This is a genomic window from Streptomyces sp. NBC_00631, from assembly GCF_045206895.1.
Lineage (GTDB): Bacteria > Actinomycetota > Actinomycetes > Streptomycetales > Streptomycetaceae > Streptomyces.
Genome location: NZ_CP107734.1, coordinates 10493428 through 10551098, shown reverse-complemented (window position 1 = coordinate 10551098; position 57671 = coordinate 10493428). Strand labels below are relative to the sequence as shown.

General features: G+C 71.9%; 40 protein-coding genes and 1 pseudogene (2 of these 41 only partly in view). 15 read left to right on the top strand and 26 right to left on the bottom strand.

What is annotated here, in order from left to right; genetic code table 11:
- A protein-coding gene (locus OHB00_RS47640) for an APC family permease (protein WP_406444836.1) crosses the window boundary here: on the bottom strand, window positions 1-817 show its 5' portion. Its footprint begins 653 nt before the window's first position; 817 of the gene's 1470 nt are visible here — the first part of the coding sequence; it begins with the start codon at window positions 815-817; the stop codon falls past the left edge of the window.
- A 139-nt stretch (window positions 818-956) separates the two neighbouring features.
- Here OHB00_RS47640 and OHB00_RS47635 point away from each other — a divergent pair, with 139 nt between their 5' ends.
- Entirely contained in the window at window positions 957-2144 is a 1188-nt protein-coding gene (locus tag OHB00_RS47635; RefSeq protein WP_406444834.1) for an ROK family protein, read from the top strand.
- 112 nt (window positions 2145-2256) lie between these two features.
- Complete coding sequence (locus tag OHB00_RS47630) at window positions 2257-5004, top strand: glycosyl hydrolase 2 galactose-binding domain-containing protein (RefSeq protein ID WP_406444832.1); 2748 nt, start codon at window positions 2257-2259, stop codon at window positions 5002-5004.
- Here the strand turns inward: OHB00_RS47630 and OHB00_RS47625 are convergent.
- Window positions 4991-6424, bottom strand: coding sequence for a hydrolase (locus OHB00_RS47625; protein ID WP_406444831.1), 1434 nt, complete (start codon window positions 6422-6424; stop codon window positions 4991-4993). The two genes, OHB00_RS47630 and OHB00_RS47625, sit on opposite strands and share 14 nt — an antisense overlap.
- 217 nt (window positions 6425-6641) lie before the next feature.
- On the opposite strand from OHB00_RS47625, the gene OHB00_RS47620 reads away from it, so the two are divergent.
- A complete protein-coding gene (locus OHB00_RS47620; RefSeq protein WP_406444829.1) occupies window positions 6642-6905 on the top strand; it encodes a GlsB/YeaQ/YmgE family stress response membrane protein in 264 nt (87 codons plus the stop codon).
- A 149-nt stretch (window positions 6906-7054) separates the two neighbouring features.
- Here the strand turns inward: OHB00_RS47620 and OHB00_RS47615 are convergent, their stop codons facing one another.
- The 3 genes from OHB00_RS47615 to OHB00_RS47605 all read right to left on the bottom strand — a co-directional run bounded on the left by OHB00_RS47615 (window position 7055) and on the right by OHB00_RS47605 (window position 9707).
- Window positions 7055-7831: a GNAT family N-acetyltransferase gene (locus OHB00_RS47615; protein ID WP_406444827.1), complete on the bottom strand. Its 777-nt coding sequence runs from the start codon at window positions 7829-7831 to the stop codon at window positions 7055-7057.
- Between the two features lie 75 nt (window positions 7832-7906).
- On the bottom strand, window positions 7907-8761 hold the full coding sequence (locus OHB00_RS47610; RefSeq protein ID WP_406444825.1) for a GNAT family N-acetyltransferase: 855 nt from the start codon (window positions 8759-8761) through the stop codon (window positions 7907-7909).
- A 247-nt stretch (window positions 8762-9008) separates the two neighbouring features.
- On the bottom strand, window positions 9009-9707 hold the full coding sequence (locus tag OHB00_RS47605) for a chaplin (RefSeq protein WP_406444823.1): 699 nt from the start codon (window positions 9705-9707) through the stop codon (window positions 9009-9011).
- 281 nt (window positions 9708-9988) lie between these two features.
- Here OHB00_RS47605 and OHB00_RS47600 point away from each other — a divergent pair, with 281 nt between their 5' ends.
- On the top strand, window positions 9989-11599 hold the full coding sequence (locus OHB00_RS47600; RefSeq protein ID WP_406444821.1) for an alpha/beta hydrolase: 1611 nt from the start codon (window positions 9989-9991) through the stop codon (window positions 11597-11599).
- Window positions 11600-11602: 3 nt separating this feature from the next.
- On the opposite strand, the gene asnB is transcribed toward OHB00_RS47600, so the two are convergent.
- Window positions 11603-13441 (bottom strand): asparagine synthase (glutamine-hydrolyzing), encoded by a 1839-nt coding sequence (asnB, locus tag OHB00_RS47595; protein WP_406444819.1) that lies wholly within the window; start codon window positions 13439-13441, stop codon window positions 11603-11605.
- A gap of 324 nt (window positions 13442-13765) precedes the next feature.
- Complete coding sequence (locus OHB00_RS47590; protein WP_406444817.1) at window positions 13766-14545, bottom strand: alpha/beta fold hydrolase; 780 nt, start codon at window positions 14543-14545, stop codon at window positions 13766-13768.
- Between the two features lie 168 nt (window positions 14546-14713).
- On the opposite strand from OHB00_RS47590, the gene OHB00_RS47585 reads away from it, so the two are divergent.
- Window positions 14714-15808 (top strand): chemotaxis protein, encoded by a 1095-nt coding sequence (locus tag OHB00_RS47585; protein ID WP_406444815.1) that lies wholly within the window; start codon window positions 14714-14716, stop codon window positions 15806-15808.
- Window positions 15809-15874: 66 nt separating this feature from the next.
- A complete protein-coding gene (locus OHB00_RS47580; RefSeq protein ID WP_406444813.1) occupies window positions 15875-16903 on the top strand; it encodes a Gfo/Idh/MocA family protein in 1029 nt (342 codons plus the stop codon).
- A 36-nt stretch (window positions 16904-16939) separates the two neighbouring features.
- Here the strand turns inward: OHB00_RS47580 and OHB00_RS47575 are convergent.
- Together OHB00_RS47575 and OHB00_RS47570 are read right to left on the bottom strand one after the other, a co-directional pair.
- A pseudogene (locus OHB00_RS47575) lies at window positions 16940-17695 on the bottom strand (phospholipase C); the annotation flags it as partial.
- A 138-nt stretch (window positions 17696-17833) separates the two neighbouring features.
- Window positions 17834-18247 carry an SsgA family sporulation/cell division regulator gene (locus OHB00_RS47570; RefSeq protein WP_406444812.1) on the bottom strand — a complete coding sequence of 138 codons (414 nt, stop codon included), beginning with the start codon at window positions 18245-18247 and terminating at the stop codon, window positions 17834-17836.
- Between the two features lie 347 nt (window positions 18248-18594).
- Here OHB00_RS47570 and OHB00_RS47565 point away from each other — a divergent pair, with 347 nt between their 5' ends.
- Window positions 18595-20016: a PP2C family protein-serine/threonine phosphatase gene (locus tag OHB00_RS47565; RefSeq protein ID WP_406444810.1), complete on the top strand. Its 1422-nt coding sequence runs from the start codon at window positions 18595-18597 to the stop codon at window positions 20014-20016.
- A 50-nt stretch (window positions 20017-20066) separates the two neighbouring features.
- Here OHB00_RS47565 and OHB00_RS47560 read toward each other — a convergent pair whose 3' ends face one another.
- A complete protein-coding gene (locus OHB00_RS47560; protein WP_406444808.1) occupies window positions 20067-21563 on the bottom strand; it encodes a hypothetical protein in 1497 nt (498 codons plus the stop codon).
- 266 nt (window positions 21564-21829) lie between these two features.
- Between OHB00_RS47560 and OHB00_RS47555 the strand changes: the two genes are divergently transcribed.
- Together OHB00_RS47555 and OHB00_RS47550 are read left to right on the top strand one after the other, a co-directional pair.
- Window positions 21830-22969: an aminoglycoside phosphotransferase family protein gene (locus OHB00_RS47555; protein WP_406444806.1), complete on the top strand. Its 1140-nt coding sequence runs from the start codon at window positions 21830-21832 to the stop codon at window positions 22967-22969.
- 264 nt (window positions 22970-23233) lie between these two features.
- Entirely contained in the window at window positions 23234-25246 is a 2013-nt protein-coding gene (locus OHB00_RS47550; protein ID WP_406444804.1) for an N-acetylmuramoyl-L-alanine amidase, read from the top strand.
- 22 nt (window positions 25247-25268) lie between these two features.
- Here the strand turns inward: OHB00_RS47550 and OHB00_RS47545 are convergent, their stop codons facing one another.
- The 8 genes from OHB00_RS47545 to OHB00_RS47510 all read right to left on the bottom strand — a co-directional run bounded on the left by OHB00_RS47545 (window position 25269) and on the right by OHB00_RS47510 (window position 34460).
- A complete protein-coding gene (locus tag OHB00_RS47545) occupies window positions 25269-25766 on the bottom strand; it encodes a hypothetical protein (RefSeq protein WP_133025163.1) in 498 nt (165 codons plus the stop codon).
- A 437-nt stretch (window positions 25767-26203) separates the two neighbouring features.
- Complete coding sequence (locus OHB00_RS47540; protein ID WP_406444802.1) at window positions 26204-28867, bottom strand: ATP-binding protein; 2664 nt, start codon at window positions 28865-28867, stop codon at window positions 26204-26206.
- A gap of 131 nt (window positions 28868-28998) precedes the next feature.
- Window positions 28999-29898, bottom strand: a complete 900-nt coding sequence (locus tag OHB00_RS47535; RefSeq protein WP_406444801.1) for a universal stress protein — start codon at window positions 29896-29898, stop codon at window positions 28999-29001.
- Between the two features lie 155 nt (window positions 29899-30053).
- Window positions 30054-30296: a DUF397 domain-containing protein gene (locus tag OHB00_RS47530; protein WP_406444796.1), complete on the bottom strand. Its 243-nt coding sequence runs from the start codon at window positions 30294-30296 to the stop codon at window positions 30054-30056.
- 83 nt (window positions 30297-30379) lie between these two features.
- Entirely contained in the window at window positions 30380-31546 is a 1167-nt protein-coding gene (locus OHB00_RS47525; protein WP_406444793.1) for a thiolase domain-containing protein, read from the bottom strand.
- Window positions 31543-32592 carry a thiolase domain-containing protein gene (locus tag OHB00_RS47520; protein ID WP_406444791.1) on the bottom strand — a complete coding sequence of 350 codons (1050 nt, stop codon included), beginning with the start codon at window positions 32590-32592 and terminating at the stop codon, window positions 31543-31545. The genes OHB00_RS47525 and OHB00_RS47520 overlap by 4 nt, the downstream gene beginning before the upstream one ends.
- Window positions 32589-33530 (bottom strand): Zn-ribbon domain-containing OB-fold protein, encoded by a 942-nt coding sequence (locus OHB00_RS47515; protein WP_406444790.1) that lies wholly within the window; start codon window positions 33528-33530, stop codon window positions 32589-32591. The genes OHB00_RS47520 and OHB00_RS47515 overlap by 4 nt, the downstream gene beginning before the upstream one ends.
- Window positions 33531-33659: 129 nt before the next feature.
- On the bottom strand, window positions 33660-34460 hold the full coding sequence (locus OHB00_RS47510) for a crotonase/enoyl-CoA hydratase family protein (protein WP_406444788.1): 801 nt from the start codon (window positions 34458-34460) through the stop codon (window positions 33660-33662).
- A 208-nt stretch (window positions 34461-34668) separates the two neighbouring features.
- On the opposite strand from OHB00_RS47510, the gene OHB00_RS47505 reads away from it, so the two are divergent.
- From OHB00_RS47505 to OHB00_RS47495, 3 genes are all read left to right on the top strand, one after another.
- Window positions 34669-36282 carry an acyl-CoA synthetase gene (locus tag OHB00_RS47505; RefSeq protein WP_406444786.1) on the top strand — a complete coding sequence of 538 codons (1614 nt, stop codon included), beginning with the start codon at window positions 34669-34671 and terminating at the stop codon, window positions 36280-36282.
- Between the two features lie 166 nt (window positions 36283-36448).
- Window positions 36449-38512, top strand: a complete 2064-nt coding sequence (locus OHB00_RS47500) for a sulfatase (protein ID WP_406444785.1) — start codon at window positions 36449-36451, stop codon at window positions 38510-38512.
- Between the two features lie 154 nt (window positions 38513-38666).
- Window positions 38667-40445: a sulfatase gene (locus tag OHB00_RS47495; protein WP_406444783.1), complete on the top strand. Its 1779-nt coding sequence runs from the start codon at window positions 38667-38669 to the stop codon at window positions 40443-40445.
- On the opposite strand, the gene OHB00_RS47490 is transcribed toward OHB00_RS47495, so the two are convergent.
- The 4 genes from OHB00_RS47490 to OHB00_RS47475 form a co-directional block, all read right to left on the bottom strand.
- The gene (locus OHB00_RS47490) at window positions 40382-41218 is read right to left on the bottom strand and encodes an alpha/beta fold hydrolase (protein ID WP_406444782.1); all 837 of its coding nucleotides are present in this window, start codon (window positions 41216-41218) and stop codon (window positions 40382-40384) included. The two genes, OHB00_RS47495 and OHB00_RS47490, sit on opposite strands and share 64 nt — an antisense overlap.
- A 62-nt stretch (window positions 41219-41280) precedes the next feature.
- Complete coding sequence (locus OHB00_RS47485; RefSeq protein WP_406444781.1) at window positions 41281-42000, bottom strand: class I SAM-dependent methyltransferase; 720 nt, start codon at window positions 41998-42000, stop codon at window positions 41281-41283.
- A 9-nt stretch (window positions 42001-42009) separates the two neighbouring features.
- Window positions 42010-43563, bottom strand: a complete 1554-nt coding sequence (locus tag OHB00_RS47480) for a fibronectin type III domain-containing protein (RefSeq protein WP_406444779.1) — start codon at window positions 43561-43563, stop codon at window positions 42010-42012.
- 114 nt (window positions 43564-43677) lie between these two features.
- Window positions 43678-45180, bottom strand: coding sequence for an acyl-CoA synthetase (locus tag OHB00_RS47475; protein WP_406444778.1), 1503 nt, complete (start codon window positions 45178-45180; stop codon window positions 43678-43680).
- 345 nt (window positions 45181-45525) lie between these two features.
- Here OHB00_RS47475 and OHB00_RS47470 point away from each other — a divergent pair, with 345 nt between their 5' ends.
- The 3 genes from OHB00_RS47470 (at window position 45526) to OHB00_RS47460 (ending at window position 51087) form a co-directional block, all read left to right on the top strand.
- Window positions 45526-46995, top strand: coding sequence for a cytochrome P450 (locus OHB00_RS47470; RefSeq protein ID WP_406444776.1), 1470 nt, complete (start codon window positions 45526-45528; stop codon window positions 46993-46995).
- Window positions 46976-47986, top strand: a complete 1011-nt coding sequence (locus tag OHB00_RS47465) for a (-)-alpha-amorphene synthase (protein ID WP_406444774.1) — start codon at window positions 46976-46978, stop codon at window positions 47984-47986. Before OHB00_RS47470 ends, OHB00_RS47465 begins: the two co-directional genes overlap by 20 nt.
- A gap of 188 nt (window positions 47987-48174) precedes the next feature.
- On the top strand, window positions 48175-51087 hold the full coding sequence (locus OHB00_RS47460) for an ATP-binding protein (protein ID WP_406444772.1): 2913 nt from the start codon (window positions 48175-48177) through the stop codon (window positions 51085-51087).
- 15 nt (window positions 51088-51102) lie between these two features.
- On the opposite strand, the gene OHB00_RS47455 is transcribed toward OHB00_RS47460, so the two are convergent.
- The 4 genes from OHB00_RS47455 to OHB00_RS47440 form a co-directional block, all read right to left on the bottom strand.
- A complete protein-coding gene (locus OHB00_RS47455; RefSeq protein ID WP_406444770.1) occupies window positions 51103-52656 on the bottom strand; it encodes an acyl-CoA synthetase in 1554 nt (517 codons plus the stop codon).
- Window positions 52653-53762, bottom strand: a complete 1110-nt coding sequence (locus tag OHB00_RS47450; protein WP_406444769.1) for an NAD(P)H-dependent flavin oxidoreductase — start codon at window positions 53760-53762, stop codon at window positions 52653-52655. Before OHB00_RS47450 ends, OHB00_RS47455 begins: the two co-directional genes overlap by 4 nt.
- 101 nt (window positions 53763-53863) lie before the next feature.
- The gene (locus tag OHB00_RS47445; RefSeq protein WP_406444768.1) at window positions 53864-55435 is read right to left on the bottom strand and encodes a phytoene desaturase family protein; all 1572 of its coding nucleotides are present in this window, start codon (window positions 55433-55435) and stop codon (window positions 53864-53866) included.
- Window positions 55436-55592: 157 nt separating this feature from the next.
- A protein-coding gene (locus OHB00_RS47440) for a tetratricopeptide repeat protein (RefSeq protein ID WP_406444766.1) crosses the window boundary here: on the bottom strand, window positions 55593-57671 show its 3' portion. Its footprint extends 156 nt past the window's final position; only the last 2079 of its 2235 coding nucleotides appear in the window; the start codon falls outside the window, past its right edge; its stop codon occupies window positions 55593-55595.

The following is a 57671-nucleotide window of genomic DNA, read 5'->3' as shown; positions in this document are numbered from 1 at the left end:
TGACGCCGAGTGTGCCGATCTGGAGCAGCAGGTAGATCGCCATGATGCCGAGGATCGAGAAGAGGATGGAGCGCGGCAGGACGCGGCCGGGGTCCTTGATCTCGGCGCCCATGTAGGCGGTCGTGTTGTAGCCGAGGTAGTCGTAGATGCCGATGGTCAGGCCCGCGGCGAAGCCGAGCCAGAAGTGGTCGCTCGTCAGGTCGAAGGCGTGGGCCGGGTAGGTGAAGGCCAGGTGCGGGCTGAAGCCGCTCGCCGCGGCGACGATCACCAGCAGCACCGAGGCGATCATCACCGTCCACATGACGGCGGTGATCTTGGCGATGTGCTCGATGCCGCGCCAGAGCAGGAGCACCACCAGGGCGATGACACCGAGCCCGATCAGGTCGCCGGAGGTCTGGCCGAGCCCCGGGGCGAGGTAGCCCAGGTACTGGACGAAGCCGACCACGCCCGTGGACATGATCAGCGGGATGAAGAGCATCGCCGTCCACACGAACAGGAACGGCATCAGGCGTCCGGTGCGGTACTGGAAGGCCTGGCGCAGATAGACGTAACTGCCGCCGGAGCCGGGCATCGCGGCACCGAGTTCGGCCCAGACGAGGCCGTCGCAGAGCGCGAGCACCGCGCCCGCGACGAAGCCGATCACCGCCTGCGGGCCGCCGAACGCGGCGACCATCAGCGGAATGGTCACGAACGGACCGATGCCGCACATCTGGCTCATGTTGATGGCGGTGGCCTGGAACAGCCCGACACGGCGGACGAAACCGCCGGCCGGTGGCGCACTGCCCGAGACGACGGGACTACCGGGACCTGCAGACATGGGGGCTCCTGGGCGAGACACGGGGAAGTGGGCGAGGCGCGTACGACAGGCGGGGGCCGACTCGGCGGGATGGCCGATAAAGTTAAGGAGCCTTACTAGATGCGTCAAGTATGCGTCGGGAATCGGTGAGAATGGTGCGATGGCCGCCAGCGACGTCGTAGAGGAGCAGGAGCAGCCCTGGAGCCGGCAGCGGCTGCGCAGCACCAACGAGCGGCTGCTGCTGGACCGGCTGCGCCTGCTCGGTTCCGCCTCCCGCGCCCAACTGGCCCGGGACACGGGCCTGTCGAAGCCGACGGTGTCCAGCGCGCTCGCCGCGCTGGAGTCGGCGGGGCTGGTGCACGAGGTGGGCACCCACGTACCGGAGCGCGGTCGCACGGCCGTGCTGTACGCGCCCGACCCGGCGGCCGGCTACGCGCTCGGCATCGACGTGGGCCGGGGCTGGCTGCGGGCCGCGGTCACCGATCTCGACGGCACCCTGGTCGCCCGCTCCGACGTGCGCAACCGGGCCCGGGGCTCGGGCGCGATGGCGGACCTGCTGGTCGCGACCGCCCGGCAGGTCGTCGCCAACTCGGGAGTGGATCCGGACGAGGTGGTGCACGGTGTGGTGGGCACACCCGGCGTGTACGACGAGCGGCAGCGGCGGGTGCGGTACGCGATGCACCTGCCCGGCTGGGGGCGCGCGGGCCTTTTCGACCGGATGCGCGAGGAACTGGGCGTCCCGCTGGAGGTGCACAACGACGCCAATCTGGCCGCCCTCGGCGAGTACACGTACGGCGTCGGGGCGGGCAGCCGGCTGTTCGCGTACATCATGATCGGCACCGGCCTCGGGATGGGCGTGGTCAGCGAGGGGCGGCTGTTCACCGGGGCGCACGGACTCGCCGGGGAGATCGGCTTCCTGCCCTGGCCCGGTCGGCAGCGGGAGCCCGAGCGGCTGGAGGACGCGGTGTCGGGGGTGGCCGTGGTCGAGACGGCGCGGCGGCTGGGGATGAGCGGGCAGCTCACCGCGAAGTCCGTGTTCGACGCGGCACGCCAGGGCGATCGGGCCGCGCTGGAGGCGGTACGCCTTGAGGGCGAGCGGATCGCGCACACGGTGGCGGCGGCCGCAGCCGTGCTCGACCCCGACCTGGTGGTGCTCGGCGGTGGCGTCGGCCACAGCGTCGACCTGCTGCTGCGCCCGGTGCGGGAGCATCTGCGCACCCTCACACCGCTGCGCCCGAAGCTGGCGCCCAGCCGGCTCGGCGAGGACGCGGTGCTGCTCGGCGCGGTGGCCACGGCCCTGGGGACCGCCCGTGACCTGGTGTTCGAGCGCAGGTCGGGCGCCCCCTGAGGGCGGCGGCGCCAACTCGCGCGGGAGCCACGGTGATTGACACGGCCTCCATGGCACCCTAGCTTGAGCCGGGTTAGTAAAGTTTCCTAACTTTACGAGCCTGGAGACCATCGTGTTCCCTCGCCGTGCCCCCGGACACCGCCTCGCCACGGCCGCCGTGGCCCTGGGACTGCTCTGCTCACTCAACACCAGCGCCTGGGCCGGGGCCCGCGACCCGGCCCACGGGCCCGCCCGGATCACCCGTGTGCCGTCCGCCGCCGGGTCCGCGACCCCGCTGTCGGGCTACGCGATCCGGTCGACGGCCGACGTGAGCGACTCCGCGTCGGAGGTCTCCTCCCCCGGCTACCCGACGCAGGGCTGGTATGCGGCGGGCCCCCGCTCCACGGTCCTCGCCGCGCTCCTCGCCGACGGCGTCCACCCCGACCCGTTCGTCTCCACCAACCAGGAGAAGATCCCCAAGGCTCCCTTCCAGGTGCCCTGGTGGTACCGCAGCGACTTCTCGGTGGCCGATCCCGCGCACCGCACCTACCTGGACTTCAGCGGTGTGATCTCGGCGGCCGACGTGTACGTGAACGGCCGTCAGGTCGCGACCACCGCCGACGTCACCGGCGCCTACACCCGTCACGAACTGGACGTCACCTCACTGGTGAGGGCCGGCACGAACACGGTCGCCTTCCGCATCCAGCCCAACAACCCCGACAAGAACTTCACCATGGGCTGGCTCGACTGGCTCCAGCCGCCGCCCGACCAGAACATGGGCATCGTCCGGGACGTCCTGGTCCGGCGCGGCGGCCCGGTCGCGCTGCGCGACGCGCACGTGGTGACGAAGCTCGCGGTGCCGTCCCTCGCGACGGCCGACCTGACGGTGAAGGCGCAGGCCCGCAACGACTCGGACGCGCCGGTCACCGCCGAGGTCTCCGGCACCGTAGCGGGGGTGACCCTCACCAGGCCGGTCGAGCTCGCGGCCCACCAGACCAGGACCGTCTCCTTCACTCCTGCCGACACGCCCGGTCTGCACCTCACCTCCCCCAAGGTGTGGTGGCCGGCGGGCATGGGCGGCCAGCCGCTCTACGACCTCGCTCTCACCGCCTCCGTCGCCGGCACGGCGTCGGACACCGCGCACGAGAGCTTCGGCATCCGCGACGTCCGGGCACCGCTGAACTCCGACGGCGCCCGCCAGTACTCGATCAACGGCCGCCGGCTGCTGATCAAGGGCGGCGGCTGGTCACCGGACGAGTTCCTGCGCTGGGACCGCGCCTATGTCGGGGACCGTCTGAAGTACGCCCTCGACCTGGGCCTCAACGCCATCCGTCTGGAAGGCCACATCGAGCCCGACGAGTTCTTCGACCTCGCCGACCGCCTCGGCGTCCTCACCCTGCCCGGCTGGGAGTGCTGCGACAAGTGGGAGGGGCAGACCAACCCCGGCGAAAGCGGCGAGAAGTGGACCGCCGCCGACTATCAGGTCGCCCAGGCCTCGATGGCCGCCGAGGCCGCCCGGCTGCGTGACCACCCGAGCGTGGTCTCCTTCCTGATCGGCAGCGACGCCGCGCCCGACGCGAAGATCGAGAAGAGCTATCTGGACGCCCTGGACGCCGCCGACTGGGCCGTCCCGGTGGTTCCCGCCGCCTCGGACAAGTCAGCCCCCCAGCTGGGCAGTTCGGGCATGAAGATGACCGGCCCCTACGACTGGGTTCCGCCGGGCTACTGGTACGCCAAGCGCGAGGGCGGCGCCACCGGCTTCAACTCGGAGACCAGTGCGGGCCCGGACATCCCCACCCTCGACACCCTGCGCCGGATGATGACCCCGGCCGAACTCGACACCCTCTGGAAGAACCCGGACGCCAAGCAGTACCACCGCTCGCCGTCCGCGACCTTCGGCACTCTGAAGATCTACGACGCCGCCCTCACCGGCCGGTACGGCGCCCCGAAGAGCCTCACCGACTACGTCCGCAAGGCGCAGCTCGCCCAGTACGAGAACGTCCGCGCCCAGTACGAGGCGTACGAACGCAACCAGACCGACGCCTCGAAGCCCTCGACCGGGGTCGTCTACTGGATGTTCAACAGCGGCTGGACGTCCCTGCACTGGCAGCTGATGGACCGTTACCTCGACCAGGGCGGCGCCTACTTCGGCGCGAAGAAGGCCAACGAGCCGCTCCACGTGCAGTACTCCTACGACGACCGCTCGGTGGCCGTGGTGAACAACCGACACGCTCCGGCGTCCGGACTCACCGCGCGGGCGACGCTGTTCAACCCCGACGGCACCCAGAAGTACGACAAGACCGTCACCGGTGTCTCGGTCAAGGGCGACGGCGCGCACAGCACCGCGCTCACACTGCCGGCCTCGGTGACCGGGCTGTCGTCCACCTACCTGGCGCGGCTGATCCTCACCGACGCCGACGGCAAGGAGGTGAGCCGCAACGTCTACTGGCTCTCGACCAGGCCCGACACCCTCGACTGGGCGAAGACCGACTGGTGGCACACGCCGACGACGAGCTACGCCGATCTGACCGGGCTCTCCTCGATGGCTCAGGTCCCGGTCACGGCGACAGCGTCGACGACGGACGCCGACGGTACCTCGACCACCACGGTCACCGTCCGCAACACGGGCACGGGAAAGACCCCCGCCCTGCTGACGGACGTCCACGTGGTCGACGCGGACGGCAGGCCGGTGCTGCCGGTGCGCTGGTCGGACAACGAGGTCAGCCTGTGGCCGGGCGAGTCGGCGACCCTGACGGCCACCTACCGGACGGCCGATCTGCACGGCTCGGTGCCCCAGGTGCGGGTCTCCGGCTGGAACGCGGCGGAGCGGACGGTTCCGGCGGGCCCGCCGGAACCGTCCGGCCCGCTCAGCTCACGTTGAGCGCGGTGTCGTCGATGACGAAGGACGTCTGGAGGGTCGAACCCTCGACACCGGTGAACTTGATGGTGGCCGTGGTACCGGCCAGGGAGGAGACGTCGAAGCTCTTGAGGACGTATCCGGAGGCCGCGTTGAGGTTGGAGTACGTGGCCAGGGTGGTGGATCCGGCGGTGACGGTCAGCTTGTCGTAGGCGGTGCTGGTCGTGGTCTCCGCCGTGTCGACGTGCAGGTAGAAGCTGAGCGTCGCCGAGCAGCCGGACGGGATGGTCACCGACTGGGACAGCGTGTCGGTGTGGGCGGACCCGTAACCGTCGAGCCAGGCCTTGTACGAGCCGGTGCGGGCCGCCTCGCTGCTGGAGTTGGTGATGACCCCGCTGCTGGCGGTCCAGGTGGTGCTGCCGGATTCGAAGCCGGGGTTGCCGAGGAGCTGGGCGGAGGTGCAGGTGCCACCGCCGCCCCCTCCGCCGCCACCGCTGCTGCCGCTGGAGGCGCCGGTGAGCCAGGCGGTGGCGTTGAGGGCGAGGGCGGCGTTGGTGGCGCCGCTGTCGTTCCAGCCGTCGTACAGCGTGTTGCCGGACTGGCCGGTGCCGTCGTCGATCGGGGAGCTGTCGCCCCAGAAGGCGACCCGGCCGCTGCCGAAGGTGCTGGTCGCGAAGAAGGCGCCGGTGTTCCCGGAGTAACCGCTGCGGTAGACGAGGCCCTTGACGGCTGAGTTGTCGGAGGGCTTGAGGGTGGCGGTGGTGCCGTCGGCGATCAGGCTCTTGGTGACGGTGCCGAAGGAGCCGTTCAGCACGGGGTCGCTGCTGTCGCTGATCGCGGCCGGATAGCCGGAGCTGATGTCCAGCGAGTCGATCGAGAAGCCGAACGGGTCGGTCGAGTCGACGCTGTTGTTCGTCATCAGGTCGTTGAGGATCTCGACCGCGTCCTCACCGTCGCTGTTGCGGTCGGCGCCGGTGTGGTCGGAGATCATGAAGAGGCCGCCGCCGTTCTTCACGAAGGTCATGATCGCCGTCTTCTCGGCGGTCGTGAACAGCGTGTTCGGCTCGGGCAGCACCAGCGCGTCGAAGTTCGACAGGTCGGTCGTCGACGAGCCGCCGTAGGTGAGCGCGCTGGTCGCGGTCTTCATGCTGTAGCTGCCGGTCTTCTGCAGGGCGACGCCCCACGAGGAGAGCGCGCCGGTCCAGTCCGTCTCCGAGGACGGGGAGGAGTCCTGGGCCAGCGGGTCGGGCTTGCTGGTGGAGATGATCCAGTCCGCGTTGCCGGCCTCCTCGGCGTGGCCGTCGTCGAACAGGACGCGGTAGGTGGTGGCCGCGTGAGCGGGGGCGGCCGCGGTGCCGACCTGAAGGGCGGCTCCCGTGGCGAGCAGGGCGAAGCCGGCCAGGGCGGTGGTGAGTCTGTGGCGGGATCTGCTGGATCCAAGCATCCGGCGAACCTCCGTGAGGGGGTGGGGTAGAGGCGGTGCGGGCGCCAACTCTGCGCGCGTAGAATCTGCTTGAGATTTCTACACGCGTCGACTCGATGAAAGGTACATGACATGTCCAGTCGGTGAACAGAAAGCCGCTGTAACAACCGGGCGGGACTGCCGCCGGGTTGAGCGGGCAGATTGGACAGCAGCGGAGTACAGACGAAGAGGGGCGGAAATGGAGATCTCGGGCATCATCAGCGCCATCATCATCGGGCTCATCATCGGTGTGCTGGGACGCCTGGTCGTCCCCGGCCGCCAGCACATCGGCGTCCTGTGGACCATCGTCGTCGGCATCGTCGCGGCGCTGCTGGGTTCGGCGATCGCGGCGGGCTTCGGCGTGGCCGACACCAAGGGCCCCGACTGGATCGAGTGGTTCATCCAGATCGTACTGGCGGCGATCGGGATCGCGGCACTGGACCGCACCAAGGGACGCCGGTGACCGGAGCGCGCCTCACCCGTGGCGGGGCCGCACCACCCGGTGCGGCCCCGCCACGCGGGCGCGCCCGGCGGCGCCCGGCCTGCTGACCGCTCGTCCATACCGCCGGCCGGCCTGTCCCCACCGCCGGCCGGCCTGCCTCCGTAGGCCGCTCACCGCGGAGAGAGGTACGGCGTGGTCGTGGTCAGGGCGTGGAAGCCCAGTCGTTCGAGGATCGGCCGGCTCATGGGCGACGCGTCCACCTGGAGGTAACGGCAGCCCTGCGCGGCGGCGACACGGGCCCGGTGGGCGACCAGGGCACGGTACACACCACGCCCACGCCATCCTTCCACCGTGCCGCCGCCCCACAGTCCGGCGAACCTCGCCCCGGGGACCAGCTCGACCCGGGCGGCGCTGACCGGTTCGTCCCCGGCGAGCGCGACCATCGCGACCACGCTGTCCGGCTGCTCGGCGAGCCGGGCCAGCAGCCGGTGCCGCAGCCGTGAACCGTCGGTGCCGAAGGCCTTCTCGTGCACGTCGACGACGAGTTCGATGCCTGCCCGGTCGGTGGCGGGCACCACGCGTACGCCGTCCGGCACTTCGGCGTCCAGGCTCAGCCGGGCGACCTCCCCGGCCATCAGCGTCTCCTCCGGCTCCGGCTCGAACCCGGCCGCGGTCAGCCGGTCACCGAGGTCCGACGGCAGGTCGTGGCCGTAGCGCTTCCACTCGAACTCCCGCCCGTGGGCCGCGAAGAAGTCGATCTGCTCGGCGATCGCGCGGTCCGCGGTCTTCTCGTCGAGCCCTGACCAGAGGACGCCGTTCCATCCCTCGGCGTCCGCCACCTGGCGCACCACCGCGCCCGCGCGCTCGATCCGGGCGCCGGGTCCGTCGGGCAGGGCGCCCTGGCGCATGTCACGGTCGTACAGCGCGAGCACTGCTTGCTGATCCATCCGAGCACTCCACCATCCCGGGGCGCCGACGGCAACGCCATTACCTGCTCGCTGCCGGGTGCCCGGGGCTGACGGTCAGCCCAGTTCGAGCGTCGTGACCCCGAAGACCCGCTCACGGGCGTGGTCGCGGACCGGGCCCGTGTACATGCGGGCGGTCTCGAACGAGGGGGCGAAGCCGGCCGCCTCGGCGAGGGCGACGCCCGCCGTACTGGTCTCGGGCACGTCGATGGCGACCTGCTGGCCCGCCGCCTCGGCGATGAGGCCGATGAACAGGGCGCGGGCGTCGTCGGCGGTGTCGGCGAAGAGGGGGCCGATGCGCAGGGTGTCGCGGCCGGGACGGATCACGCCGTAACCGGTGAGGCGGTCGCCGTCGTGGCGGACGAGCGCCTTGTGCCCGCTGGTGGCCAGCCACGCGGCCACGAAGCGCGGCCGGTCGGCCGGGCAGCAGGCGCTGTCGTAGGCCGTGACGGCGGCCAGGTCCGCGGCGCGGGCGGGCCGGACGCCGGCCGGGGGCTCGGCGGCGGGCGCCTCACCGACGAACCGGGCGGTCCGGTGGGCGAGTTCGAAGCCGGACTGGCGGTAGTTGTCCTGCTGGGCCACCACGCCGTCGAGGCCGACGGTACGGTCGCCGGCATGGGCGAGCGCGGTCTTCCAGGTGGTGAAGCCGTGCCCCTGGCCGCGCAGGTCGGGGCGGACCAGGTACCAGCCCAGGAAGGCGTAGTCGGCGCCGTGGTTCACGACGGAGATGGCCGACACCGGTTCACCGTCGACGCGGCCGACGAAGAACCCGTCGGGATCCTGGGCGAAGAAGGCGGTGATGTCCGACAGCCCGGGATTCCAGCCCTCGTCCGCCGCCCAGCCGACGATCACCGGCCAGTCGTCCGGCGTGGCCTGGGTGACGACGAGGTCCTGGGGGGCCGGAGAGGTCATCGGCGCGCTCCATTCCGTGGCTGGGTCCGACCGCGCGGCGACCGGCGCCGCCCGCCCGCAGCATCCTTCCCGATCACCGGAGACAGCGCCACGACGGGATCAAGCCGTTGACGTGCGCCCCGGGCACCGCGCACCGCCGGCGGCCGGTTCGGCAGCCGCCGTGCGCGCGGCGCAGGCCCCACCGGTCGGGCCGGTGGGGCCTGCCGATGCGCGGTGCGTCAGCCCGCCCGGCTATCACCTCGGCCGGTCAGCGCGTGCGGCCCGGGCGGAAGCGCCGGTGCAGGGCGGTCCCGGTGAGCAGCAGCGCCGCGCTGCCCGCCACGGCGGCGCCGGTGAGGTCCGTGCCGGTGTGGGCCAGGCTGGCCTCGGCCGGCGGCTCGGCGGGGTGGTGCGCCTTGGGCGCGTGGGTCTTCGTCGGGGCCGGCGGCTCGGGAGCGGTCGGCGGCTTGACGGTGGGCAGCACCGGGGTGTGGACCTTCGGCGGGCCCGGGTGGTCACCGGAGGTGTTCACCGAGGTGTTGCCGATGGCCGGATTGAGGACGCCGACCACGTTCACGCTGTTGCCGCTGACGTTCACCGGGAGGTCCACCGGCAGCTGGACGCCGTTGCCGGAGATCACCCCGGGCGAGTCCACCTCGGCGCCCCGCGCGGACGCGCCCCCGGTCGTCGCCGAGCCGCCGGGAGTGTCGTGACCGGTGTCGCCACCGCCCTGGTTCGCGCAGGTGTTGCCGGCCGCCGGGTTCAAGAGCCCCACCACGTTCACGGTGTTCCCGCACACGCTCACCGGGACGTGCACCGGCAACTGGATGCCGTTGCCGGAGATCACCCCGGGCGAACCGGCCGCGATGCCGTCCGCGCCCGAGTCGGCCCAGGCCGGGACCGCCACAGCCATCGCACCGGAGGCGGCGGCGACGGCGATCACCCCGTTTCGGGTCACCCGTTTCATAGGTTCCCTGCCTTCCAGACATGATTGCGGACGCTCGCCCGCAACGGTTAAAACGCAGACGAACCATCTGAGTTATGGCTGATCCACCTTTCACCCCATCGAGTGACACTGAACTCGAACCGGCAGTAAAAGTGTGCAAGGGCCTGAAACCGGATGATCGCGCGGAGGATACGGCCCCCCGGCCCGCCCCGCTCGCCGGGAGGCGGCCCCCGTGGAGCCCGCTTATGGTGGGCGAAAAGTCCTGTACCCGGTCCGCCACGGAGCGTCCCTGGAGGCCCTCGATGCCTGCCGTGCCCCGTACCCGGCCCGCCCTGCGGCGCTGCGCGGGCGCCGGCGCCGTCGCCCTGGCGCTGCTCGGCGCCGGGCTGCCCGCGGCCGCCGCGGAGACGGGCGGCAAGCAGCCGGACCTGACCCGGTTCTACCGGCAGAAGGTCAGGTGGGCGGCGTGCAAGGACGTGGAGCTGCCCAAGGACATGCAGTGCGCCAAGGTCACCGTCCCCCTCGACTACGCGCGACCGGCCGCGGGCACCCTCGACCTGGCGCTGTCCCGCTACCGGGCGACCGGCAGGTCGCGGGGCTCGGTGCTGCTGAACTTCGGGGGCCCGGGCGGCTCGGGCGTCAGCGGGCTCGGGCAGCAGGGCAAGGACTTCATGGGCCTGACCAACGGCTACGACGTGGTCGGCTTCGACCCGCGCGGGGTCGGCCGCTCCTCCCCCGTCAGCTGCGGTGGCGGCGCCGAGGGGGCCTCGGACGGCGCGATCGCGGAGAAGCCGCCCGACGTCGGGCATCCGCTGGCCCTGATGAAGGCGCTGAAGCAGCTGACGCTGCGGTGCACCAGGAACTCGGGGCCCGTGCTGTCCCACATAGGCACGGTGAACGCCTCCCGGGATCTGGACGTCATCCGCGAGGCGCTCGGCGACAGGAAGCTGAACTACCTGGGCTTCTCCTACGGCACCAGACTCGGCGCGGTGTACGCGGCGCAGTTCCCGCACAACGTGGGCCGGATGGTGCTGGACGGCGTGGACACGCTGACCGAGTCGCTGGCCGAGCAGGGGGTGGCCGGTGCCCGGGGGCAGCAGACGGCACTGGACGACTTCCTGGACTGGTGCGCCACCGACCTGGGGTGCCCGTTCGGGCAGGACCGGCGCAAGGCCGGCGAGGCGGTCGTGCGGCTGGTGCGGTCGCTCGACAAGGACCCGGTGCCCTCCGACTTCGGTGGCTCGTTCTCCGGTCAGGACCTGGTGGCCGCCATCGGGCAGGGGCTGTACGGCAAGGAGCTGTGGCCGAAGCTGGAGCGGGCGCTGGCCTCGCTGGTCGAGGACGGCGACACCCGGGGGGTGCAGAACTTCGCGTCCGGCGGCTACGCGCTGCCGAAGGGGCACCCGCGAGGCGGCGGCCTCGTGGACGGTGCGGACGTCCCCGTGGACAACCTGTCGGCCGCGCTGATGGCGATCGACTGCGCCGACGACCCGGACCGGCCGAGCGCCGGGCAACTCACCTCGGACGTCGCCCGGCTGGACAAGGAGTACCAGCAGGCGTCCCCGGTCTTCGGCCGGTTCCGGCTCACCCAGGTCCTGCTCTGCTACGGCCGGCCGCGCGGCACGGACTTCATCCGTGACGAGGTGAAGGACGTGCCCTCCGCGCGGATGCTGCTGGTGGGCACGCGCGGTGACCCGGCGACGCCGTACAGCTGGACGATCGAGACGGCGAAGCGGCTCGGTCCGTCGGCCGTGGTGCTGGACAACAGAAGCGACGGCCACACCGGCTACACGTCCTCCTCCTGCGTGCACGGCAAGGTCGACGACTTCCTGCTGTACGGCACGCTGCCGCCCGACGGCAGTTCCTGCCCGGCGGACGGTGACGGGGGTGCCCTCACCGACTCGTCGGACTGAGGCTCAGGAGAGGGTGAGCTCGGGGTCGTAGAGGTCGATCCAGTGGGCCAGGTCGAGGGTGCGTTCCAGGCCGCGCCGGTCGGCCTGGGTGGTCAGTTCGGTCCGGTGGGCCGCCCGGTCGGCCTTCTCGCGGTCCACGAGGTCGAAGACCCGGTGGTCGGGCCGGGTCAGCAGGTCCTTGACCTGGTCCTGGAGGGCGCGGCCGTACTCCGGGTCCTGGGTGGACGGGTAGGGGCTCTTGACCCGGTCGTACACGGACTGCGGGAGGACGTCCCGGGTGGCCTCGCGGAGCAGGGTCTTCTCACGGCCGTCGAAGGACTTGAGGGACCAGGGCGCGTTGTAGACGTACTCGACGAGCCGGTGGTCGCAGAACGGCACCCGGACCTCCAGGCCGACGGCCATGCTCATCCGGTCCTTGCGGTCGAGCAGGGCGCGGACGAAGCGGGTGAGGTGCAGATGGCTCATGCGCCGCATCCGGTACTCGAAGTCGTCCTCGCCGTCCAGGCGCTGGATGCCGGTGACGGCCGAGTGGTAGGCGTCGGCGACGTAGGTCTCCAGGTCGAGGGACTTGGCGAGGTCCGTGCGCAGGACGTCGGAGTCGTCGCCGAAGTGCCGGGCGAACTGGAAGAGCCAGGGGAAGGTGTCGGCGGTGCGGGCTCCCTCGTCGAAGAACTGCAGGTAGCCGCCGAACACCTCGTCGGCCGACTCCCCGGACAGCGCGACGGTGGACTGGTCGCGGACGGCCCGGAACAGCAGCAGGAGCGAGGTGTCCATGTCCCCGAACCCGGCCGGCAGGTCGCGGGCCCGGATCACCCGCTCGCGGACCGCGGGGTCGGCGAGGCTGGCCACGTCGAGGACGATGTCCTGGTGGTCGGTGCGGGCCAGCCGGGCCACGTCGTGCACGAAGGGCGTGTCGGGAGTGCCCCGCAGTTCGTCCGCGACGAAGTTGTCGGTCCGGCCGACGAAGTCCACGGCGAAGCTGCGGACCTTCTCGCCGTGCACGGCGAGTTGCCGGGCGGCAAGGGCGGTCATGGCGGAGGAGTCGAGGCCGCCGGAGAGCAGGGTGCAGCGGGGCACGTCGGCGACCAGCTGGCGGCGCACGATGTCGTCGAGGAGTTCGCGGACGGTGGCGACGGTGGTGTCGCGGTCGTCGGTGTGCGGGCGGGTCTCCAGGCGCCAGTACGCCCGGGTGCGCAGGCCGTCGCGGTCGACGGTGACGACGGTGCCGGGTTCCACCTCGCGCATGCCCTCCCACACGGCGTGGCCGGGGGTCTTGACCATGGTGAACAGCTCGCGCAGCCCGTCCAGGCCGACCCGGGGCCGGACCAGCGGATTGGCCAGGATCGCCTTGGGTTCGGAGCCGAACAGGACGCCGTCGGGGGTCGGGTAGAGGTAGAAGGGCTTGATGCCCATGCGGTCACGGATCATCACGAGCTTGTCGTGGCGGCCGTCCCAGACGGCGAACGCGTACATGCCGTTGAGCCGCTCGGCGACGGCGTCACCCCACTCGACATAGCCGCGGAGCACGACCTCGGTGTCCGAGTCGGTGGTGAACTCGTGACCTCGGGCGACGAGTTCACGGCGCAGCTCGGTGAAGTTGTAGGCCTCGCCGGAGTAGACCATCGCGACGGTGCCGGCCGGGGTGCGGACGGTCATGGGCTGGCGGCCCCCGGGCAGGTCGATGATCGCGAGCCTGCGGTGCCCCAGGGCGGCGGGACCCTCGCTCCAGGTGCCCCGGTCGTCGGGGCCGCGGCATGCCATGGTCTGCGTCATCGCATCCAATGCGCGCGTCTCGGTGGTGAGGTCACGGTCGAAGGAGACCCAGCCGGTGATGCCACACATGCGTTACCTCCCGCTGCCGGTCGGCCGGGCCACGCGCGCCACCTGCGGGTTCCGCGGCGGAGGCGATTGCCCGAGCGAACCACTTGTATTCAGCACCTATGTGACGAGCGTGCGCCCGCGTTCTCGGCCGGTCAACCTGGCCGTAACACGAACGGAGTACTCCGCCCTCGGTTTCGGACGCGTTTTGCCCGCCCGAGGGCCGCGCACCCGCGCCGCGTCGGGCGCGGTCCGCCCGGAACAGGCCAAGCGCAAAAAGTTCGCCAAACGGGTCGGCGCCGCGGCTTTCGCCGGGCGCCGGTCACGTGGTGCTGTCGGGGGCTCGCGCTACACGGCCGGTGCCAGGAACCGGTCCAGGACCGCCGTCAGCTCGGCCGGCCGCTCCACCGGGAGTTCGTGTCCGGCGTCGATGATCCGGACCTCCGCGTCCGGGTAGGCCTTGGCCATCCGCAGCATCTGCCGCACCGGCAGCTGGATGTCGTGGTAGCCGTGCACGATCAGGGTGGGCGCGGCGATCTCGCCGACCCGGTCCAGGACGTCGAAGGCCCGCATGGCGCCGTACAGCGTCATGACGACCTCGCGCGGGGTGCCGGCGGACGCGCGGACGTACTCCCGGATCTCCTCGCGGGGGTGGCCGGGGGCGAAGGCGCGCTGGATGTTGGCGGCGACGAACATCTTGTACGGCACCAGGGTCGAGGCCGCCATCAGCAGCCCGCGGCCGCGGCTGTACGTCATCCGGCCGATGGAGCCGACCAGGACCATCCGCTCGACCCGGTCCGGATGGGCCAGCGCGATGGTCTGGGAGATCATGCCGCCCATGGAGTGACCGACGGGGACGAACCGGTCCACCTTGAGATGGTCGAGGAGGGCGATGACGTCCTGCGCGAGCTCCGCGACGGTCCTCACCCCGGCCCCGGTGCTCTCGCCGTGGCCGCGCAGGTCGAGCCGGATCACCCGGCGGTGGCCGGCGAAGTGCGCCATCTGATGGTCCCAGCGGTGCCGGTTCGCGGTCCAGCCGTGGATGAACACCAGGGGCGCGGCGCCGCCGTCGCGGGGGCCCTCGTCGTCGTACGCCAGCACCGCTCCGTCGACGTCGAACTGCGGCATGGCGGCCTCCTGGGGCGTGATCCGGTTACTGCCGGGTACGGTAACCGGCCGTCCCGGCCCTCGTCACCGGGCCGCGGGCCTCAACACGGTTACGGCGCGCCCCGGAACCGGGGACGCCGGGGAATTACCCCAAATGCCGCAATGGCGAATCGGTCCTATGGTGCTGGTATGGAGCACGCACTCAGTTCTTCGACCCTTGCCGAGCTGCGCCGTCCGCGCCCCTATCCCGCTGTCTCCGTGCTGACGCCGACGCACCGCCGGGAGCCCGACAACGCCCAGGACTCCGTCCGGCTGCGCAATGTCGTGGCCGAGGCGAAGAAGCAGCTGGAGGCCGATCCCGCGGTCACCCGGGACCGGCGCTCCGACGTCGTCGCTCAGCTCGAACAGGCTCTCGCCGAGGTCGACCTGACCTACACCGAGGACGGTCTGGTGATCTTCGCCGCGCCGGGTGAGCACCAGGTGTGGTCGCTGGCCCGCAGTGTGCCCGAGCGTGTGGTGCTCTCGGACACCTTCCTGACCCGCAACCTGGTCTCGGCGCACGCCGCCGAGCGGCCGTTCTGGGTCCTGTCGATCTCTGCCGACCGTGTCACGCTCTGGAACGGCGGTGTCGACCGGGTCACCGAGAGCCGGTCCGGTGGTTTCCCGCTGAACCGCAGTACGGAGAACTTCGACGCCGAGCGCCTGCAACGCGTCGGCGACCTGCCCAGCACCTTCCGCGACGAGGACACCAAGCATTTCCTGCGGGACGCGAACACCGCGATGGCCGCGCTGCTGCGCGACGAGCCGCGGCCCCTCTACGTCACCGGCGAGCAGGCCGCCCTCTCGCTGTGGGAGGAGCTCGGCAACGTCGCCAGGCACAGCATTCCCGTGCAGCACGGCGGTCTCGCGCACGCCGGCCCGGAGGCCGTGTGGCAGGCGATCAGTCCGCTTCTCCAGGCGGAGTCCCGCCGGAGCACCGCGTCGGTGGCCCGGGAACTCGAATCCGCCCGCGGCCACAAGACGTTCGCGGCCGGTGTCGACGAGGTCTGGCAGAACGCCCGCGAGGGCCGGGTCCGGCTGCTGGCCGTCGAGGAGAACTACCGCACCACGGTCCGCGACGACGGCGACCATCTGGTCCCGGCCGCGAGCGGCGACCTCGACGCCCGCGACGACATCGTGGACGAGATCGTCGAGCAGTGCCTGGAGACCGGCGCCGAGGTGCGCTTCGTTCCGGACGGCACCCTGGGCGACGAGAACGGCATCGCCGGCGTGCTGCGCTACTGACCGGCCCCTCTCTCGGCCGACGTAGGCTCTGGAACGTGATCGTCGGCCGAGAGGGAGGGCGTGGGCGTGGCTGAGTTGCTGGGCGTCGCGGTGCTGGGTGTCGGACACATGGGGGCCGACCACATACGACGGCTGGACCAGGTGGTGAGCGGTGCGAGGGTGGCGGCGGTCGCCGACCCCGACCTGGACCGTGCCAAGGAGGCGGTGGGCGGTCTGGACGGCGTCACCGTGCACGCGGACCCACTGGCCGCCCTGGCCGCGCCGGGCGTCGACGCCGTGCTGATCGCCTCCCCCGGCCCGGCGCACGAGGAGCCGCTACTGGCCTCTTTCGAGCGCGGACTTCCGGTGCTGTGCGAGAAGCCCATGGTGCCGGACTCCACCGGTGCGCTGCGGGTGGTGGAGGCCGAAGCGGGGCACGGGCGCAGGCTGGCGCAGATCGGGTTCATGCGCCGCTACGACGCCGAGTACCAGCGTCTGAAGTCGCTGCTGGACGGCGGCGGTCTGGGCCGGCCGCTGATGCTGCACTGCACCCACCGCAACGTGTCCTCGCCGCCCGGCTTCACCAGCGCCATGCTGATCAACAGCTCGGTGTCGCACGAGATCGACGCGGCCCGCTGGCTGCTCGGCCAGGAGCTGACCGCGGTGACCGTGCTGCGGCCGCGGCCCTCCTCGGGCGCGCCCGAGGGGCTGCTCGACCCGCAGCTGGTCCTCTTCGAGACCGAGGGGGGCGCCGTCGTCGACGTCGAGGTCTTCGTGAACTGCGGCTTCGGCTACCAGGTGCGCTGCGAGGCCGTGTGCGAGAAGGGCAGCGCCCGGATCGGCGAGGACCACACCATGCTGGTCACCGCGGCCGGCGGCGCTCGCGAGGAGGTGGCCCAGGACTACCTGGTGCGGTTCGCGGACGCCTACGACCGGGAGGTGCAGGCCTGGGTGGACGCCACCCGGCGTGGCAGGGTCACCGGACCGAGCGCCTGGGACGGCTACGCGTCCTCCGTGGTCGCCGAGACCGGAGTCCGGGCGCTGGAGACCGGCGGCCGCACGGCCGTCGACCTCGCCCCGCGCCCGGACCTGTACGCCGGGGACGTCAGCCGCTGACGCCGGCGGCGCCCGTCTCCAGGCGGCCGGTGAACCGAGCGGGTTGCCCGCCCTGGCGACGGCGAAGTTCTTGAAGTAGGCGCAGCCGTTGTCCCCGTAGTTGTCCTGGGCGTTCTGGTAGACCTTCCAGGTCACCCCGGCGTTCTGCAGGGCCTCGGCGTAGTTCTGCCAGGTCAGGCCGGACTCGTCACCGCCGTCGTAGCTGCTGGGGTCGACCTTGCCGCTCCACGGGTAGGTGCGGTTGGGGCCGGTGGCGCTCAGGGTGGAGCAGAAGTAGGCGTCGCAGATCGTGTAGTTGTCGGCGAGCGCGTAGTGGAAGGGGATGTCGGAGCGGCCCAGACAGCCGAGGGACCGGACATTGCCGACGCCCGCCACCCAGTTGTCGAGGCGGCCCTTGTTCCATGCGGAGTGCTGGGAGGACCAGGAGTGCGGCAGGTCGCCGTTGCACTGGGCGAGGGTCTCGCCGTCCCTGCCGCCGGCGTCGGGGGTGGCGCTGAGCTTCCACGGGTACTGACGGCCGGAGCCGTTCGGCTGGTCGAAGACCGGGGGCCGCCGCAGAGGGTGATGCCGCTGCGGTCCGCGAAGCCGCGGACGCCCTTGAGGCGCCCGAAGTAGTGGTCGAAGCTGCGGTTCTCCTGCAGGAGGATCGCCACGTGCCTGACGTCCGAGATCGTGCCGGTCGCCGTGGTCCGGACCGCGGCCGCGGTCCGTGGGCCGACGGCGCCCCGCCGCCATGCCCGCCGCCACGGAAGCGCCCAGCCCCACGAAGTCTCTTCGGCTGATCGGTGTCATTCGCCCCGTCCTCGTCACCGGTGCGCCCGTGCGGCACACCGCACGCCAGGGTGCACGGGACGGTCGGCAGGCTCCGGACCGGATCGTTGAGGCGGGAGTGAACAGGAGTCCAAGTACGGGTCGGTAGCCCCTGGAGTCTCACACGCCCCCGAACAGCGTGCTCAGACCCCGTTCCACGACCGCTTCGAGGTCCTCCTGTCCCGGGGTCACCACCTCGTGCGTGCGCTGCAGGAACCGGAACAGCGCCTGGGTGTCGAACTGGAGCAGGGCGAGACCGTGCGGCGAATGGAACTCCACGGCAGTACGCCCCGGGCCGCACGGCCAGATGTGGACGTCCCCGCGCCCGGCCGGTGCGGTGAGCCCCTGGTCCAGGAGCGAGCGGGCGAAGGTCCACGTGACCTCCTCGCCGCCGAGGGTGACCTCGGCCGGGAAGTCGACGAAGACGGCGAGCGGGTCACCGGAGGTGTACCGGAGCGTGGCGGGCACCGGGACCTCCTCGTCCTCGGCGGTGATCAGCCGGGCACGGGCGGGTTGCTCGAAAGTGATGTCCATGCCTGTAGGACTCCGGGAAGGCCCCTCGCATGACGCGAAATCCGGACAGAGTTGCCGCGGTTGGCCGAGACCGCGACACTGTGAACACACGGGCGTCGAACAACCGCCCGAGCGCGACACGGAGACCCCACGAAGTCCGCCAAGTCACGTACCCCGACTACGACTTGCACACCCGGGCGCGTACGCCTTTCATGCCGGTCGACCAGCCCGTGAAGACTCTGGCACATGCCAGAAGCACCACCGTATCGTGTGTTGCCAAATCCCTTACAGGGCGTCGCAGGCTGTGCAACAGTCGTAACCGGTCCCACCGTCCGCCCTGGCCGAACAGTCCCGCATCGGAGTGCGTCATGCCGTCCCATGTCTCCGCGGACCGCCCCGCCGCCCAGCCGCCCGGGCGTGGCTCGGTCGAGGCGTTGATATCGCAGACGCGGCGGCTCAAGGGCGACGTGAACGCGGTACGGCGGGACACCCAGAACTCCGGTTCGGACCCCGAGGAGCGCTGGCAGCGGGCCCTGTACGACCTGGCGCTGCATCAGCTCAACGATCTGGACGAGCACTTGGCCCAGCTGCGGGACGGACCGGCGCATCCGCCGCCCGGAGTGGAGACGGCGCCCGCCCGCCACCCCGCACCCGCCTCCGGCTCGCTGCTCAGCAGGGTCGGCAGCGCCGAGTGGAACCTCCTGACGGACGAGGCCAGTTGGTCCGGCGAGCTCTACCGGATCCTCGGCCACGACCCGGCCGCGCCCGCGCTCACCCTCGACGAACTGCCCGCCCTCGTGCTGGACGAGGACCGGCCCCGGCTGACCGCGATGGTCACCGCCTGCCTGGTCGACGCCAAGCCGATCGACGGCGAGTTCCGTGTCCTGCGCCCCGACGGGAACGTGCGGACCGTCCACATGATGGGCGAGCCCGTGCTCGACGGCGACGGCAGCACCGCCTCGATGTGGGCCGTGCTGCGGGACGTCAGCGAACTGCGGCGCAGCCAGCGGACGGTGCGCGAGACCCGGGACACGATGCAGCGGCACCACCGGCGGGCCGAGACCGAACAGCGGCTCGCCGTGGAGTTCCAGGAGGCCGTGCTGCCGCCGGGGCGCGGTGCCCTGCGGCCCCCGCGCCGGGGACCGGGCACCCTCGACGTCGCCGCCCGCTGCCTGCCGTCCGGGGCCGGCGGCCTGCTGGGCGGCGACTGGTACGACGCGCTGGAGCTGTCCGACGGCGACACCCTGCTGAGCGTCGGCGACCTCACCGGGCACGGCGTCGCCGTCGCCTCGGGCATGACGATGCTGCTGGGCGCCGTACGCGGTATGGCGATGGCGGGCACCCAGCCGGGGCAGCTCATGTCCCTGCTCAACCAGTTACTCGACGCCACCGTGCAGCCCGCCCTGGGCAGCGCCGTCTGCTGCCGCTACCGCCCCGCCACCCGCACCCTGACCTGGGCACAGGCAGGACACCCCGCCCCGCTGCTGTTCCGCGGCGGGACGGGGTGTGCGCTCAGCGCGCCGGAGGGCGTGCTGCTCGGTGTCACCTCGGGAGCCGGTTATGGGCAGGCCGAAGTGCCCCTGGAACCGGGCGATCTGCTGCTGCTGCACACCGACGGAGTGGTGCCCGGGCACAGCGGAGCGGACTCTCTGGGCGCTCTCCTCGGCCTGGCCCCCCGGTTCGGGGCGGCGCGCACCGCCCAGGACTGTGTCCGGGCCGTGGTCGAGGAGTTCGGCGAGAGCGAGCGCGAGGACGAGGCCTGTCTGCTCGTCGCCAAGGTGGGTGAGTAGCCGAGATGGGTGCGTAGGAGGTCGCCGGCTCGTGCCGAGCGCGCGGGCGCCTATGCCTGTGCGCTGCTGTTGCTCCCCTTGCTCCTGGCCTTGGGCAGTGCCAGCTTGATCTCCTCCCGCAGCTCCTGGATCCTCGGGTAACTGGAGTACTCGGCGCTGAGCCGGTACATCTGGCGCAGCCGGTCCCAGGTGCGGTGGGAGGAGTTCGATCCCATCGACATCAGGGCCAGCCGGGCGTAACGGTCCGCCTGCTCGGGGTCGTCCGCGATGAAGCAGGCGGAGGCCATGGACAGGAAGTCGAAGATCTTCGACCGCTGCCGGCCGTCGATCCTCAGGGCCAGGGCCTTCTCCGCGTAGTGCTGGGCGTGCACGGCCGCGGCCGGGTCGTGCTCGGCCAGCGTCCGGTAGGCGAGGGCCTGCATGCCGTACAGATCCTCTTCCTTGAACATCTGCATCCAGCTCGGCGGCGGCACGTCGCCCCGGTCGGAGACGAAGAGGTCCTCCGCCTGGCCGAGGGTGCGGCGCATCGCCTGGCCCTTGCCCATCGACGCCTGCGCCCAGGCCTCGATGGTGTGGAGCATCGCCCGGGTGCGCGGCAGCACCTCGTCGCCCGAGCCGGACTTGGCGAGCTTCATCAGATCGAGCGCGTCGTCGGGCCGGCCGAGGTGCACCATCTGGCGAGCCGCCCTGGAGAGCGCCTCCCCGGCACGCGGCCGGTCGCCGCCCTCACGGGCCGCGTGGGCGGCGATGACGAAGTACTTCTGGGCCGTGGGCTCCAGGCCGACGTCGTGTGACATCCAGCCCGCGAGGACGGCGAGGTTGGCGGCGACACCCCACAGGCGCCGCTGGAGATGCTCGGGGTGGCGGTAGGCGAGCATGCCGCCCACTTCGTTGAGCTGTCCCACCACCGCCTTGCGCTGCAGCCCCCCGCCGCGGGCCGCGTCCCAGGCGCGGAACACCTCGACGGAGCGCTCCAGTTCCTCGATCTCCTCGGATCCGATGGGGGCGGCCTCGTAGCGGTCGAACCCAGCGGGGTCGGCGTGCAGAGGGTCGTCGAGGACGGGGGCGTCGGCCTTGAGTGTGGGGTCGGTGTGGAGCCACTCGTACATGGCGCTGCTGAGTACGGATCCCGCGGTGAGCGCGGCACCCGCGCCCACCAAGCCGCGTCGGTTGAGCATGAGGTCCATTCCCGTGAATTCGGTGAGGACCGCGGCGGTTCGTTCGGGCGCCCACGGCATGCCGTCGGGATGTTCCACGTTCCCGTCGTCCGGCCGTTTTCCCGTACGCCCGTGCCGTACCAGACCGAGGTCCTCGATGGTCACGACACGGCCGAGACGCTCGGTGAACAGAGCCGCCAGCACCCGCGGCACGGGATCGCGCGGGATCTCTCCCGTGTCGATCCACCGCCGCACCCGGGAGGTGTCGGTCGCCAGCTGGGGGTGGCCCATGGCCGCCGCCTGCCGGTTGACCAGCCTCGCGAGCTCGCCCTTGGACCAGCCGGCCAGGCCGAACAGGTCCGAGAGACGGGTGTTGGGTTCTCCGGTCACGTCAAGCCCCCAGGTTCTCGGCTGAGTTGACAGTAGCCCCGTGCTGGTTGCCGGGCGACTATTCGCCACGGTTCGCCAGGGTGCGCCAGATGGTGTGCCACTGGGCAACGGGTGTCAGGTAGGAACGCGCCACCCCGACCCGGTCGCCACTCGACGGGCACACTCCCCAGGGTGTGCCCGGGCGGCCGGGACGGGTTGGCCACGAGAACCCCTCACAGGACTTCTCAGGCAGGCACCGCAGGTACACGAAGGGATCTGTATCGCCCATGTACGCAGCATCGTCCTCCGTGTCCGCTCCGCCCCGGTCGCTGCGCCCCCGCCCGGCGGGGAGCGGACCCTATCTCGACCCCGCGCGTCCAGGGGCCGCCGTACCGGTCGTGGGCCGGCAGCGGCGCGCCGCAGGTCTCGGCACCCAGCCCCTCAGCGGGAGACTCGACCTCTCCGGCCCCCAGGGTGCGCAGCTGCGCACCGCGATCGCGGCGGTGCACCGGATCTGCCCGGAGTTCGCTCCGGTACAGGTGCTGCGCCGCTCCGGGCGATCGGTGATCCTCGTCGGGACGACGGGGCGCAGCACGGCCGTGGCGAAGTGTCTACTGGACCACTCCCCCGCCTGGGCGGAGCGGTCCCGCCACGAGATAGCCGCATACCGCTCGTTCGTCCGGCACCGGCCGCCGATCCGGGTGCCGAGACTGATCGCGGCGGATCCGGACAACTGCACGCTGGTGATCGAGCGGATGCCCGGCCGGGTGGCGGCGGTCCAGCGCCACCCGGCGGAGGCCCCGCCCCGGGCCGACATCCGGGCGGCGCTGGGTGCGATCTGCCGGCTGAACGCGTGGCGGCCCCCGGCGGGCACCTTCGACGCCCCGGTGGACTACCCGGCCCGTATCGCTCGTTACCACGAGCTGGGGCTGCTCACCGACCGGGACATGGGTGACCTGCAGAAGCTGCTGCACGGCATCGCGGTCGCGGCAGGCCGCCAGGGAATGGGCCAGTTCTGCCACGGCGACGCCCTGCTCTCGAACATCCTGCTGTCCCCGGCCGGTCCAGTGCTGGTGGACTGGGAGCACGCGGGCTGGTACCTGCCGGGCTACGACCTGGCCACGCTCTGGTCGGTCCTCGGCGACGCCCCGGTGGCGCGCCGTCAGATCAGTCAGATCGCCCAGTCGGCGGGGCCCGCGTCCCGGGACGCCTTCCTGGTGAACCTGATGCTGGTCCTCACCCGGGAGATCCGGACGTACGAGACCGCCGTGCAGCGTTCGATGCACGACGCGACCCCGGCGGCACCGGGTACGGCCCACCCGGGCGCCGCGCCGACCGGCGAGGAACAGCGGCTGCTGCTCCGGCGGCTGCACGACGACTGCCAGCTGGCCCGCCGGGCCGTGCGCGCGGCGGTCGGCACTCGCTGACGGGGACGAGGATCCGCGATGCGCTCAGGGCAACGGCGCATCGCGGATCCTCGCATGTCCGGGGGCCTGGGCGAAGCACACTGGTGTACGCCACTGATGCCCCGCAGGTCGGTGGACCGCCACCGCGAAACTCCCACGATCATCGTATGACATGGGAATTCTGGTCTCTCTGGGCATGATTGACGGATCGTCGGCAAGCCGGTACCACTGAGCCACGCTCAGCCCCGCACGCCCCGTCGCGCCCCATCGCCCCAGGAGGCAGCATTGCGAGGATCCGTCACCGAGCCCGCACCCCCGCACAGCGGCAGACGCACGCGCAGGACGGCCGGTGCCGTCGCCGCCGCGGCGCTGCTGCTGCCGTTGCTGGGCGCGGCTCCGCCCCCGGACACCGGCGAGTCGTCCGCCGGGCTGCTCCAGCGGGCGTTCGCGTCCGCCGCCACCGAGTACCACGTGCCGCAGAGCGTGCTGCTGGCCGTCTCCTACCTCCAGTCCCGCTGGGACACGCACGCCGGCGCGCCCAGCGTGACCGGCGGCTACGGCCCGATGCACCTCACCGACGCGCACACCGCGCTGGCGACGGCCACCGCGCACTTCGCGGACGGCACCGAGGACGCCCGCGGCGACAGCACCCGACCCGCCCTGCACCCCAGCGTGAAGGTCCCGCGGAACTCCGCGCTGCCGGCCCGTCTGAAGACGCTGACGAAGGCCGCCGCGCTGACCGGGATCGCGGCCGAGGACCTGCGCACCGACGCGGCGGCCAACGTGGCCGGCGGCGCCGCCCTGCTCGCGGCCGCCCAGCGGGACCTGCACCAGCCGCTCAGCGCCGATCCGGCGCACTGGTACGGCGCGATCGCCCGGTTCTCCGGCGCCGACGACACGGCGACCGCGGCGGCGTACGCCAACGACGTGTTCGACGTCCTCCACACGGGCGAGGAGCGCACCACCGACGCGGGACAGGTCGTCGCCCTCGCCGCCCAGCCGGGCCTGCGGGCCGACACCGCGCAGCTGAAGCTGACCGGGCTGCGCACCGAGGTGGCGGACGGCGACACGCAATGCCCGACAACGGTGTCCTGCGAGTGGATCCCCGCGCCCTACTCGCAGTTCGGGGACAACGACTACGGCAACCACGACCTCGCCGACCGTCCGGCGTCCCAGAGCATCAAGTACATCGTCATCCACGACACCGAGGGTTCCTGGGACACGACGATCAACCTGGTCCAGGACCCGACCTATGTGTCGTGGAACTACACCATCCGCTCCACCGACGGTCTGATCGCCCAGCACGTCAAGGCGAAGGACGTGGCCTGGCACGCCGGCAACTGGTACATCAACGCCAAGTCGATCGGCATCGAGCACGAGGGGTTCCTCGCCTCGCCGGACGCCTGGTACACGGAGGCGATGTACCGCTCCTCGGCCCGGCTGGTGAAGTACCTCTCCGACACGTACGGCATCCCGCTGGACCGGCAGCACATCCTCGGCCACGACACCGTGCCCGGCCCGACCACGTCGACGATCCCCGGGATGCACACCGACCCCGGCCCCTACTGGGACTGGCGGCACTACTTCGAGCTGCTGGACCACCCCTTCAAGCACAAGGGGGGCAAGAAGCACCGGGTGGTGGCGGGCGGTGTGGTCACGATCCTGCCCGACTACGCCACGAACCAGCCGACGTACACCGGCTGCGTCACCAAGGGCCAGCCCTGCGCCGCGCACGGCTCCAGCGCGGTACGGCTGTACTCCGACCACGACGAGAACTCGGCCCTGATCAAGGACATCGGCCTCGGCACGGCACCGACGACCGACGTGAACGACCTCTCTTCACGGGCCTCCACCGGCCAGCAGTACGCGGTGGCGGACACCTGGGGGGACTGGACGGCGATCTGGTACCTCGGGCAGAAGGCCTGGTTCAGGAACCCGGCTTCGGCGCCGGCGGCCGTGAGCGCGACCGGAGTGGTGATCACACCGAAAGCGGGCCGGACCGGCATCCCGGTGTACGGCCGCGCCTATCCGGAGGCGTCCGCGTACCCCTCCGGGGTACCGGCTCAGTCGATCTCCCCGCTGCCGTACACGATCCCCGCGGGCCAGGAGTACGTGGCCGGTGACGAGGTGCCGGGCGAGTACTACTACGCGGTCACCTTCAGCACCGACTCGCACAAGGTCGTGGTCGGCAAGGACCTGTACTACGAGATCCAGTACGGCCACCGGGTCGAGTTCGTCCGCGCCGCCGACGTGGACGTGGTGCCGCCCCCGAAGGGCGGACGGCACCACGGGAAGTAGCCGGCAGAAGGCGTCGGCCTCCTCAGCCCTGCTGGAAAAGCTCCGCCGGGAGCGGCTTCAGCAGGGCGTACAGGTCGTCGGTGATCGGGCGGTCCCAAGCCGCGATCGTCACCAGGACGCCGTCGCTCCGGTCGAACTGGACGCAGGAGATCCGGCTCTCGGAGAGCTTGAGACGGCGCACGATCAGCAGGTTGTCGCCCTGCAGGACCGGCATGTCCTCGGTGCCGACCACGGTGACGTCCTCGTCGTTCTCCAGGGCGAGGAGGAGCTGGCCGACCTCGAAGGGGACCTCGCCCTCCTCCACCTCGCGGGCCGGGGAGCCCTCGGGGAGGTTGCCGATGATCATTGCGGGACCGCGGCCGCCGAAGAGGTCGTAGCGCAGGAAGACGCCCTGGCAGGTGCCGTCGGGGGCGGGCAGCAGCCCGGCACCGAGGTTGCCGGGCCAGTCACCCGGGTCCATGGCCAGTACGTCGAAGTCGGGACCGGCGGGAGTGGCGCTGCGGCGGCGGAGGAACGACATGCGGTCCATGGTACGGGGCCGGGGTTGTGGGGCGGGGATCAGTTCGGGTGCGGGTCGGCCGGCGCCTCTCCGGCACTCTTGATCGGCCGCCGCACCTGATCGGCCGCCGCACCTGATCGGCCGCCGCACTTGAGCCACCGCCGCTCCCGATCCGCCGCCGCTCTGGATCCGCCGCGACGGCGCTCGGCCGCGACGGTGGCGTTCGGCGGTGCCGTGTCCGCCGGCCGTGTTCGTCGTGGCAGGTGACGGTTGGTCGGCGGGTGCGGCGCCGTCGTGGCTTGTCGCGCAGTTCCCCGCGCCCCTGGGCAGGTCGTCGTCGACGCCCGCCACAAGCGGGCCTTCCCGTTCCCCGCGCCCTGGGTAGGTCGTCGTCGGCGCCCGCCACAAGCGGGCCTTCCCGTTTCCCACGCCCCTGGGCAGGTCGTCGTCGACGCCCCTTACAAAGGTGCCCTCTCCGTCGCCGCCAGTTCGGTCCGCGCCGTGTCCGCCAAGCCGTCCGCCCCGCACTGCTGGGCGGTTGCGAGGCCTCTGCGCAGGTGGTCGGCGTCTCGGCTCTCCGTGCCCAGGGCCACCAGCGCGCACGCCAGTTCGTAGGCTGCCGGCGACCGGTCCAGGTAGGCCACCGACTCGCGCAGGTACGCCAGGCGGGCCTCGCCCGAAGAGACCTCCGCCGCCGTGCGCAGGGCCTGGCCGATCGCGGACGGGGCGCCGAAGCGGCGGGCGTGGGTCACCGCCTCCAGGGCCGTGGTACGGGCCCGGTCGGGGGCGCCGTGGGCTTCGGCGCGGGCCAGGTGAAGCTGCCAGGGGCACCAGGAGGGGTTGCGGATGCCGCGTGGTTCCAGGCGGCGGCCGGCCGCGGAGAGCTCGGCCGCCGCGTCCTTGGTGAGGCCGCGGGCGAGGAGTAGTTCGCCGTAGACCGTCTGGGCGTCGGGGAAGACCACGGCCGCCGGGAAAGGCTCCCGGAAGGCGTGGTCCTCGGCGAGGCGCGTGGCCTCACCGGTGCGGCCGCGGGCCAGCAGCGTCTGGATCAGGATGCCGACGGCGTACCAGTGGGCCGGCGTGCCGGGGCCGACGCGTTCGGCGAGGCGCAGGCCGGAGCGGGCCAGGTCCTCGGCCTCGGCGAGCCGGCCGCGCCGGTAGCGGACGTACCCGAGGAGGGTGTAGGCGAAGGAGAGGTGGGCGCCGCGCCAGCCCTGGCGTTCGTAGTCGGCGATCCCGGCGGCGAACAGCTCCTCCGTGCGGTCGGGCCGGTCGGCGTACATGAAGGCGAGGGCGACGAGGACGGGGACCTCGAACCCGCGGTCGGCCTCGGCCCAGCCGAGGCCGCCGGCCAGGGCTCGTTCGGCGTGGTCGAGGGCGACGCCGGCGGGTTCGCCGCGCTGGATCGCGTCCCAGGTGCGCAGCCCGATGACGTAGCGCTCGGTGAGGTCGCGGCCCCGGAGGCGTTCGGCGAGCCGGGCCAGGCGACGGGAGCGGGAGGGGTGGTCGGGTTCGTCGGCGCGGAAGGCGTCCCACATGAACTGTTCGGAGAGCATGCGGAGCCGGACCCGGGCGTCGCCGGTCACGCGGATCTCGCGGGCGAGGGCCTCGGAGGCCTCGGCGAGCCGGTCACTGTGGGCGAGGACCTGGGAGAGCCGGTAGACGATGTGGTGGCGCAGAGCGGGCTCGGCGATGGGTTCCTGGAGGGCCGCGCGGAGGTGGTTGACGGTGGTGGCGGGTTCGGTGAGCAGGGAGGCGCTGCCCAGTTCGTACAGGACGGCGGCGCGCTCCTTGGCGGGCGGGGGTTCGCGCAGGGCGCGGGCGAGGTAGCCGCGGGCGGTGTCGGGGGCGCCGGCCCGGAGGGTCTCGCCGGCGGCGGCGCGCAGTTGCCGGACGACCCAGGTGTCGCCCTCGGGGTGGGTCTCCAGAAGGTGGCGGGCGGCGGCGGTGGCGCCCTGGCCGTCGTCGGTCACACACCAGGCGGCCTGGCCGTGCAGGGCGACCCGGGTGGCGGGCGGGATGGCCCGGTAGACGGCGGTGGCGATCAGCGGGTGGACGAACTCCAGGGTCTCGGCGCCGGTGAGGACGCGCACGCCGCGCAGCGCGTCGGCGGCGTCGGCGGCCTCCTCGTGGCCGAGGCCGGCGACTGCGGCGGCGAGCGCCGGACGGATCTCGGTGCCGAGGACCGCGCAGGCCCAGGCGAACCGGACGGCGGAAGGGCCCAGGCGTTCGAGGCGGGCGATCAGACCGCTGCCCTTGACGGCGGCGGCGAGGTCGCGCAGCAGGGGTGCGCCGGCCTCGGTGGGGTCGAGGCCCCGGTCGTGGACCTTGGCGGTCAGCTCGACGGCCTCGAAGGGGTTGCCTGCGGTGACGGCCCAGCACTCGTGGCAGAAGGTGTCGTCGGCGTGGTCGCCGAGGCTTTCGCGGACGAGACCGGCCACGGCGTCGGCGCTGAGCGGTTCGAGGCCGTGCGGGCGCCCACCTGCCCGGCCGGGCAGGCCGCGGAACGCGTCGGCGTGCTCGGGCAGTTCGTCGGGCCGGTAGGCGACGACGACGAGCAGCGGGAGTTGCTCGGCGCGCGGTGCGAACGCGGCGAGCCAGCCCAGGGATTCGGGGTCGGCCCAGTGGGCGTCGTCGAGGACGAGGACCACCGGGGCCTGCCGCACGGCGAGGTGGGTGAGCACCCAGTCGAGGCCGTCGCGCAGGCCCTGCTGGTCGGGCGGGGCACCCTCGGTGGGGGCGCACAGACCGAGGGCTGGGCCGACGATGTCGTACCAGCTGCCGAGCGAGGCACGGAGTTCGGCCTCCGGCGCGCCGGCGAGCCGGGGCTGCAGGAGCTGGCGGGCGACGTGGAAGGCGACGCGCTGTTCCTGGTCGCCGCCGCGCGCGGAGAGCACGGTGCAGCCCTGGGCGGCGGCGCGGCGCCGGACCTCGGCGAGCAGGGTCGTCTTGCCGATGCCGGCCCGCCCGGCGAAGGCGAGCAGCGCGCCGAGCGGCCGGTCGCCCGGTGCCGCGCCGTCCGTGCCCAGGCCGGTGAGTTCGGCCAACGCCTCGTCGACGGCAGCGAGTTCGCTGTCACGCTCGTAGAGCGTCCGCCGGTTCCGCAGGACCCGCTGTCCCATGACCACCCCCCGCCACGGTGGTACGCGAGCGCGGGGAGCGGGCGCGCACCGTGGCTTGCAGGCAGCTCAGCGTACGCTTCACGGCGGTGATCCGCTCCCTACTGAGGGTAACTGACCGAAGGGGCTTGACATCACTGCTGCGGTGGCGAAGGCGGGACCACCGCGACGGGAGCGCCTGCGTGCAGCAGCACGGCGTGGGTGACCGAGCCCATCATGCGGGCGGGGGCGAGCAGCCGGCGGCGGTGACGGCCGACGACGACCAGGGCGGCGTCCTTCGAGGCGGCGACCAGCAGGCCGGCCGCGCCGCCGGGCAGCGCCAGGACGTCGGTTCCCACGTTCGGGTTGTCTTTGAGGTACGGGGCGAGGAAGCCCTCGGAGAGGGTGCGGGTCTCCTGCTCGATCTCGTGCTGGTCGACGGCAGGCGGGACGAGTCCCCCGGCAGCGGCCCAGCCCTGTGCCGGCCACGGGTAGGCGGCGATCACCTGGAGCCGGGCGCCACGCCAGACGGCCTCCGCGAAGGCGAAGGCGAGGGTGGCGTCGTCGGGACTGTCCACGTCCAGGCCCACGACGACCCGGGGCCCCGGTTCCGCGGGCAGCTCCTCCTGGATCTCCCGCCCCGGCCGGGGTACGACGACCACCGGGCACTCGGCGTCACGTGCGGCGGCCATGCCGTTGGAGCCGAGCAGCAGGCCGGCGAAGCCGCCGCGGCCCCGGGAGCCGAGCACCAACAGCTGGGCGTCGACGCCCAGTTGGGGCAGCAACGCGCTCGGGGCTCCCTCCAGTGCGACGTACTCGACGGTCAGCCCGGCGGCGGTGCGCAGCCGGTCGTGGACCTCGTCGAGCACGGGGTCGCCCCCCTCGTCCGGTTCCCCGGCGACCAGGACGTCGGGCTGTCCCCAGGCGGCGTACTGGCGTACATGCACCACCCGCAGCGTCGCGTCCCGTTGCCGGGCGGCCGCCACGGCCCAGTCCAGGGCGCGCAGGCTGTCGTCGGAACCGTCCACCGCGGCGATGACCGGGGCAGTGCTCATCGTTCCTCACCTCCGGAATATGACCTTCCCTTTCCGGGGCCAGCCTGTCTGAGGCGGCGGCCCCGGGAGGGCGCTGCTGGTCACGTGTCCGGAATTCCTTGCGCGACACCCCCGGGTTCACCTCTCTGCCGCAGCGGCAGAACCGGGGGAGGCGCTCAGGTCAGGTCGAACTCGCCCTCCCGGGCCCCCGACACGAAGGCACCCCATTCGGCGGGGGTGAAGATCAGGGAAGGGCTCTGAGGGCGGCCGCTGTTGCGCATCGCGATGAATCCCTCGACAAAGGCGATCTGGACATCCCCCAGGCCTCGGCTGCTGGACTGCCAGTCGGCTCCGCTGAGGTCCAGCTCCGGCTTGTCCCAGCCCACTGCCCGCTGCTGCTGGATGGTGCTCTCGGCCACGTCCGTGCTCCTCCCGAATACGTCGTCCGCGGCCAGCCTAGCTTTCGGTTCCGGCCCTCAACAGGCCACGTGAACGGGTCCTTTCAGTTGTCGGGGGCCGTGGCGCCGACGAGCCACATGGAGAAGAACTGGGAGCCGCCGCCGTAGGCGTGCCCGAGCACCTTCCGGGCGCCGTCCACCTGGTGTTCTCCGGCCTGGCCGCGCACCTGGAGGGCGGCCTCGGCGAACCGGATCATCCCGGAGGCGCCGATCGGATTGGTGGACAGGACGCCGCCCGACATGTTGACGGGGAGGTCGCCGTCGAGTTCGGTGACACCCGATTCGGTGAGTTTCCAGCCCTCGCCCTCCTCGGCGAAGCCGAGGTTCTCCAGCCACATGGGCTCGTACCAGGAGAACGGCACGTACATCTCGACGGCGTCGATGTCCCGGCGCGGGTCGGCGATCCCCGCCTGCCGGTAGACGTCGGCCGCGCAGTCCTTCCCGGCCTGCGGCGACACCGCGTCCTTGCCCGCGAACAGGGTGGGTTCGCTGCGCATGGCCCCGCCGAGCATCCAGGCCGGCGGCTTCGCCGAACGGGCGGCTCCGGCGCGGTCGGTGAGGACCATGGCGCAGGCGCCGTCGGAGGAGGGGCAGGTCTCCGAGTAGCGGATGGGATCCCACAGCATGGGGGACGCCTGGACCTTCTCCAGGGTGATGTCGTGTTCGTGGAGGTGGGCGTAGGGGTTCTTGAGCGCGTTGCGCCGGTCCTTGTAGGCCACCATCGAGCCGACGGTGTCCGGGGCTCCGCTGCGCCGCATGTACGCCCGCACATGGGGCGCGAAGAAACCCCCCGCACCCGCCAGCAGCGGCTGCTGGAAGGGGATCGGCAGGGAGAGCCCCCACATGGCGTTGGACTCGGACTGTTTTTCGAAGGCGAGGGTCAGCACGGTGGAGTGGACCCGGGCGGCGACGAGGTTGGCCGCGACGAGCGTGGTCGAGCCGCCCACCGACCCCGCCGTGTGGACCCGCAACATGGGTTTGCCCACCGCGCCCAGCGCGTCCGCCAGGTACAGCTCCGGCATCATCACGCCCTCGAAGAAGTCGGGCGCCTTGCCGATCACGACGGCGTCGACGTCGGCCCAGCCCAGCTCGGCGTCCTCCAGCGCGCGTTGCGCGGCCTCGCGGACCAGCCCGGCGATCGACACGTCCCGCCGGGCCGCCACGTGCTTGGTCTGACCGATCCCTGTGACGGCCACGGGCTCCTTGCTCATCGCGGATCCCCTTCCAGTACGGCGACCAGGTTCTGCTGCAGACAGGGCCCGGAGGTGGCGTGGGCGAGGGCCCGGTCGGACTCGCCGCGGTGGATGCGAGCGGCTGCCTCGCCGATGCGGATCAACCCGGCGGCCATGATCGGATTGGCCGCAAGGGCCCCACCCGAAGGGTTCACGCGCACGTCGTCGCCGAGCCGCAGCGCCTTGCGCAGCACGACCTCCTGCGAGCTGAACGGCGCGTGCAGCTCCGCGGTGTCCACGGGCCGTTCGAAGGCACCGGCCTTCTCCGCGGCGAGCCGCGCGGACGGCGAGTCGGTCAGGTCACGGACGCCCAGGCTGTGCGCCTCGACGCGGTGGTCGATGCCCCGGATCCAGGCGGGCCGGGCACACAGCTCCCGAGCCCGCTCCCCCGCGGCGAGGATCACGGCGGCGGCGCCGTCACCGACGGGCGGGCAGTCGCCGGTGCGCAGCGGCCGTACCACGTAGTCCCCCTGCGGGACGGAACCCCTGAGCTGCGCATGGGAGTTGGCTTCCGCGTCCGTCCTGCTGCGGGCGCCGACGGCGGCCAGCGCGGGTTCGTCGGTCTCGCCCGCGTCGATGAGGGCCTGGGCCTGGAGGGCGGCCATGGCGACGGAGTCCGGCCAGAGGGGGGCCACGTAGTAGGGGTCGAGCTGGCGGGTCAGCACGTCGCGCACGGAGCCGGGGGAGGACTTGCCGTACGAGTAGACGAGCGCGGTGTCCGCGTCCCCGGTGAGCAGTTTGGTCCAGGCCTCGTACAGGGCCCAGGCGCCGTCCATCTCGACGTGCGACTCGGAGATGGGCGGCCAGGCGCCGACGCCGTCGAGGGCGAGGGTGAAGGAGAAGGCGCGGCCGGCCAGGTAGTCGCTGGACCCGGAGCAGGTGAAGCCGATGTCGGCGGTCTTCAGGCTGGTCTGTGCGAGCACCTCGTGCAGCACCGGCATGAGCATCTCGACCTCGGAGAGCTCGTCGCTGGTACGGCGGTGGTCGGTCTGCGCGAAGGCGACCAGTGCGATGTCACGCGTCACAGCAGCTCCTTGTACGTCTCGTAGTCCGCGTCGGGTTCGCCGGTCGGCCGGTAGTGGTCGGGGTAGCGGGCCCCCTCGGTCCACACCGGCTCGACCCTGAGCCCCATCCGCACCTGGTCGTAGGGGATCCCGCCGATCCGGCCGTGCAGGGCGAGGCCGGCGCCGTCGAGCGCGATGTGGGCGTAGACGTACGGCACCTCGATGTCGAGGTTCTTCGCCTTGATGTTGACGATGCAGAAGGTGGTGACGGTGCCGCCGGGACCCACCTCGACCTGTTCCGATGTGGCCACCCCACATGTGGGGCACGCACCCCTCGGCGGGACGTACACCTTGCGGCAGGAGGGGCAGCGCTCGCCGAAGGTCCGCCGCGTCGACAGCGCGTTGATGTAGGCGGACTGGGCGCGCCCGGGCGAGTAGGTGTAGTCGAGGCGGGCGTGGGCGACGATGCCGTGGACGGCGTCCTCGAACTCGCCGCTGTGCCCTGTCACATCGGCCGCCGCGCCGTCGTACGGTTCGAAGCAGGCGATGTCCGTGATGGCTCCGGACCGCTCCTGCGCCCAGCGGACCCGGACCCGCATGCCGGTGTGCACGGCCTCGGGCCCCGGCGCGTCGAGGGCGTGCAGCAGGGCGGTGTCCGCCCCGTCGAGCCGGACCAGCGCCCAGGCGAAGGGGGTGCCCAGGGGCTGCCCGCGACGGGGTTCGTGGTTCCAGGCCCAGGTGGTGACCGTGCCGGTGGGGGCGACCTCGACGAGGTCACGGATCTCCTCGGCGGTGACCGGGTCGTACTCGACGGGCGGGACGAGGACGCGATCGTCGACGGTCTTCACACCGAGGACGACGCGTTCGCGCAGCCCGGTGAGGAAGGCACTCTGGACAGGTCCGAGGGAACGGGTGAAGGGGAACTCGACGACGAGGGGGGCTTTGAGCACTTCGGGCATCGGGGCTTGCCTCCTTGGCAGAGTCGGTGTGTCGCGCCCCCGAAGGGCCGCGGGGCGTAGACATGTGCGGCTCCGCCGCGTGGGCGCGACCAGCCACACACGGCCCGCGCCTTCCGGACCGGCGCAGCGCTACGCACGCTTGTAATCAGGCACCCGTTTCTCCGCGAACGCACGAGCCCCTTCCTTGGCGTCGGAAGTGTCGAAGATCGGCCACCCCCGCTTCAGCTCGGCGGCCAGCCCGTCCGCCTCCGTCATCTCCGCCGTCTCGTACACGGACGCCTTGACCGCCTCGACGGCCAACGGCCCGCAGGCATTGATCTGTTCGGCGATCTCCAGCGCCTTCTCCAGTGCCGAGCCGTCCGGCACCACATGACCGATCAGCCCGATGCCGGCCGCCTCCCGGGCGCTGTACGGCCGTCCGGTCAGCAGCATCTCCAGAGCGTGCGTCCGCGGAACCTGCCGCTGCAGCCGCACCGTGGAACCGCCGATGGGAAAGAGCCCCCGCCGGACCTCGAAGAGACCGAACGTCGCGGACTCGCCGGCCACCCGGATGTCGGTGCCCTGGAGAATCTCGGTGCCGCCCGCGACGCAGTACCCCTCGACTGCGGCGATCACCGGTTTGCGCGGGCGATGATGGCGGAGCATGGCCTTCCAGTGCAGATCCGGGTCGGCCTTCAGCCGGTCGCGCAGGTGCTCCCCCGCCATGCCTTTTCCGGCCAGCGCCTTGAGGTCCATCCCGGCACAGAAGGCACCCCCGGCCCCGGTGAGCACGATCGAGCGGACGTCGTCGTCCTCGTCGGCCTCGATCCAGCCGTCGTACAGGCCGACGAGCATGGAGATCGAGAGCGCGTTCTTCGCCTCGGGCCTGTTGAGCGTGAGCACGAGTGTGGCGCCCTCGCGCCGCACGGTGAGGTGTTCCGTCCCACCCATGGACCGTCTCCCCTCTGGAGGGGCTCGTCTCCCCTCCACCAGAACGAGAACAGGTTGCAGTAGCCGGGAAGGCACTTCAAGGGTTTTCTGACAGTCAGTCAGATTTCTTCGCGCGAACCCTTCACACTTGCCGCGCCCTTTGCTCTGATGACCGGCGAACGGACAGGTGCGCCTTTCTTCGTCACGGTTCCCGGGGTCAGGAGGAGCGGTGGAGTACAACCTTGCCGATCTGTTCGAATCGGTCGTCGACGTGGCCGCGGACCGCGAGGCGCTCGTCTACCTCGACCACCCCGGCACGGGGGCGCAACGCCGGCTGACCTACGCGGAGCTGGACGCCGCGGCCAACCGCATCGGCCACCATCTGATCGACAGCGGCATCCGGCCGGGCGAGCATCTCGGCCTGCACCTCTACAACGGGGTCGAGTACCTCCAGACCGTGCTCGGCTGCCTGAAGGCGCGGGTCGTACCGGTCAACGTGAACTACCGGTATGTCGAAGAGGAGTTGGTGTATCTCTACCAGGACGCGGATCTCGTCGCGCTGGTCTTCGACGCGGAGTTCGGCGGCCGGGTGGCGGCGGCCCTGCCCCGGGCGCCGAAGCTGCGGCACCTGGTGCGGGTGGGTGAGCCGGTGGACGCGGGGCTCAAGGCCCTCGCCTTCGCGGAGGCCGAGGCGGCCGGGTCGCCCGAGCGGGGATTCCCGGCGCGCTCGGCGGACGACCAGTTCATCATCTACACCGGCGGCACGACCGGGATGCCCAAGGGTGTGATGTGGCGTCAGGAGGATCTGTTCTTCGCCGGGCTGGGCGGCGGGGCGCCCACCGGTGAGCCGGTGAAGCGGCCGGAGGAGCTGGCCGAGCGGGTCGCGGCGGGCGGCAGCGGGATCACCTTCTTCCCCACTCCCCCGCTGATGCACGGCACGTCCACGCTCACCTCCTTCATCGGCTTCAACTTCGGGCAACGGGTCGTGATCCACCGCAAGTTCGTGCCCGAGGAGGTGTTGCGGACCGTCGAGAAGGAGAAGGTCACCAGCATGTCGCTGGTCGGCGACGCGATGCTGCGCCCGCTGATCGACGCCCTCAACGGGCCGTTGAAGGGCACCGACTGCTCCGCCCTGTTCAGCGTCTCCTCCTCCGGTGCGATCCTCTCCGAGACCGTGCGCCGGCAGTTCACCGAACTCGTCCCGAACGCCATGCTCCTGAACAACTTCGGGTCCTCCGAGTCCGGCTTCAACGGCACCGCGACGGCGGACTCCGGAGCCGGCAGCGGCTTCCGCGTCCGCGTCAACTCCCGTACCCAGGTGGTCGATCCGGCGACCCACGAGCCGGTGGCGGTCGGTGAGATCGGCCGGGTCGCGCAGAGCGGGCACGTCCCGCTCGGCTACTACAACGACCCGGCGAAAACCGCCGAGACGTTCTTCGAGAAGGACGGCCGGCGCTGGGTGCTGCTCGGTGACATGGGAACGGTCGACGAGGACGGCGTCGTCACCGTGCTCGGCCGGGGCTCGCAGTGCATCAACACCGGGGGCGAGAAGGTGTACCCGGAGGAGGTCGAACAGGCGCTGAAATCGCACCCGGACGTGTACGACGCGCTCGTCGCCGGGGTGCCGGACGTCACCTGGGGCAACCATGTGGCGGCCGTGGTGCAGGTGCGCGAGGGTGCCGAGCCGCCCTCCCTGACGGACATCCAGACCCACTGCCGCAGCCGGCTGGCCGGGTACAAGGTCCCCCGCCAGCTGGTGATCACCGAGGCCATCCAGCGGTCACCGAGCGGCAAGGCGGACTACCGGTGGGCGCGGGAGGTGGCGGTCGCGGCGGACCGCTGACGACACCCGTGCGGGCAGGGGAAGGACGCGGGGCGTACTCTTTGCGCGCGGTTGACCCGGGCGGTTGAACGTGGGGTTACGCGGAGCCGTACGCGAGGTTGGCGGTCGTGGCCTGCGGGTCCGGTCCGCCATGCCATCACGGGGCTTCGCACGGAAGGACGTACGGGTGTCGCAACTCACGCCCCCTCGCCGGAAACTGGACACGGACGCGGAGGCGCCTGTCCCGGACCAGCTGGAGGAGGCATCACCCGCACCGGCGGCAACCGGCCCCGAGCCGAGCGCCGAGTCGGACCCACGCCCGACGGACAACGGACCGGAGGCCGAACCCGAACCCCGGGCCGAGGCCGAGCCCGAACCCCAGGCCGAGGCCGAGCCCGAACCCCAGGCCGAGGCCGAGCCCGAACCCCGGGCCGTAGCCGAGCCCGAGGCCGAGGCGACCGGTTCCGGAGAGCCGGCCGAGGCGGCCGAGGAGTCCACCGACTCGGCCGCCGTCGACGACCGCGCCGGATCGGAGGCCGCCGAACCCGCCTCGACCGAACAGACCGGGACCACCGCCCCGGCCGCCGGCTCCGCCCGTGCCCGCTGGTTCCGGCGGCCTCGGCTGCACCCCCGTGCCGCCGCCTTCGTGCGAGTGGGCACGAGTGTCCTGGCCGCCGGGTTCGTGCTGGTGGCGATCCTCGTGCCCGACCGCCTCGACCGGCTCGCTCTCCAGAACTTCCTCCGCCTCCCCGTCGAGGCGCTCTTCCTGGCGATCGTCCTGCTCGCACTGCCCTCGAAGGGACGGCGGATCGCAGCCGTCGCCTCGGGGGCGCTGATCGGCCTGTCCACCGTCCTGAAGTGCCTCGACATGGGCTTCTACCAGACCCTGGCCCGCCCGTTCGACCTGGTCTTCGACTGGGTTCTGCTGACCGACGCGGCGGACTGGGTGAAGGACTCCTTCGGTCACACGGGCGAGGTTCTCGCGGTGATCGGTGTGATCGTCCTGATCGTCGCCGTGCTCGTGCTCAGCGCGCTCGCGATGGTGCGGCTGGCGAACGTGATGGCCCGCCACCGGGCCGTGGCGGTACGCACCACGCTCGTGCTGGGCGTCGTGTGGATCACCTGCTTCACGCTGAGCGTGCAGTTCGCCGGTGTCCCGTTCGCCACCAAGGGCTACAGCCAGTTCCTCGCCAACCGGGTGAAGTACGTCCGAGAGGGGCTGGGCGACGCCGACGTCTTCAAGAAGCAGCTCGCTGTCGACGCCTACGCCGACACGCCGTCCGACCAGCTGCTGACCGGACTCCGGGGCAAGGACGTGCTGTTCACCTTCATCGAGAGCTACGGCCGGGTGGCGATCGACGATCCGGCGATGGCGCCCGAGATGGACGCGACGCTGCAGGAGGGAAACGCCCGGCTCAAGGCGGCCGGGTTCGCGGCGCAGAGCGGCTGGCTCAGGTCACCCGTCACGGGGGCCGGCAGCTGGCTCGCCCACTCGACGTTCCTGTCCGGTCTGTGGGTCAAGAACCAGCAGCGCTACCGGACCCTGACGACCAGTGACCGCGCGACCCTCACCAGCTACTTCCAGAAGACCGGCGCCTGGCGCACGGTGGGTATCGTCCCGGGAGTGCGCAAGGCCTGGCCCGAGGGCAAGTACTTCGGACTCGACCACATCTACGACTCCACGCACCTCGGCTACCAGGGCCCGTACTTCAGCTGGACACCGGTGCCGGACCAGTTCAGCCTGGAGGCCTTCCAGAAGCTGGAGCACGGGAAGAAGAACCGCGACCCGATCATGGCGGAGATCATCCTGGCCTCCAGCCACAACCCCTGGTCCCCCATCGCTCACATCATCGACTGGAAGGACCTCGGGAACGGCAAGATCTTCTACAAGATCAAGAAGGAGGGCACCAACCCCACGGAGGTCTGGAAGAGCGCGCAGCGCGTGCGGACCGAGTACCGAAAGGCGATCCAGTACTCCGTGGACAGCCTGACCCAGTGGGTCCAGCGCTACGGCGACGACAACACCGTCCTCGTCTTCCTCGGCGACCACCAGCCCGTCCCGACGGTCACGGGCGGCGGCAACACGAGCAGGGACGTACCGATCACCATCGTCGCCCGCGACCCGAAGGTCCTGGAACGGGTCTCCGGGTGGGGCTGGACGGACGGGCTGAAACCCGCGGACAACGCGCCGGAGTGGGCCATGAACCAGTTCCGGGACCGCTTCATGAAGGCGTTCGGACCGCAGGGCTGAGTTCGCCTCAGCTGTCCGGCGGGTCAGGGGTCCGGCGGGAACGCCTCGGCGGCACGCCGGGCCCGCGCGGGCCGGTCCGGGGTCACACTCTGTGCATACGATATGACGTCGATCATGCACGCAGTGTAACGACGGTCGCACGGAAGGACCTCCGGTGTCGCACCCCACCCCCACTCGGCCGCCGGACACCGAGGCCACACCGTCCGGTGCGGGCGGTGGTGGCGGCCGGCTGCGGAGGCATCCGTGTCTCGCCAGGACCGTCTCCGTCGGGACGACGGTCCTGGCCGCCGCCCTGCTTCTGGCCACGCTGCTGCTGCCGAACCAGCTCGAAGAGCTCGGGCCGAGGTCGTTCCTGCGTCTCCCCGCCGAGGGGATCGTGCTCGTGGCCGTGCTGCTGGTGCTGCCAGGACGGGCGCGGCGCGTCACAGCCGTGCTGGCGGGCGCGGGGCTGGGGGTGCTGACGCTGCTGAAGTGCCTGGACATGGGCTTCTACCAGGTACTTCAACGGCCGTTCGACCTGGTGCTCGACTGGATCCTGCTGGACGACGCGGCGGACTACGTACGGGAGTCGTTCGGCCGGACCAGTGAGGTGCTCGCGATCGCCGGGGCCCTGCTCCTGGCCGCGGCCGTGCCGGCCGCGACCGTCCTCGCGCTGGTGCGGCTCGCCGAGCGGATGGCGCGCCGACGCCCGCCCGCGGGCCGTTCCGCTCTGGTACTGGCCGTCGCCTGGGTCACCTGCGCCACCTTCGGCCTTCAGGCCGGCGGCGCGCCCGTCGCCGCCACGCTCGACGCCCGGTTGGTGCACGAGCGGGTGCGGGCGGTCCGCGCCGGACTGGCGGACGCGCGGGTCTTCGCGGCGGAGGCCGCCGTCGACGCCTTCGGGAACACTCCGCCCGACCGGCTGCTGACGGGGCTGCGCGGCAAGGACGTGCTGTTCACGTTCGTCGAGAGCTACGGCCGTACGGCGATCGAGGATCCGGCGATGGCAGGGCCGGTCGGCGCGGTCCTCACCGAGGGCGCGGCCTCTCTCAGGGCCGCCGGTTTCGAGGCGCGCAGCGGGTGGCTGCGCTCCCCCGTGCTCGGGGCGGGCAGCTGGATGTGCCACGCCACGCTGCTGTCCGGGCTGTGGATCAACAACCAGCAGCGTTACCGCAACCTGGTCTCCGGCGGCCGAACGACCCTCAACGCGTACTTCCGCAGGACGGGCGCGTGGCGCACGGTCGGGGTCGTCCCGGGCGTCCGCAAGGCCTGGCCGGAGGCCCGGTTCTTCGGCCTCGACCGTTCCTACGACTCCACGCACCTCGGCTACCAGGGCCCGTACTTCAGCTGGACGCCCGTGCCCGACCAGTTCACGCTGGAGGCCTTCGACCGTCTGGAGTACGGCCGGAGGAACCGGCGCCCGATGATGGCGGAGATCATCCTCGCCTCCAGCCACCAGCCCTGGGCACCCCTCCCCCACATGATCGACTGGAAGGACCTCGGCGACGGCTCGGTCTTCGGGCCCATGCAGCGGGCGGGCAAGGACCCGGCGGAGGTCTGGAAGGACACGGAGCGCGTGCGCACCGAGTACCGGGTCTCGATCGAGTACTCGCTGCGCAGCCTGTTCGGGTTCATGCGGCGCCACGCCCACCGGAACACGGTGCTGGTCTTCCTCGGCGACCACCAGCCCCGCCCGGAGGTCGTCGCGGGCAGCCCGCGCCGGGACGTCCCTGTCACGATCGTCGCCGACGACCCGGCGGTCCTGGACCGGGTCGCCGGCTGGGGCTGGACGCCGGGTCTCAAGCCCGCCGCCGACGCGCCGATCTGGGCGATGAACCGGTTCCGCGACCGCTTCCTGACGGCGTTCGGACCGCAGGACCCGGGGCGGGCTCAGGCGTCCAGGAAGGCGACGGTACGACGGACGAACCACTCGGGGTCGTCCAGCCAGGGGTAGTGACCGGCGCCGGTCTGCACGGCGACCTCGGCGTGCGGGAAGGCCTCCGCGGCCCGCCGGGCCAGGGCGGGGCTGGGTCCGCCGTCGAGTTCTCCGGCGTACACCAGGACGGGCGCGGCGAGGGCGCGCAGGGCGGCCCGGGTGGTGTCCGGGGTGAAGGCGCCCTCGGCGAAGTAGCGGTCGGCCGCCGCGAAGTTGGTCTGCTTGTCGGTGGCCGCGACATGGGCTCGGGCGGTGTCGTCCCAGCGGCCGTGGAAGAAGGGCATGAAGGCCTCGTCGAAGTCCCCCGTACCGGTCAGCCATGCCTCCAGCGCGGGGAACGCGCCCTCGAACCAGGGCTCCGCGGCCCGCAGCCGGGCCGCCGCCAGCCGCTCCTCGGGGGTGGCGCGCAGGCCCAGAGCCGAGGGGTTGCCGGTGATCAGCGCGAGCCGCCGCACCCGGTCGGGATGCGCCGCCGCGTACAGGATCGCCAGACTCGCGCCCGCCGAGTGCGCCAGTACGTCCATGTGGTCAAGCCCCATGTGGGCCCGCAACATCTCCACGTCGTCGACCAGTCGGTCGCAGCGGTACGACGCCGGGTCGGCGGGCGTCGCCGAGTCGCCGGTCCCCCGCAGGTCGAGCAGGATCAGCCGGCGATGGGCGGCCAGGCCGCCGAGGTCGCCGAGGTAGGCGGAGGCCCGCATGGGGCCGCCCGGCAGTACGACGAGCGGTTCGCCCTCGCCTCTGACGTGACAGGCGAGGCGGGTGCCGTCCGCTGCGGTGAAGAGGGGCATGGCGCTGATCCTCGGGGACGGCGGCGCGGTGCCGCAACGGATTTCGCCGGACGGCCTCGATGTCAGGGGCGGGCCCGCGGCTTGCTCACGCGGAACGCGAACTGCCCGCAGAACGTGAGCTTGCGGAGGTTCACCAGGGCCGTGTCCCGCTTGCTCTTGCGGGCCCAGGCGTCGATCTCCGTGTTGAGCGGCGACTCCTTGCGCCAGAACTGGCCGTACTCCTGGCGCCGCGAGCCGTGGTAGGTGCGCATGATCAGGGTCACGCCGTCGAGGGAGGGCCGGATCTCCTCCAGGGCGAGCCCGGCCGCCTCGACCAGCACCCGGAACCCGTAGGGCGTGTAGTTCCAGAGGCTGAACGAGTGGTAGGGCTCGAACTGGGAGGTGCTGCCGATGAACAGCCCGCCCGGGCGCAGCACCCTGCTCACCTCCGCGAGCAGTTCCCTGGGCCGGGCGACGTGTTCGAAGACCTGGTGGGAGTAGACGAGCGGTACGGCATCGGAGCGGAACGGCAGGTTGACGCCGTCGAAGTACACCACGCTGTCGCCGCCGGGGCTGCGCTGGGCGGCCTCCGGCGAATCGCGGATGTCGACTCCCACCCAGCGGACGCCGGAGTGGTGCTTGCGGAAGAGCTCGGCCGAGGTGCCGCGCCCGCAGCCGAGGTCGACCACGCGGTCCGGCCGCCGCGGCGAGCTCATGGCTTCGTCGAGGTAGTAGCGGGAGGTGACCTGGCGGGCGTGGTCGTCAGGGATGCAATCGTGCATGAGTTCCCACAGGGTCGACATGTCCCCAAGCTACGGAGGCGCCTCTCGCCAGGCCACATCCAGGCGGGTGTTCGGGACGGCGGTCATCCCTTGGGACGAATCGGGCTGCGCCGACGGCGGGACCAGCCGGCCGATGCCGGACAGGTCGCGGGCGGCCACACTGTTGCGGTCGGCGACCGTACGGCCCAGCGCGTGGCAGGGCCACAGTCCTCCGGCCTGCCGACGGCTGCGCTCGTTCCACTCCAGGGCTTCGGCCGCGCGCGCCCGGAAGAAGTTGAGGGCGTAGCCGCCGCTGTGGATCCGCAGCAGGAAGAATCCGCCGGGGTACTCCTTGACCGCGCCGACCTCCTGCAAGGCCACCTGCGGGGCGAGCGGCACATGGGTGCGCTTGTTGCGGTGGGTGTGGCCCACATGGTGGAGGAACACACCCGGGGCGGCGGCGTAGGCCTGCAGGATCGCGCGGGCCTGGCGGCGGCCGAGGTGCTGCGCGGGGCTCACCGGGAAGAGGGCCTCCCGGACGGTCAGCGGATGGTGGCCGAAGACGAGGGTGGGCTGTTCCGGGTGGACCCGCAGGCGGCGCCGGAACCAGGACAGCTGCTCGGCGCCGAGGCCGCCCGCGTCACCGCCGTTGCCGCGCTTGTCGTAGGTGTCGAGGCCGATGATCCGCAGTCCGCCCACGTCGTGCTCGAACCAGCCGGGCCGGTCGGGCCCGCCGAACACCCGGTGGAAGGTGTCGCTTTCGCCCGCGCCCCGGTCGTGGTTGCCCCGGACGACGAAGTAGTCCCGCCGGTGGGTGCCGAAGCCGTCCAGGATCCGTCTGGCCCCCGCCAGGTCGTGCGGTCCGCCGCCGGCGGAGATGTCACCGGCGGCCAGCAGCAGCTGGGCACCCCGGCGGCGGGCCTCGGCCACGACGGCGCGGCTCATCAGCTCGGGGTAGGGCGTCTGTCCCGTCCGCTGCGCCACGCCGCGCAGGAAGGGGACCCCGGCGACCAGCCCGGCGACGGTCTCGCCGATGTGCAGGTCGTTGCAGAGGGCGAGGGAGAGCAGGTGGCGGCCGGGCGGGGGCTGCGGGGTGGTGAAGGAGTAGGGGCCGCCGGGCGTGTCGAGGCCGTGGCGGGAGGTGCCGGCCGCGTTGCCGCGCATCAGGTGCAGCGCGGTCGGGGTGGCGGGCACGCCCCGGGAGTGGGCCTGGTAGTAGTACGTCTGTCCCGGCTCCAGGCCGGTGAGTTCGACGTGGTGGTGGGCGGTGGGCCGGTCCTCGCCCGCGGTGCGGTTGAGCCGGGCCGGGTGGGTGCCGTAGACCACCACGCCCTCGGTGACGGCGGGCAGCAGCCCGCCGGTGCCGTCGTCGGTGCCGGGCAGGGCGGTGTGCCAGGTGATGACGGCGCGGTCCTCGGTGAGGGTGACCAGTTCCAGGTGGACGGCGGCCGGCGAGCGGGGGTGCCGGGAGCGGGGGGTGGTGGCGGACCGGAGCAGGGCGGGTGCGAGCAGGTAGCCGGAGCGCAGTATCTCGCAGGGGCCGGGGACGCCCGCGAGTGCGCCGAGGGGGACGGGGAGGCAGCAGCGCATGTCTGCTGTCTGCACGCCACCGGTGAACGGCGGGCGTGGTGCCGGAAGCCGCACAAGGTATGGACCCGGACTTCTTGGGTCCGCACGAGAGTCCAGGTCCGGGTGCCGACGAGAGTCACTTCCCGGGTCTCACGAGGCGGGGCCGAACCGTTCCCGCAGTTCGCGCTTCAGGATCTTCCCGCTGGCGTTGCGGGGCAGCGCGTCCACGAACAGGACCCGCTTGGGTGCCTTGAAGGCGGGCAGCCTCTCCTTCACCTGGGCGATCAGCGCGGCCTCGTCGATCTCGCCGCGCGGCACGACGACCGCCGTGACCGCCTCGATCCACCGGTCGTCGGGCAGGCCGATCACGGCGGCCTCGGCGACCGCCTCATGGGTGTAGAGGGCGTCCTCGACCTGGCGTGAAGCGACCAGCACGCCACCGGAGTTGATGACGTCCTTCACCCGGTCGACGATCGTGTAGTAGCCGTCGGCGTCGCGCACCGCGAGGTCGCCGGAGTGGAACCAGCCGTCCCGGAAGGCCGCTTCGGTCTCCTCGGGCTTGTCCCAGTAGCCATCGCACAACTGCGGTGAGCGGTAGACGATCTCACCGGGGGTGCCGTCGGGCACGTCCTCGCCGTCCTCGCCGACCACGCGTGCCTCCACGAACAGGACGGTGCGGCCGCAGGAGTCCAGCCGGCCCTTGTGCTCCTCGGGCGCGAGCACGGTGGCGAGGGGGCCGATCTCGCTCTGCCCGAAGCAGTTGAACAGGGCGAGTCCCGGCAGCCGTTCGCGCAGCCGCTCCAGGACGGGCACCGGCATGATCGACGCCCCGTAGTAGGCCTTGCGCAGTCCGCGGAGGTCACGGGTGGCGAAGTCGGGCCGGTTGGAGAGCCCGATCCACACGGTGGGCGGCGCGAACAGGCTGTCCACGTCGCCGGCCTCGATCAGGTCGAAGAGGGTGCCGGCGTCCGGGCCGTCGAGGATGATGTTGGTCGCGCCCACCGCCAGGTAGGGCAGCAGGAACACGTGCATCTGGGCGGAGTGGTAGAGCGGCAGCGCGTGCGCCGGCCGGTCCCCGGCGCTCAGGTCGAGGGCGGCGATCGCGCTCAGGTACTCGTGCACCAGCGCCCGGTGGGTCATCATCGCGCCCTTGGGCAGCGCCGTGGTCCCGGAGGTGTACAGCAGCTGTACCAGGTCCTCGGTGCGCGGTTCGGGCCCGTCGTACGGCGCCGCGTCCGTGAGCCGGGCGAGCAGCGAGCCGTCGGTGTCGCGCAGCGGCAGCGCCGGTACGCCGTCGGGGAGCCAGCCGGCGAGGTCGGGGTCGGCGAGGACCAGCGAGCTGCCCGACTGGGCGACGAGGTAGGCGAGGTCGTCGCCGGTCAGGTTCTGGTTGACCGGGACGTGGACCAGGCCGGCGCGGGCGCAGGCGAGGAAGGCGATCAGGTAGGCGTCGGAGTTGTGGCCGTAGGTGGCGACCCGGTCACCGCGTTCGAGGCCCTGGCCGAGCAGTACGCTCGCCGCGCGCGAGACGGCGTCGTCGAGTTCCTGGTACGTCCACCGCCGTTCGCCGTAGCGCACCGCCACCCGCGCGGGAGTGCGCCGGGCGCTGCGCCGCAGCACCCCGTCCACCGTGCTGCCCTGTCCCTGCGTCATGACTCATGATCCTCGGCCCGTCGCCGGGACAGGTCAAGCGACCGCGGTGGCGAGCACCGAAAACCCAGGGGGCCGTTCGGCCGCCTGCTCCCGCACACCGCTCGGGGCTGGACGGCAGGACGGTGCGGGGGCGCACGGGGGTGACATGAGGAATCACAATAAATGCATCACGCATCAAGAGGCGTTCGCACTCTGCGCTTTCTGCTTCAGCGTGCTCCTGTGCGCCCCTTTGGAGAAAGGATTCCGGAAACCCGGTCGTGGTTCAACTGGGCAGGACTTGTCTCGGGTTGCCAGACCCGAGACAGGTTCGCTCATTTCACGTGTCGCGCTGGGCAGGAGGATTCCATGAACGGTGCTGTGCCTGAACAAAAACGAACGTGGACTACAGGTACTGCTCCCGGCATATTCCCACTCCTCGGTCACGGTATCGCCTTATACCGTCGGCCGCTGGCCTTTCTGAATTCTCTGCCCGCGTACGGGGATCTGGTCGAGATACGACTGGGCCCCCAGCGTGCCTGGATGGTGTGCCACCCGGAGCTGACCCACGAGGTGCTCATGGACCCGCACACCTTCGACAAGGGGGGCCCTCTCTACGACAGACTGGGCAAGCTGATGGGGGACGGACTGGTCACCTGCCGTCAGCCCGCGCACCGGGACAAACGCAGGCTGTTGCAGCCCGCTTTCCGCCCGTCCCACGCCGCCGCGTACACGGAACTCGTCGCCGAGGAGGCCGAGTCGGTGTGCGAAAGGTGGCAGGCGGGCCGGGCCGTGTCCGTCACCGAGGCGATGACGACCCTCACCACCCGTGTGATCAGCCGGGTGCTGCTCTCCGACTCGCTGGACGACGGGACCTCGGCCCAGGTGCGGGACTGCCTCGCCGACGTCGTCCGCGGCCTTTTCGTCCGCACGGTCGTACCGATCGACGCGCTGTTCCGGCTCCCGACCCCCGCCAACCGCCGCTACCGGCACGCGCTCGCCCGTCTGCACGCCGTCATCGACGCGACCATCGCGGAGCGCCGCCGGGGCGCCCCCCGTGCCGACGTGCTGGGAACCCTGCTGGCGGCCACCCGGGGCGACGGCGGCGCGCAGGCCCTCACCGATCAGGAGATCCACGACCACCTGATCACCCTGCTGCTCACGGGCGCCGAGACCTCGGCCCTGTCCCTCACCGCGGCCTTCAGCCTGCTGGCCCGCCACCCGGAGGCCGAGCGGCGCCTGCACGCCGAGCTCGACACCGTCCTGCCCGGCGGCCGCCGGCCCGGTCCCGGCGATCTGCCGGACCTCGTGCGGACCCGGTGCGTCGTCGCCGAGACACTGCGCCACTCGTCCCCCGGCTGGCTCTTCACCCGCGTCACCACCCGGGAGACGGAGCTCGCCGGGTGCCGGCTGCCCGCCGGAGCCACCGTGCTCTACAGCCCCTACCTCCTGCACCACGACCCGTCGTCGTTCCCCGACCCGGAGCGCTTCGACCCCGACCGCTGGCTGCCGGGGCGGCCCACCGCCGAACAGCGGCGCGCGATGATGCCGTTCTCCGCGGGCAACCGCAAATGCCTCGGCGACGAGTTCGCCATGATGGAGGTCACCGTGGCACTCGCGACCATCGCCGGCCGGATGCGCCTGCGCCATCTGCCCGGGCACGTCACCCGGCCACCGCGCCCCGCGATCACGCTGGGGCCGCGTTCGCTGGTCATGGCCTGTGAGACCAGGTCGCACACGCCGGCAGGGGCGTCGTCCTCCGGCCGCTGGCCGGCCGCAACCGCCCAGTGCTCACCGGAGGCCCGAACGGCAGGTGATCATGTTGTCGACAACGCATGAGGAAATCGCACTCGGCATATCGGACGGAACATCGGTCGCCAGCCTCAGGGACCTGATCGACGCCCACCTCCACATGCCCTTCCCATTGCGGCGCAACCCCCATGAAGCCGAAGCCACCGCCGGCGTCGACGCCTGGCTGCGCACGTGGGGGCTGGCTGAGGAACCAGGCGTGACGACGATGATCGCCTGCACTCGCCCCGCCGAACTCGCGTCCTGCATAAGCGCCGACGTGGATCCCGGTCTCCTCCAGATCGTGGCCAACCAGATCGCCTATCAGTTCGTCTTCGACGACCGGGCAGAGGACATCGGTCAGCGCTCCCCCGGCCTGCTGCTGCCGATGCTGTTCGAAAGCATCGCGATTCTGCGAGACGGCCGACCACCCGGCACTCTCCTCGGAGCAGCCCTGGCCGATCTCCACCGGCAGGTCCGGGAGCGGTGCACTCCCGCCCAGGCCGCACGGTGGGCCTGGAAGAGCCGGGAATACGTGCACGGCCTGCTGTACGAGGCGGTGGCCCAGGCCCAGCCCTACCTCCTGCGGGCCGCGGACTGCACTTCCATACGGTCACTGATCGCGGGAGTCGAGCCGTTCTACCCGCTGTGCGAGGCCGCCCAGCCGGACGAACTGTCCCCCACCGAACTGCACCACCCCGTCGTACAGCGGCTGGGCCGGCTGTCGGCCGACGCGGCGGTGTGGATACCCGATCTGTTCTCCGCAGTGAAGGAACAGCGGGCCGGCGGAATGATCAACCTGGCCCTGGCCCACCAGCGCGAGAACGGATGCTCCCTGCAGGACGCCGTCCTCCTCGCCATCCGGCAGATCAACGACACGATCGAGGAGTTCCAGGTGCTCCATGCCGAAGTCGAGCCGGAACTGAGCCCTGCGGGGGTCGGTTACGTGGAGGGCATGACGGGCTGGGTCGGCGGGTGTTACCACTGGTCCCGCACCGTACCCCGGTACGCGGATGTGACGACGGTGGCCGCCGTGTCCTAGGAGCACCCGCACGCGCTCCGACGACCTGCCTCCGGGAGGTGGCTATCAGGGCCTCTTACCCGGACGGCGGACATTATCCCTTCTGCAGTTCATGATTCACCCGATAGTACTCAGTCCGGCCTGCCCGCACCGCGAAAAGGCGTACGCTCGGCTCTCTCCGGGCCGAACGAAAGAAAGCGGTACGGCATATGGAAATGGAGCCGCGGCAACCGGTCTTGGACCAAAAGACCTTGATCGAGCGCCGCCGGGAACTTCAGGCCCTCGACGCCGCGTTCCGGGAGTTGCGGCGCACCACGGGCGGCGTGCCACGAGCACGGCGCAAAGGGCTGCTTGCCTTCACGGGGCCGGCTGGACTGGGCAAGACAGCCCTGATGACGGAAGCACGTGCGAAAGCCGCCGCGGACGGATTCACCGTGCTGTCGGGCAGGGGCGGCGAGGCGGAACAGGGTTCGGCGTTCCGCGTCGTACGTCAACTGATGCAGCCCTCCCTGGCGCGGATGGGCGAGGCGGAACTCCGGGCCTTCCTGGGAAGCTGGTACGACACCGTCGCCGCCGTGCTCGGTCTCGAAGCGAGGGGGTCCGCTCCCGCTCCGGACCCCACCGGGGTCCGCGAGGGCCTGGACTGGGTCATGACGCGGCTCACGGTGAAGAAGGCGCCGGTGGTCCTGCTCCTGGACGACCTCCACTGGGCGGACCCCGAGTCCCTGAAGTGGCTCACCTCCTTCGTGCCGCGAGTGGACGACCTGCCGCTGCTGCTCGTGGTCGCATACCGGCCCGACGAACTGCCCCCGGAGGCAGGCGAACTGCGCACGCTCGTGGCACACCACGGGGACCGCCCCCACGAGCTGGCGCTGCTCACCGCCGAAGGTGTGGCCCGGATCGTCAGATCCGAAGTCGGGGAGGCGGCCCAGGACCAGTTCTGCAAGGAGTGCTCCCTGGCCACCGGCGGGAGCCCCTTCGAGACGGTGGAACTCGCCATCAGGCTGGCCGAGCGGAAGGTGAGCGGCACCGAGGACGATCTGCCCACGATGCGTGAACTCGCCGCAGCGATCAAGGGCCCGGGACTGATCGAGCGTCTCCATCGGCTCGGCACGGCGACCATGCGCTTCGCGCACGCCGCTGCCGTGCTGGGCTCGCCCTTCTCACCGCAGCTCGCCTCGGCGATCGCGGTGCTCGGCGACGAGGCGACGACCGAGGCGGTCCAGAGGCTGTGCGCGTCCCGGTTCCTCTCCTACGCACACGACATGGACGGCGCACTTGAGTTCGTTCACCCGCTGATCGCCACGACCATCTACCGGTCCATCAGCCCGCCGGCCATCCGGGTCGGTATGCACAACGCCGCCGCGGAGGCCGTCCTGGCGGCGGGACACGGATCCACCGCCGCCGCCCGGCATCTGCTGGAGGTTCCCTGCGAAGGCAATCCGGAGGCGGTGGCGTGTTTCCGTGAGGCGGCTCGCGTGTATCTGGGTGCCGGGGCCACCGAGGCCGCCCGGCGCCTGCTGACCCGTGCGCTGCAGGAGCCGCCTCTACCCGAGGACCGTGCCGCGGTCCTTCACGAACTCGCGTGCTCCACGTTCCTGATCGAGCCCACGGCCACGGTGCGGCACCTGCGCCAGGCACTGGCGGAGTCCGACGTAGACCCCGACCTGCGCGCCTCCATCGTCTTCCGGCTGACGCAGGCCCTGGCTCACACCGACCAGCTGGCCGAGGCCGTGAGCGTGGCTACCGAGGAAGCGCGGAAGGCCACCAACCCGCGCGTCAAACTGCGCATGCAGGCCGACCAGTTCGTCTGGGGCATGTTCCGGGCCGACGACCACGACTCGCCCGCGCGCTCCCGGACACTGACCCGGCTCGCCGAGCAGTTGCCCGGCCGCAGTCTTGAGGAGCGCTACATCCTCGGACTGCGGGCCTGGGACGCCATCCTGCGCGGCGAACCGCGGCAGAGCATTCTCGCCCATGCCGAGCGGGCCCTGGCCGGCGGCATGAGCTGGACCGACGAGAACCGGGGTTTCGAGGTCCCCGCCTCTGTCGCCCTGGTCTTCATGTACGCCGATCAGCCGCGGCGCGCCGAGGAGTTGTTCGGCAAGGGGATCGCCGAATGCGTGGCCATGGGCTGGCGCGGCTCCCACCTGGCACTCGGTCAGACCCTCGCCGGTTACATCCGCTACCGCCGGGGCTGCCTCGCCGAGGCCGAGGAGCTGGTACGCAGTGGTCTGCTGATCGCCGACAAGGTGGAGGGGGCCGTTCCCGCCCAGTGGTTCGCCGTGGGCATCCTGATCCAGACGCTGCTGGCCCGTGGGCGCATCGCCGAGGCGCGGGCACTCGCCGACGAGCACCACTTCGGCGCGACGGCGCCGAACGCCGTCATCTACCCCGACCCCCGCACCGTCTACGCCGAACTGCTCCTCGCCGAAGGGCGGCACGCCGAGGCGGCTCGGTTGCTGGTGGCGGTCGGGGAGTGGCTGGACGCGCGGGGCTGGCGCAATCCGGCCTGGTGTCCGTGGCAGTTGCGGCTGGCGACCGCGCTCGCCCCCGTCGCCCCTGAAGAAGCCGTCGCCCATGCCGAGGAAGCCGTGCGGCGGGCCCGGGAGTTCGGTGCCGCCTCGGCCGTCGGACAGGCCCTGCACACGCTCGCCGAGGTGACCGGCGGGACGGCGGCCGTCGACCTGTACGCGCAGGCCGTCGAACAGCTGGAGCAGTCGCCCGCCGCCTACGAACTCGCCCGCGCCCAGATCGGCCACGGCGCCGCGCTGTCCCTGGCCGGTCGGCTCCAGGAAGCCGCCGACCGGCTCTACCAGGGGCTGGAAGGTGCCGTCCACTGCGGAGCCGAGGCGCTCGCCGCCCGGGCCAGGGAGGAGCTCTCGGCGGCCGGACTGCGGCCGCTGCCGTTGCGGTACGCGCAGGCGGACACGCTGACCGCGCAGGAGCTGCGCACCGCCGAACTGACCGTCCAGGGGCACCCGGTGGCCGTGGTCGCCAAGGAGCTGCGCCTCACCGAGCAGGGCGTGCGGCAGCTGCTGTCCCGCGTCTACCGCAAACTCGGCACCGATGCCGCCGGCCTCGCCGGGGTCCTGGAGGCTCTTCACCGCCCGCACCCCTGAGGCGCGGGGCGCGGATCACACCGGACGGGTGCGGCCCTCCCAGTACGGGTCCCGCAGCCGCCGTTTGTAGAGCTTGCCGTTGGGGTCGCGGGGCATCTCCGCGATGAAGTCGACGGTCTTCGGGCACTTGTAGCCGGCGAGTTGCCCGGCGCAGTGGGCGAGGAGGTCGGCGGCGAGGTCCGGTCCGGGCTCGTGTCCGGGGGCGGGTTCGACGACGGCCTTGACCTCCTCCCCCCAGTCGTCGTGCGGGATGCCGAATGCGGCGGCGTCGGCGACGGCGGGGTGGGAGAGGAGCACGGACTCGATCTCCGCGGGGTAGATGTTGACCCCGCCCGAGATGATCATGTCGATCTTGCGGTCGCGGAGGAACAGGTAGCCGTCCTCGTCGAGGCAGCCGAGGTCGCCGACGGTGAAGAAGTCGCCGATGCGGTTCTTCCTCGTCTTGGCCTCGTCCTTGTGGTAAGCGAAGCCGCCGGTGTTCATCTTCATGTAGACGGTGCCGAGTTCGCCGGGCGGGAGCCGGTTGCCGTCGTCGTCGAAGACCGCGAGTTCGCTGATGGGCCACGCCTTGCCGACGGTGCCGGGCTTCTTCAGCCAGTCCTCGGCGGTGGCGAAGGCGCCGCCGCCCTCGCTGGCCGCGTAGTACTCCTCCACACTGGGCCCCCACCAGTCGAGCATGGCCCGTTTGACGTGGTCCGGGCAGGGGGCGGCGCCGTGGATGGCGTGCCGCATGGAGGAGACGTCATAGCGGGCGCGCACATCCTCGGGGAGGGCGAGCAGGCGGTGGAACTGGGTCGGGACCATATGGGTGTGGGTGCACTTGTGTGCGTCGATCAGGCGGAGCATCTCCTCGGGGATCCACTTGTCCATGAGAACGAGACGGTGGCCTATGTGGAGGGACGCGCCCGCGAACTGGAGTACGGCCGTGTGGTAGAGCGGCGAGCAGACCAGGTGGACGTTGTCGTCGAAGGGGCGGATGCCGAAGATGCCGAGGAAGCCGCCGAGGTAGGCCTCCTCGGGGAGCTTGCCGGGCAGCGGGCGGCGGATGCCTCGGGGGCGGCCCGTCGTCCCCGAGGTGTAGTTCATGACCCAGCCCAGTTCGCGGTCCGCGGGCGCCGACTCGGGCTGTCCTTGGAGGAGTTCGGCATACGGCCGGAAGCCCTCGACCTCACCGATCGCGTACCGGTGGGTGGCCGGGAGGCCGGCCTCGTCGGCGGCGTGCCGTGCCGCGCCGGCGAACCGTTCGTGGGCGAGGAGCACCTTGGCGCCGGAGTCGGCGACGATCCAGGCGATCTCCGGGCCGACGAAGTGGTGGTTGACCGGGACGAGGTAGAGGCCGGCCTGGGTGGCGGCCAGGTAGGCGGTGAAGAACTCGGGTCCGTTGGGCAGGACGACCGCGAAGGCGTCGCCGCGTTCCAGGCCCGCGGCCCTCAGTCCGTGGACGAGCTGGTTGACGGCCGCGTGCAGACGGCCGGCGGTCCATTCCTCGCCGTCGGGTGCGACGAGGACGGTGCGGTCGGGGTCCAGGGTGGCCTGGGCCCAGAATCCGGCGGGGGGCGTGCTGGTCACGTGCCGCTCCTTCCGGCGATGCGGTTGATGCGGTCTACGGCCTGTTCGAAGCCCCGGGTGAGGTCGTCGAAGACGGCCTGGACGCTGCGTTCGCTGGTCATGCGGCCGACGATCTGGCCGACGGGGGTGCCGAGCAGGGGCCCGACCTCGTACTTCTGGATGCGGGTGAGGGCCTCGGCGACGAGCAGGCCCTGGAGGGGCATGGGGAGGGTGCCGGGACCGCTCGGGTCGTCCCAGGCGTCGGTCCACTCGGTGCGCAGCTGGCGGGCCGGTTTGCCGGTCAGGGCCCGGGAGCGGACGGTGTCGCCGGAGCCGGCGGCGAGGAGTTTGCGGGTCACGGCGGGCGAGGAGAGGTCGGCCTCTGTGGTGGTCAGCCACATGGAGCCCAGCCACACCCCTTGAGCGCCGAGGCTCAGGGCGGCGGCCACCTGCTGTCCGCTGCCGATGCCGCCCGCCGCCAGTACGGGCAGCGGGGCGACGGCGTCGACGACCTCCGGGGTGAGCACCATGGTGGCGATCTCGCCGGTGTGGCCGCCGGCCTCGTAGCCCTGGGCCACGATGATGTCGATGCCCGCGTCCCGGTGCTTCACGGCGTGCCGGGCGCTGCCCGCGAGCGCGGCGACCAGGACGTCCTGGTCGTGGGCGCGGTCGACGACGTCGGCGGGCGGCGAGCCGAGGGCGTTGGCGAGCAGCCGGATCGGATAGTCGAAGGCGACGTCGAGCTGGGTCCGGGCGACCTGCTCCATCCACCCGGTGATGCGCCAGCCGGACGCCTCGCCGTCGGCGAGCTCGGGCACGCCGTACTTGGCGAGGGTGTCCCGTACGAACTGCCGGTGCCCTTCCGGGATCATCGCCTCGACGTCGGCCTCACTGACGCCCTCCACCTTCTTGGCGGGCATGACGACATCGAGCCCGTACGGCTTCCCGTCGACATGCGCCTCGATCCAGTCGAGGTCGCGTTTGAGGTCGTCGGGGGCGGTGTAGCGGACCGCGCCGAGCACTCCGAAACCGCCGGCCCGGCTGATGGCCGCGGCCACGGCGGGAAACGGCGTGAAGCCGAAGACGGCGTGCTCGACTCCCAGGGTCTTGCTCAACTCCGTCTGCATGGGCGCAGGATGCCGCAGTAGTGCGGCCGACGGAAGAGCTTTTCTGATGCTCCGTCAGATTCTTCCGCGGATTCCGGTCCGGCTGATCCGCCCGCCCCGGTTCAGTCGGCCCGCTGTTCCAGTACCGCCATCGCCGCGTTGTGTCCCGGCACCCCGCTCACCCCTCCCCCGCGCACGGCGCCCGCCCCGCACAGGAGGACGTTGGCGTGCCGGGTCTCCACGCCCCAGCGGCCGGTGCCGTCCTGGGCGTGGGGCCAGGAGAGGTCGCGGTGGAAGATGTTGCCGCCGGGCAGACGCAGGTCGCGTTCGAGGTCCAGGGGGGTCTTCGCCTCGATGCAGGGGCGGCCGTCGGCGTCGAGGGCCAGGCAGTCGGCGATCGGCTCGGCGAGGTGGGCGTCGAGCTGGGCGAGGGTGGCCCTGAGGAGTTGCTGCCGTACGGCGTCGTTGTCGGTGGCGAAGAGCCGGGCCGGGGTGTGCAGGCCGAAGAGGGTGAGCGTCTGGTAGCCGCGTTCGGCCAGATCACGGCCGAGGATCGTGGGGTCGGTCAGGGAGTGGCAGTAGATCTCCGAGGGCGGGGCGCTGGGGAGCGTGCCGGCCGCCGCCTGAGCGTGTGCGGTGGCCAGCTGCTCGTAGCCTTCGGCGATGTGGAAGGTGCCGGAGAACGCCTCACGGGGGTCGACGGCGGTGTCGCGCAGCCTGGGCAGCCGCTTGAGCAGCATGTTCACCTTCAGCTGGGCGCCCTCGGCGGGCTCCGGTGCCGGGTCGCCGGTGAGGGCGGCGAGTTCCTGCGGGGAGGCGCCCACCAGGACGTGCCGGGCGGCGGCGGCGCCCTCCCCGTCGGCGGTGCGGTAGGTGACCTCGGCGGCGCGGCCGTCCGTCTCGATCCGTACCGCCTCGTGCCCGGTGGCGAGGACCGCGCCCGCCGAGCGCGCGGCGGCGGCCAGCGCGTCGGTGAGGGCGCCCATGCCGCCGACCGGCACGTCCCAGGCGCCGGTGCCGCCGCCGATGACGTGGTAGAGGAAGCAGCGGTTCTGGCGCAGCGAGGCGTCGTGGGCGTCGGCGAAGGTGCCGATCAGCGCGTCCGTGAGGACGACCCCGCGCACCAGGTCGTCCGTGAAGTTCTCCTCGATGGTCACCCCGATCGGCTCCTCGAACAGCGCCCGCCAGGCCGCCTCGTCGTCGATCCGGCGGCGCAGTTCGTCGCGCGCGGGCAGCGGTTCGGTGAGCGTCGGGAAGACGCGCTCGGCGACCCGGCCGGTCATGCCGTAGAACCGCTGCCACGCCCGGTACTCCGTCTTGTCCCCGGTCAGCCGTTCGAACGCCTCGCGGATCCGCCGCTCGCCGCCGCCGACCAGCAGCCCGGTCGGCCGCCCGTCGCGTTCCACGGGGGTGTACGAGGAGATGGTGCGGCCGCGGACCCGGAAGTCCAGGCCGAGATCGCGGACGATCTTCCTGGGCAACAGGCTGACCAGGTAGGAGTAGCGGGACAGTCGCGCGTCGACACCGGCGAAGGGGCGGGTGGAGACGGCGGCGCCACCGGTGTGGCCCAGCCGCTCCAGCACCAGCACGGTGCGGCCGGCCCGGGCCAGGTAGGCGGCCGCGACGAGGCCGTTGTGGCCGCCACCGACGATGATGGCGTCGTAGGCGCGGGGAGTTTCGGTGGCAGCGGGCATAGCTCTTCGTAACACATGATGATCTAGGGAAGTAAGAGGCGTGCCGGTCCGCTCGGCGGGGAGGGCCGGTTTCGACCTGCGGGTCGTGGGTGGCTGGTCGCGCCCACGCGGCGGAACCGCATATGTCTCACAGCCCCGCGCCCCTGACGGGGCGCTTTCAGAGCCGTTCGCCGGATGCGCGCTGCTGGCGCAGTACCGCCACCCTCCGGTACAGCTCCACCGCCTCGGCTCCCCGGCCCAACTGCTCCAGGCAGTGCGCCTCGTCGTTGCGGCTGGCCAGGGTGTCCGGGTGGTCGGAGCCGAGGACCCGTTCCCGCGCGCCGGCCACCCGCCGGTACTCCGTCAGTGCGTCCGGCCAGCGGCCCAGCCACCCCAGGCTCACCGCGACCTCCCGGCGGCTGACCAGGGTGTCGAGGTGGTCGGTGCCCAGGACCCGTTCGCGGATCGCGCAGACGTCGCGCGATTCCGCCAGGGCCTCCTCCCAGCGGCCGAGGCGGCCGAGGTTGACGCCGAGGCCGTGGCGGGCGCGGAGGGTCTCGGGGTGGGCGGGACCCTGGACGCGGGTGCGGTCGTCGATCAGGGCGCGGTAGAGGGCGAGCGCATCGGCGCTGCGACCCAGGCGGCCGAGGCTGATGCCGACCTCGTAGCGGGCGGCGAGGGTGTCGGGGTGGTCGGCGCCGAGGGCGCGGGCGCGGGCCTCGGCGACCTCGCGATAGGTCTGCAGGGCCTCCTCCCAGCGACCCAACTGCCCCAGTGCGTAGGCGACTTCGTAGCGCGTGACCAGGGTGTCCGGATGGCGCGGGCCGAGCGCCCGGGCGCGGGCCGCGGCCACGTCGTGGGCCATCCGGTACGAGTCCTCAAGGCGGCCCAGCCTGCTGAGGTTGAAGGCGAGGTTGTGGCGGCAGCGCAAGGTGTCCGGATGGTCGGGTCCGGTCAGCCGCTGCCGGGCGGCGAGGACCGCCGTGTACACCTGGTGGGCGTCGAAGTGGCGGCCCAACTGGCCGAGGACATAGGCCGTTTCCTGGCGGGCGGCGAGGGTGTCCGGGTGGTCCGCGCCCAGCACGCGCTCCCGGGCGGCGGTGACCTCGGTGTACTCGCGCAGCGCGTCGGCGGCGCGGCCGGTGCGGCTGAGGGTGAAGGCGATCTCGTATCGGCTGGCGAGGGTCTCGGGGTGGTCGGCGCCGAGGAGGCGGGTGCGTTCGGCGGCGACGACGCGGTGCACCTCGCCGGCCTCGGCCCAGCGGCCGAGCCGCCCCAGGCTCAGCCCGGCCTGGTGGCGGCCGGCGAGGGCGGCGAGAGCCTCCGTGGAGGGGGCGGGGACGGTCGGGAGCGGTTCCGCGACGCCGGTGACGGGGCGGGCGATCCACTCGCCGGTGAGTCGGGCCCCGGGGTCGGGCGGGGTGGTGCGCAGGGCGGCACCGGTCGCCTTGTGGCCGGTGGTCATACCCCGGGTCCAGGACGGCAGCCCCGGCTCGCCGGCGGCCGGTTCCGGGGCCCGCAGCCGGGGCCGCGCGGTGACGACGGTGGGGACGTAGGTGGGTGTCGTCCGTCCGGAGGTGATCCGGCGGCCCAGCTCCCGGGCGTCGTACGGTCGTTGCTCCGGCCGTTTGGCCAGCAGGTCGAGGACGACCTTCTCGAACCAGCCGGGCAGTTCGGGGCGGTGGCTGCGCGGCGGGGCGGGCGGGGTGTCGCGGTGGCCGACGAGGATCGCCCAGGCGTCGTCGAGGTCGAACGGCGGTGCTCCGGTGGCGATCTCGTACAGCACGCAGCCCAGCGAGTACAGGTCGCTGCGCTGGTCGACCTCGGTGCCGCCGATCTGCTCCGGGGACATGTAGTGCGGGGTGCCCATGGCGACGCCGGTGCCGGTCAGCCGGGAGGTCAGGCCGATGTCGTGGCCGAGGCGGGCGATGCCGAAGTCGCAGATCTTCACCGTGCCGTCGGTGAGCCGCATGATGTTCGCCGGTTTCAGGTCGCGGTGCACGATGCCGTGCTGATGGGTGTAGGCGAGGGCGGCGGCGACCTGCTCGGCGATGTCGACGACGTCGCCGACGGGCAGCGGCTGGTGTCTGTCGTCCTCCATGAGCTGGCTGAGGTTGCGGCCCTGAAGCAGTTCCATCACCAGGTAGAGGATGCCGTCGTACTCGCCGAAGTCGTGGACGATGGTGACCCCGCGGTGGGAGAGCGCGGCGGCCACTCTCGCCTCGCGCCTGAACCGCTCCCGCAGGACGCGGGTGAA

Coding starts and splice junctions, on each gene's coding strand:
- OHB00_RS47635 (WP_406444834.1), top strand. CDS start 957: ATGGCCGCCAGCGACGTCGTAGAGGAGCAGGAGCAGCCCTGGAGCCGG.
- OHB00_RS47625 (WP_406444831.1), bottom strand. CDS start 6,424: ATGCTTGGATCCAGCAGATCCCGCCACAGACTCACCACCGCCCTGGCC.
- OHB00_RS47620 (WP_406444829.1), top strand. CDS start 6,642: ATGGAGATCTCGGGCATCATCAGCGCCATCATCATCGGGCTCATCATC.
- OHB00_RS47615 (WP_406444827.1), bottom strand. CDS start 7,831: ATGGATCAGCAAGCAGTGCTCGCGCTGTACGACCGTGACATGCGCCAG.
- OHB00_RS47610 (WP_406444825.1), bottom strand. CDS start 8,761: ATGACCTCTCCGGCCCCCCAGGACCTCGTCGTCACCCAGGCCACGCCG.
- OHB00_RS47605 (WP_406444823.1), bottom strand. CDS start 9,707: ATGAAACGGGTGACCCGAAACGGGGTGATCGCCGTCGCCGCCGCCTCC.
- OHB00_RS47600 (WP_406444821.1), top strand. CDS start 9,989: ATGCCTGCCGTGCCCCGTACCCGGCCCGCCCTGCGGCGCTGCGCGGGC.
- asnB (WP_406444819.1), bottom strand. CDS start 13,441: ATGTGTGGCATCACCGGCTGGGTCTCCTTCGACCGTGACCTCACCACC.
- OHB00_RS47590 (WP_406444817.1), bottom strand. CDS start 14,545: ATGCCGCAGTTCGACGTCGACGGAGCGGTGCTGGCGTACGACGACGAG.
- OHB00_RS47585 (WP_406444815.1), top strand. CDS start 14,714: ATGGAGCACGCACTCAGTTCTTCGACCCTTGCCGAGCTGCGCCGTCCG.
- OHB00_RS47570 (WP_406444812.1), bottom strand. CDS start 18,247: ATGGACATCACTTTCGAGCAACCCGCCCGTGCCCGGCTGATCACCGCC.
- OHB00_RS47565 (WP_406444810.1), top strand. CDS start 18,595: ATGCCGTCCCATGTCTCCGCGGACCGCCCCGCCGCCCAGCCGCCCGGG.
- OHB00_RS47555 (WP_406444806.1), top strand. CDS start 21,830: ATGTACGCAGCATCGTCCTCCGTGTCCGCTCCGCCCCGGTCGCTGCGC.
- OHB00_RS47545 (WP_133025163.1), bottom strand. CDS start 25,766: ATGTCGTTCCTCCGCCGCCGCAGCGCCACTCCCGCCGGTCCCGACTTC.
- OHB00_RS47540 (WP_406444802.1), bottom strand. CDS start 28,867: ATGGGACAGCGGGTCCTGCGGAACCGGCGGACGCTCTACGAGCGTGAC.
- OHB00_RS47535 (WP_406444801.1), bottom strand. CDS start 29,898: ATGAGCACTGCCCCGGTCATCGCCGCGGTGGACGGTTCCGACGACAGC.
- OHB00_RS47525 (WP_406444793.1), bottom strand. CDS start 31,546: ATGAGCAAGGAGCCCGTGGCCGTCACAGGGATCGGTCAGACCAAGCAC.
- OHB00_RS47515 (WP_406444790.1), bottom strand. CDS start 33,530: ATGCCCGAAGTGCTCAAAGCCCCCCTCGTCGTCGAGTTCCCCTTCACC.
- OHB00_RS47510 (WP_406444788.1), bottom strand. CDS start 34,460: ATGGGTGGGACGGAACACCTCACCGTGCGGCGCGAGGGCGCCACACTC.
- OHB00_RS47490 (WP_406444782.1), bottom strand. CDS start 41,218: ATGCCCCTCTTCACCGCAGCGGACGGCACCCGCCTCGCCTGTCACGTC.
- OHB00_RS47485 (WP_406444781.1), bottom strand. CDS start 42,000: ATGTCGACCCTGTGGGAACTCATGCACGATTGCATCCCTGACGACCAC.
- OHB00_RS47475 (WP_406444778.1), bottom strand. CDS start 45,180: ATGACGCAGGGACAGGGCAGCACGGTGGACGGGGTGCTGCGGCGCAGC.
- OHB00_RS47470 (WP_406444776.1), top strand. CDS start 45,526: ATGAACGGTGCTGTGCCTGAACAAAAACGAACGTGGACTACAGGTACT.
- OHB00_RS47465 (WP_406444774.1), top strand. CDS start 46,976: ATGTTGTCGACAACGCATGAGGAAATCGCACTCGGCATATCGGACGGA.
- OHB00_RS47460 (WP_406444772.1), top strand. CDS start 48,175: ATGGAAATGGAGCCGCGGCAACCGGTCTTGGACCAAAAGACCTTGATC.
- OHB00_RS47450 (WP_406444769.1), bottom strand. CDS start 53,762: ATGCAGACGGAGTTGAGCAAGACCCTGGGAGTCGAGCACGCCGTCTTC.
- OHB00_RS47445 (WP_406444768.1), bottom strand. CDS start 55,435: ATGCCCGCTGCCACCGAAACTCCCCGCGCCTACGACGCCATCATCGTC.